At 69.0% G+C, this 57,671-nt stretch carries 51 protein-coding genes, 1 tRNA gene and 2 pseudogenes (2 of these 54 only partly in view); 19 read left to right on the top strand and 35 right to left on the bottom strand.

Features of this window, described 5'->3' with window-relative positions; translation table 11 throughout:
- A protein-coding gene (gene glp / locus F8178_RS17785; RefSeq protein WP_317495967.1) for a gephyrin-like molybdotransferase Glp crosses the window boundary here: on the bottom strand, nucleotides 1-1,112 show its 5' portion. It extends 268 nt beyond the left edge of the window; the window shows 1,112 of its 1,380 coding nt (coding positions 1-1,112); it begins with the start codon at nucleotides 1,110-1,112; its stop codon lies beyond the left edge, outside the window.
- Nucleotides 1,109-2,029: a UTP--glucose-1-phosphate uridylyltransferase gene (locus F8178_RS17780; RefSeq protein ID WP_317495966.1), complete on the bottom strand. Its 921-nt coding sequence runs from the start codon at nucleotides 2,027-2,029 to the stop codon at nucleotides 1,109-1,111. The genes glp and F8178_RS17780 overlap by 4 nt, the downstream gene beginning before the upstream one ends.
- 24 nt (nucleotides 2,030-2,053) lie before the next feature.
- On the opposite strand from F8178_RS17780, the gene F8178_RS17775 reads away from it, so the two are divergent.
- Together F8178_RS17775 and F8178_RS17770 are read left to right on the top strand one after the other, a co-directional pair.
- Nucleotides 2,054-2,773, top strand: a complete 720-nt coding sequence (locus F8178_RS17775; protein ID WP_317495965.1) for a 5-formyltetrahydrofolate cyclo-ligase — start codon at nucleotides 2,054-2,056, stop codon at nucleotides 2,771-2,773.
- Nucleotides 2,774-2,822: 49 nt separating this feature from the next.
- Nucleotides 2,823-3,029 (top strand): annotated as a pseudogene (locus tag F8178_RS17770) (FmdB family zinc ribbon protein); the annotation flags it as partial.
- A gap of 14 nt (nucleotides 3,030-3,043) precedes the next feature.
- Here F8178_RS17770 and F8178_RS17765 read toward each other — a convergent pair.
- A complete protein-coding gene (locus F8178_RS17765) occupies nucleotides 3,044-3,325 on the bottom strand; it encodes a hypothetical protein (RefSeq protein WP_317495992.1) in 282 nt (93 codons plus the stop codon).
- A 137-nt stretch (nucleotides 3,326-3,462) separates the two neighbouring features.
- Here F8178_RS17765 and F8178_RS17760 point away from each other — a divergent pair, with 137 nt between their 5' ends.
- Together F8178_RS17760 and mscL are read left to right on the top strand one after the other, a co-directional pair.
- Complete coding sequence (locus tag F8178_RS17760) at nucleotides 3,463-4,149, top strand: SAF domain-containing protein (protein ID WP_317495964.1); 687 nt, start codon at nucleotides 3,463-3,465, stop codon at nucleotides 4,147-4,149.
- Between the two features lie 135 nt (nucleotides 4,150-4,284).
- Nucleotides 4,285-4,680 carry a large-conductance mechanosensitive channel protein MscL gene (mscL, locus tag F8178_RS17755; protein ID WP_317495963.1) on the top strand — a complete coding sequence of 132 codons (396 nt, stop codon included), beginning with the start codon at nucleotides 4,285-4,287 and terminating at the stop codon, nucleotides 4,678-4,680.
- 46 nt (nucleotides 4,681-4,726) lie between these two features.
- On the opposite strand, the gene F8178_RS17750 is transcribed toward mscL, so the two are convergent.
- The 5 genes from F8178_RS17750 to F8178_RS17730 all read right to left on the bottom strand — a co-directional run bounded on the left by F8178_RS17750 (nucleotide 4,727) and on the right by F8178_RS17730 (nucleotide 9,702).
- Nucleotides 4,727-5,230 (bottom strand): MogA/MoaB family molybdenum cofactor biosynthesis protein, encoded by a 504-nt coding sequence (locus F8178_RS17750; protein WP_317495990.1) that lies wholly within the window; start codon nucleotides 5,228-5,230, stop codon nucleotides 4,727-4,729.
- Nucleotides 5,231-5,302: 72 nt separating this feature from the next.
- Nucleotides 5,303-6,676 carry a trypsin-like peptidase domain-containing protein gene (locus F8178_RS17745; RefSeq protein WP_317495962.1) on the bottom strand — a complete coding sequence of 458 codons (1,374 nt, stop codon included), beginning with the start codon at nucleotides 6,674-6,676 and terminating at the stop codon, nucleotides 5,303-5,305.
- Nucleotides 6,677-6,853: 177 nt separating this feature from the next.
- Nucleotides 6,854-8,284 (bottom strand): HAMP domain-containing sensor histidine kinase, encoded by a 1,431-nt coding sequence (locus tag F8178_RS17740; protein ID WP_317495961.1) that lies wholly within the window; start codon nucleotides 8,282-8,284, stop codon nucleotides 6,854-6,856.
- Nucleotides 8,281-8,976 (bottom strand): response regulator transcription factor, encoded by a 696-nt coding sequence (locus tag F8178_RS17735; protein WP_317495960.1) that lies wholly within the window; start codon nucleotides 8,974-8,976, stop codon nucleotides 8,281-8,283. The genes F8178_RS17740 and F8178_RS17735 overlap by 4 nt, the downstream gene beginning before the upstream one ends.
- A 75-nt stretch (nucleotides 8,977-9,051) precedes the next feature.
- A complete protein-coding gene (locus tag F8178_RS17730) occupies nucleotides 9,052-9,702 on the bottom strand; it encodes a response regulator transcription factor (RefSeq protein ID WP_317495959.1) in 651 nt (216 codons plus the stop codon).
- Nucleotides 9,703-9,864: 162 nt separating this feature from the next.
- Here F8178_RS17730 and F8178_RS17725 point away from each other — a divergent pair.
- Nucleotides 9,865-9,937 (top strand) — tRNA-Arg (locus F8178_RS17725).
- Nucleotides 9,938-10,311: 374 nt separating this feature from the next.
- On the opposite strand, the gene F8178_RS17720 is transcribed toward F8178_RS17725, so the two are convergent.
- The 12 genes and pseudogenes from F8178_RS17720 to F8178_RS17670 form a co-directional block, all read right to left on the bottom strand.
- Nucleotides 10,312-14,562: a DEAD/DEAH box helicase gene (locus F8178_RS17720; RefSeq protein WP_317495958.1), complete on the bottom strand. Its 4,251-nt coding sequence runs from the start codon at nucleotides 14,560-14,562 to the stop codon at nucleotides 10,312-10,314.
- A 46-nt stretch (nucleotides 14,563-14,608) separates the two neighbouring features.
- The gene (locus F8178_RS17715) at nucleotides 14,609-17,011 is read right to left on the bottom strand and encodes a prolyl oligopeptidase family serine peptidase (RefSeq protein ID WP_317495957.1); all 2,403 of its coding nucleotides are present in this window, start codon (nucleotides 17,009-17,011) and stop codon (nucleotides 14,609-14,611) included.
- Nucleotides 17,012-17,165: 154 nt separating this feature from the next.
- Entirely contained in the window at nucleotides 17,166-18,539 is a 1,374-nt protein-coding gene (locus F8178_RS17710; protein WP_317495956.1) for a hypothetical protein, read from the bottom strand.
- Nucleotides 18,540-18,836: 297 nt separating this feature from the next.
- Nucleotides 18,837-19,766, bottom strand: a complete 930-nt coding sequence (locus F8178_RS17705; RefSeq protein ID WP_317495955.1) for an MBL fold metallo-hydrolase — start codon at nucleotides 19,764-19,766, stop codon at nucleotides 18,837-18,839.
- A gap of 39 nt (nucleotides 19,767-19,805) precedes the next feature.
- Nucleotides 19,806-19,937 carry a hypothetical protein gene (locus F8178_RS17700; protein WP_317495954.1) on the bottom strand — a complete coding sequence of 44 codons (132 nt, stop codon included), beginning with the start codon at nucleotides 19,935-19,937 and terminating at the stop codon, nucleotides 19,806-19,808.
- A gap of 7 nt (nucleotides 19,938-19,944) precedes the next feature.
- Nucleotides 19,945-20,238, bottom strand: a complete 294-nt coding sequence (locus F8178_RS17695; protein ID WP_317495953.1) for a WS/DGAT domain-containing protein — start codon at nucleotides 20,236-20,238, stop codon at nucleotides 19,945-19,947.
- 59 nt (nucleotides 20,239-20,297) lie between these two features.
- Nucleotides 20,298-20,399 (bottom strand): annotated as a pseudogene (locus F8178_RS20460) (DUF1707 domain-containing protein); the annotation flags it as partial.
- 142 nt (nucleotides 20,400-20,541) lie between these two features.
- Nucleotides 20,542-21,525, bottom strand: a complete 984-nt coding sequence (locus F8178_RS17690) for a M56 family metallopeptidase (RefSeq protein ID WP_317495952.1) — start codon at nucleotides 21,523-21,525, stop codon at nucleotides 20,542-20,544.
- Nucleotides 21,522-21,890, bottom strand: coding sequence for a BlaI/MecI/CopY family transcriptional regulator (locus tag F8178_RS17685; protein ID WP_317495951.1), 369 nt, complete (start codon nucleotides 21,888-21,890; stop codon nucleotides 21,522-21,524). The genes F8178_RS17690 and F8178_RS17685 overlap by 4 nt, the downstream gene beginning before the upstream one ends.
- 34 nt (nucleotides 21,891-21,924) lie before the next feature.
- Nucleotides 21,925-22,215, bottom strand: a complete 291-nt coding sequence (locus F8178_RS17680; RefSeq protein ID WP_317495950.1) for a hypothetical protein — start codon at nucleotides 22,213-22,215, stop codon at nucleotides 21,925-21,927.
- A gap of 17 nt (nucleotides 22,216-22,232) precedes the next feature.
- Nucleotides 22,233-22,475 (bottom strand): hypothetical protein, encoded by a 243-nt coding sequence (locus tag F8178_RS17675; protein ID WP_317495949.1) that lies wholly within the window; start codon nucleotides 22,473-22,475, stop codon nucleotides 22,233-22,235.
- Between the two features lie 28 nt (nucleotides 22,476-22,503).
- Nucleotides 22,504-22,815: a hypothetical protein gene (locus F8178_RS17670; protein ID WP_317495948.1), complete on the bottom strand. Its 312-nt coding sequence runs from the start codon at nucleotides 22,813-22,815 to the stop codon at nucleotides 22,504-22,506.
- 94 nt (nucleotides 22,816-22,909) lie between these two features.
- Here F8178_RS17670 and F8178_RS17665 point away from each other — a divergent pair, with 94 nt between their 5' ends.
- Together F8178_RS17665 and F8178_RS17660 are read left to right on the top strand one after the other, a co-directional pair.
- Nucleotides 22,910-23,518, top strand: coding sequence for a copper resistance protein CopC (locus F8178_RS17665; protein ID WP_317495947.1), 609 nt, complete (start codon nucleotides 22,910-22,912; stop codon nucleotides 23,516-23,518).
- Nucleotides 23,511-25,472 carry a cytochrome c oxidase assembly protein gene (locus F8178_RS17660; protein WP_317495946.1) on the top strand — a complete coding sequence of 654 codons (1,962 nt, stop codon included), beginning with the start codon at nucleotides 23,511-23,513 and terminating at the stop codon, nucleotides 25,470-25,472. Before F8178_RS17665 ends, F8178_RS17660 begins: the two co-directional genes overlap by 8 nt.
- A 47-nt stretch (nucleotides 25,473-25,519) precedes the next feature.
- Here F8178_RS17660 and F8178_RS17655 read toward each other — a convergent pair whose 3' ends face one another.
- Nucleotides 25,520-26,473 (bottom strand): NAD(P)/FAD-dependent oxidoreductase, encoded by a 954-nt coding sequence (locus tag F8178_RS17655; RefSeq protein ID WP_317495945.1) that lies wholly within the window; start codon nucleotides 26,471-26,473, stop codon nucleotides 25,520-25,522.
- A gap of 78 nt (nucleotides 26,474-26,551) precedes the next feature.
- Here F8178_RS17655 and F8178_RS17650 point away from each other — a divergent pair, with 78 nt between their 5' ends.
- Entirely contained in the window at nucleotides 26,552-27,136 is a 585-nt protein-coding gene (locus F8178_RS17650; protein ID WP_396345737.1) for a helix-turn-helix domain-containing protein, read from the top strand.
- 115 nt (nucleotides 27,137-27,251) lie between these two features.
- Here F8178_RS17650 and F8178_RS17645 read toward each other — a convergent pair whose 3' ends face one another.
- From F8178_RS17645 to F8178_RS17635, 3 genes are all read right to left on the bottom strand, one after another.
- Nucleotides 27,252-27,935, bottom strand: a complete 684-nt coding sequence (locus F8178_RS17645) for a superoxide dismutase family protein (protein ID WP_317495944.1) — start codon at nucleotides 27,933-27,935, stop codon at nucleotides 27,252-27,254.
- Nucleotides 27,936-28,097: 162 nt separating this feature from the next.
- Nucleotides 28,098-28,574 carry an NUDIX hydrolase gene (locus F8178_RS17640; protein WP_317495943.1) on the bottom strand — a complete coding sequence of 159 codons (477 nt, stop codon included), beginning with the start codon at nucleotides 28,572-28,574 and terminating at the stop codon, nucleotides 28,098-28,100.
- 93 nt (nucleotides 28,575-28,667) lie between these two features.
- Entirely contained in the window at nucleotides 28,668-29,423 is a 756-nt protein-coding gene (locus F8178_RS17635) for a GntR family transcriptional regulator (protein ID WP_317495942.1), read from the bottom strand.
- Between the two features lie 333 nt (nucleotides 29,424-29,756).
- Between F8178_RS17635 and F8178_RS17630 the strand changes: the two genes are divergently transcribed.
- A complete protein-coding gene (locus F8178_RS17630) occupies nucleotides 29,757-30,167 on the top strand; it encodes a hypothetical protein (protein WP_317495941.1) in 411 nt (136 codons plus the stop codon).
- A gap of 96 nt (nucleotides 30,168-30,263) precedes the next feature.
- Nucleotides 30,264-30,629, top strand: coding sequence for a hypothetical protein (locus F8178_RS17625; protein WP_317495940.1), 366 nt, complete (start codon nucleotides 30,264-30,266; stop codon nucleotides 30,627-30,629).
- A gap of 247 nt (nucleotides 30,630-30,876) precedes the next feature.
- Here F8178_RS17625 and F8178_RS17620 read toward each other — a convergent pair whose 3' ends face one another.
- Complete coding sequence (locus tag F8178_RS17620) at nucleotides 30,877-32,271, bottom strand: amidase (protein ID WP_317495939.1); 1,395 nt, start codon at nucleotides 32,269-32,271, stop codon at nucleotides 30,877-30,879.
- Between the two features lie 166 nt (nucleotides 32,272-32,437).
- On the opposite strand from F8178_RS17620, the gene F8178_RS17615 reads away from it, so the two are divergent.
- The 8 genes from F8178_RS17615 (at nucleotide 32,438) to F8178_RS17580 (ending at nucleotide 40,701) form a co-directional block, all read left to right on the top strand.
- Nucleotides 32,438-33,166 carry a 5-formyltetrahydrofolate cyclo-ligase gene (locus tag F8178_RS17615; RefSeq protein WP_317495938.1) on the top strand — a complete coding sequence of 243 codons (729 nt, stop codon included), beginning with the start codon at nucleotides 32,438-32,440 and terminating at the stop codon, nucleotides 33,164-33,166.
- A 615-nt stretch (nucleotides 33,167-33,781) separates the two neighbouring features.
- On the top strand, nucleotides 33,782-34,354 hold the full coding sequence (locus F8178_RS17610) for a hypothetical protein (RefSeq protein ID WP_317495937.1): 573 nt from the start codon (nucleotides 33,782-33,784) through the stop codon (nucleotides 34,352-34,354).
- 61 nt (nucleotides 34,355-34,415) lie between these two features.
- A complete protein-coding gene (locus tag F8178_RS17605; protein ID WP_317495936.1) occupies nucleotides 34,416-35,141 on the top strand; it encodes a TIGR02206 family membrane protein in 726 nt (241 codons plus the stop codon).
- 178 nt (nucleotides 35,142-35,319) lie between these two features.
- Nucleotides 35,320-36,567 carry a lipase family protein gene (locus tag F8178_RS17600; protein ID WP_317495935.1) on the top strand — a complete coding sequence of 416 codons (1,248 nt, stop codon included), beginning with the start codon at nucleotides 35,320-35,322 and terminating at the stop codon, nucleotides 36,565-36,567.
- Nucleotides 36,568-36,677: 110 nt separating this feature from the next.
- The gene (locus F8178_RS17595) at nucleotides 36,678-37,751 is read left to right on the top strand and encodes a DUF3048 domain-containing protein (RefSeq protein WP_317495934.1); all 1,074 of its coding nucleotides are present in this window, start codon (nucleotides 36,678-36,680) and stop codon (nucleotides 37,749-37,751) included.
- Between the two features lie 143 nt (nucleotides 37,752-37,894).
- A complete protein-coding gene (locus tag F8178_RS17590) occupies nucleotides 37,895-38,701 on the top strand; it encodes a hypothetical protein (protein WP_317495933.1) in 807 nt (268 codons plus the stop codon).
- 78 nt (nucleotides 38,702-38,779) lie between these two features.
- Nucleotides 38,780-39,376 carry a winged helix-turn-helix domain-containing protein gene (locus F8178_RS17585; RefSeq protein WP_317495932.1) on the top strand — a complete coding sequence of 199 codons (597 nt, stop codon included), beginning with the start codon at nucleotides 38,780-38,782 and terminating at the stop codon, nucleotides 39,374-39,376.
- Nucleotides 39,373-40,701, top strand: a complete 1,329-nt coding sequence (locus tag F8178_RS17580; protein WP_317495931.1) for an MFS transporter — start codon at nucleotides 39,373-39,375, stop codon at nucleotides 40,699-40,701. The genes F8178_RS17585 and F8178_RS17580 overlap by 4 nt, the downstream gene beginning before the upstream one ends.
- Before the next feature lie 64 nt (nucleotides 40,702-40,765).
- Here the strand turns inward: F8178_RS17580 and F8178_RS17575 are convergent, their stop codons facing one another.
- From F8178_RS17575 to F8178_RS17530, 10 genes are all read right to left on the bottom strand, one after another.
- A complete protein-coding gene (locus F8178_RS17575) occupies nucleotides 40,766-41,170 on the bottom strand; it encodes a hypothetical protein (protein ID WP_317495930.1) in 405 nt (134 codons plus the stop codon).
- A 276-nt stretch (nucleotides 41,171-41,446) separates the two neighbouring features.
- Nucleotides 41,447-43,081 (bottom strand): cation:proton antiporter family protein, encoded by a 1,635-nt coding sequence (locus F8178_RS17570; protein WP_317495929.1) that lies wholly within the window; start codon nucleotides 43,079-43,081, stop codon nucleotides 41,447-41,449.
- A gap of 58 nt (nucleotides 43,082-43,139) precedes the next feature.
- Nucleotides 43,140-44,006: a universal stress protein gene (locus F8178_RS17565; protein ID WP_317495928.1), complete on the bottom strand. Its 867-nt coding sequence runs from the start codon at nucleotides 44,004-44,006 to the stop codon at nucleotides 43,140-43,142.
- A gap of 7 nt (nucleotides 44,007-44,013) precedes the next feature.
- Nucleotides 44,014-44,751 (bottom strand): SDR family oxidoreductase, encoded by a 738-nt coding sequence (locus tag F8178_RS17560; RefSeq protein ID WP_317495927.1) that lies wholly within the window; start codon nucleotides 44,749-44,751, stop codon nucleotides 44,014-44,016.
- Nucleotides 44,732-47,503, bottom strand: a complete 2,772-nt coding sequence (locus F8178_RS17555) for an HAD-IC family P-type ATPase (RefSeq protein ID WP_317495926.1) — start codon at nucleotides 47,501-47,503, stop codon at nucleotides 44,732-44,734. The genes F8178_RS17560 and F8178_RS17555 overlap by 20 nt, the downstream gene beginning before the upstream one ends.
- A gap of 9 nt (nucleotides 47,504-47,512) precedes the next feature.
- Nucleotides 47,513-48,430: a universal stress protein gene (locus F8178_RS17550; RefSeq protein WP_317495925.1), complete on the bottom strand. Its 918-nt coding sequence runs from the start codon at nucleotides 48,428-48,430 to the stop codon at nucleotides 47,513-47,515.
- A 144-nt stretch (nucleotides 48,431-48,574) separates the two neighbouring features.
- The gene (locus F8178_RS17545) at nucleotides 48,575-51,235 is read right to left on the bottom strand and encodes a GNAT family N-acetyltransferase (RefSeq protein ID WP_317495924.1); all 2,661 of its coding nucleotides are present in this window, start codon (nucleotides 51,233-51,235) and stop codon (nucleotides 48,575-48,577) included.
- 47 nt (nucleotides 51,236-51,282) lie between these two features.
- Nucleotides 51,283-51,546 carry a hypothetical protein gene (locus F8178_RS17540; RefSeq protein WP_317495923.1) on the bottom strand — a complete coding sequence of 88 codons (264 nt, stop codon included), beginning with the start codon at nucleotides 51,544-51,546 and terminating at the stop codon, nucleotides 51,283-51,285.
- A gap of 22 nt (nucleotides 51,547-51,568) precedes the next feature.
- A complete protein-coding gene (locus F8178_RS17535) occupies nucleotides 51,569-52,477 on the bottom strand; it encodes a universal stress protein (RefSeq protein ID WP_317495922.1) in 909 nt (302 codons plus the stop codon).
- 30 nt (nucleotides 52,478-52,507) lie between these two features.
- Nucleotides 52,508-55,810 carry an HAD-IA family hydrolase gene (locus tag F8178_RS17530; protein ID WP_317495921.1) on the bottom strand — a complete coding sequence of 1,101 codons (3,303 nt, stop codon included), beginning with the start codon at nucleotides 55,808-55,810 and terminating at the stop codon, nucleotides 52,508-52,510.
- A gap of 230 nt (nucleotides 55,811-56,040) precedes the next feature.
- Here F8178_RS17530 and F8178_RS17525 point away from each other — a divergent pair, with 230 nt between their 5' ends.
- On the top strand, nucleotides 56,041-57,671 hold the 5' portion of the coding sequence (locus F8178_RS17525) for a phosphoketolase family protein (protein WP_317495920.1). Its footprint extends 739 nt past the window's final position; 1,631 of the gene's 2,370 nt are visible here — the first part of the coding sequence; the start codon lies at nucleotides 56,041-56,043; its stop codon lies beyond the right edge, outside the window.

Raw genomic sequence — 57,671 nt, 5'->3', positions numbered from 1 at the left:
CTGGCCACCCTGATCAGCGGCCGGATGAACACCTCGAACACAACCAGCGCGCTCATCGGGTTGGCCGGGAGAAGGAAGGTCGGCACCGCATCGGGCCCGAGCTGACCGAACCCCTGTCCGTCACCGGGGTGCATCGCCACCCGCGTCATGTCGATCTTGCCGAGGTCGGCGAGCGCCGCGCGAACATCGTCGCTGGCACTGCCTCCGGCACCACCGGCGATCACCACGACCTCCGACATGAGCAGCCTGCCCTCGACGACCTCGCGCAGCGTCGCGGAGTCGGTCGAGGCGATCCCGATCCTGGTCACCTCGGCCCCAGCGTCGCGCCCGGCCGCTGCCAGCGCGTAGGAGTTCACGTCGTAGACCTGGCCGACGTTGGGCGTGCGATCGATGTCGACCAGCTCGTCGCCCACCGAGATCACCGACACCCTCGGCCGGGGGTAGACGAGTACCTTGGCACGGCCTACCGCAGCGAGCAGGCCTACCTGCGCCGAGCCGATGATGTCACCCGCCCGTACCGCCACATCGCCGATCTGCACGTCCTCGCCCGTCCGGCGGACGTTCGCCGCGGACGGCACGGTGCGGGTCACGGTGAGCCTGGCCGGGTTGGTGTCGGCCTCGGTACGCGGGATCACGGCATCGGCCAGCGTCGGCAGCGGCGCGCCGGGCGCCACCCAGACGGCCTGGCCGGGCTGCAACCGACGCGGCTGCTGGGAACCGGCCGGGATCTCACCCACCACGGGGAGCTCGACCGGCTCGGACTCGGAAGCCGTGCGCACATCCACGCTGCGTATCGCGAACCCGTCCACCTCCGCCTGGTCGAATGAGGGCAGGGCGGTCTCGGCGATCACTTCCTCGGCACACAGCAACCCCTGGGACTCCGAAATGGCCGCCCGCACCGGGCTCGGTCGCACGGCGGCGTCGAGTACCCGGCGTAGCTGCTCGTCGACCGGGCGGAACCCACCGTCCTCTTCGGCTCCGCGGCTTCCGACGCCCGCGGTCGCACCGGGAGCCGACAGCGACCCGCCCGCGTCGTCCGGCCGCGAGTCGTGTGCCGTGTCGGTGTGCTGATCGACACCGGGGTTGTCGGCTTCCGGGTCAGGTGCACTCATCGTGTCGCGCTCTCGATTCGTTCGGTCAACCAACTCCGTAGTTCCGGACCGTACTCCGGATCCTCCAGGGCACTGTCCACCGACGCCTTCAGGAATCCGGACGGATTACCCAGATCGTGCCTACCGCCACGGTGCACCACCACGTGCACCGGGTGTCCCTTCTCGATCAGCAACGCGACGGCGTCGGTCAGCTGTAGCTCACCTCCCGCTCCCGGAGAGATCCGGCCAAGTGCGTCGAAGATCTCCCTGTCGAGGACATAGCGACCAACGGCAGCCAAAGTGGACGGCGCCTCCTCTGGGCGCGGCTTCTCGACCATGCCGTGCACCTTCTTGACATCGGCATCCCCGGTGTCGGAGACATCGAACGATCCGTACGCCGAGATCTCCTCGCGCGACACCTCGAAAGCGCACAGCACGCTGCCACCGTACGCCTCGCGCACCGCCGTCATGCGCCGCAACACACCGGTCGGCACCACCAGGTCATCGGGCAGCAGCACGGCGACCGCGTCGTCCGTCCCGCGCAGCACGGGTTCGGCGCAGGCGACCGCATGCCCGAGCCCGAGCGGCTCCCGCTGCTCGGCCTTGGCGACTTCGAGCAGGCCGGAGGCGCGGCGCACCTTCTCGAGCAGCGTCGTCTTGCCTTTCGCCGCCAGCTGCTCCTCCAGGTCGGGGGACGGCTGGAAATAGTCGACGACCGCCTGCTTGGTGGGCGAGGTCACGATGACAAGGCGCCCGGCGCCGGACTCCGCGGCTTCGGCTGCCACGAGCTCGATACCGGGCGTGTCCATAACAGGCAGCAGCTCCTTGGGAACCGCTTTCGTCGCAGGCAGGAAGCGGGTGCCGAGCCCGGCGGCAGGCACGATGGCGGTCCGGATGGTGTGTTCGCTCGTCGTACGGTCGGTGCGTTGGCCCGTCATAACCTGAAAGCCTAACCTGACCACGTGAGTTCAGCCGACAATTCAGCCGAGAGTCCAGTAGGCGGTTACCCCGGCGCCCCGGGTGCGCCCGCGCACGGCGGCGACCTCCGAGACAACGCCAGGGACAAGTCCCAGTGGCGCGCGCTCGTACGCGACCAGCGTGACAAGGTGCCGCCGGACACCCGGACCGCCGAGGCCGAGGCGCTGACGAAAGCGGTGTGCTCACCCGACATCGCCGGTGCCGCGCACACGGTGTGCGGCTACGTGCCCTTCGGGTCGGAGCCCGGTTCGCTGGCGCTGCTCGACGCATTGCTCAGCGTGCACGTCCAGGTGTTGCTGCCGGTCATCCCGGAACGTGCCGGCCCGCTGGACTGGGCGCCGTACACCGGCCCCTCCTCGCTGCGAGACGGGCCGATCAGCGGCCTCAAGGAGCCCGCTGCCGACACGCTCGGCAGCGCCGCGATCAGCCGTGCCGAGGTGGTGCTCGTGCCCGCGCTCGCGGTGGACCGCTCGGGAGTCCGCCTCGGCAAGGGCGGCGGTTACTACGACCGGTCACTTCCGCTGGCCGCGCCGGAGACCGAGCTCATCGCCGTGGTGCGCGACACGGAGCTGGTCGACGAGCTTCCCACCGAGCCGCACGACGTCCGGATGACCGGCGCACTGACGCCCGGATACGGACATGTCCGGCTGCCAGCCGGGGGCACGCGACCAGGAGACAGGGCTAGCGGTGTGACCAATCCCTGATTGCGCCCGCGCGCGGGATCCCGCATCATGGATTTAGCACTCTGACGTCGTGAGTGCTAAAGCTTGTGGACAGGCTGGCCGCGTCAGCGGGCCATCGAGCACGACAGGAGCGCACGTGCCCACATACCAGTACGCTTGCAAGGCGTGTGACCACCAGTTCGAGACCGTACAGTCGTTCTCCGAGCCGAGCCTGACGGACTGCCCGGAATGCTCGGGGACCTTGCGGAAGCTGTTCGGCTCGGTCGGGGTGATCTTCAAGGGAAGCGGTTTCTATCGCAACGACTCCCGCTCCGGCTCGTCCGGGAGCTCGACGTCGGCCACGTCCTCGGAAAAGTCCGAGACCTCCAGCAACGGTTCCACCAACGGGTCGAGCAACGGTTCGTCCGGGTCGTCGGGAACCTCCGACTCGTCTGGCTCCTCCGGCTCCTCCAGCAGCAACGGCAGCTCCAACGGCTCCACGACGAACTCCTCCAGCGCCACCGCGGCAGCCACGTCGTCCTGATCGGCTGCTGACCTGCCGGAGGCACCCCGGCCCGAGTTCCCCGTAGACACGGGGTGTCCACAACCGGGCCGTTGTCCACAACGGTGAGCGCTGGCCCTGTCACCCGCCGGTGACCCTTCCTACCGTCGGTCGTCGACACCGGATCCATCCGGTACGACAGATCCGAGGCAGGAAGCGACCACCAGCCATGCCCTACGCCGCACACGATCCCTGCGCCAGCGGGCGCTGGCGCAGGCTCCGGCGCCGCGTGCTCGTCACCGGCCTGCCACGCAGCGTGCTACTCCGCCGTGTACTGGCCGTACTGCTGTTCGCGCTCGCAGGGGGCCTGGCGCTCGTCCCCGGCGAGGCCGAACCGGAACCCTCCGCACCGGTGCTGATCACCGCCGACGACCTGGAAGCGGGTCAGCTACTGGCCCGTGCCGACGTGCGCGTCGCGCAGGTGCCCGAACGCGTGGCGCCGGCGGGTGCGCTGGACTCCCCCGATGACGCCACCGGCCGCGTGCTCACCAGTGCCGCCCGCGCAGGCGAACCACTGACCGACGCGCGCCTCGTCGGCCGCTCCGGTGGCACCCTCGCAGGCAGGCCCGGCACGGTCGCCGTCCCGCTGCGGTTACCGGACGGCGCGATCACCGACCTGCTCCATCCCGGCGCCACGGTCGACGTCGTCGCGCTGGACACCGCCGAACAGGCTGGCGAGGCGATCGCACAGGACGCGACAGTACTGACCATCACAAGCGGCGAGCAGGAGCCCACCGGCCCCGTCGCTACCCCTGGGGCGTCCGGACCCCTCGTACTGCTGGCGCTCGACGAGGACATCGCGCCCGACGTCGCTGCCGTGTCGCTGCAGCACCCCATCACGGTTACGCTGCGTTAACGCACGTCGGTACCAGTCAGTGCTGGTTGGTGCTGGCTGGTGCTGGCTGGTGCTGGCTGGTGCTGGCCAGCGAGCCGGACAGCGCCTACGTCGGGCAACCACCCGACCGGCGTCGCACATGTGGGAGGTCAGACCGTGTTGAGCGGGTTCAAAGAGTTCCTGATGCGCGGAAACGTAGTGGATCTCGCCGTCGCCGTGGTGATCGGCACGGCGTTCACCGCCGTCGTCACCTCGTTCACCGACAGCTTGATCCAGCCCCTGATCACCGCCATGGGCGGCGAGGACGCCGTCGAAGGTCTGGGTTTCCGCATCCTGGCGGACAATCCGGAGACCTTCGTCGACTTCGGGGCGGTGCTCAACGCGGCCGTCAACCTGCTGATCGTGGCCGCGGTGGTGTACTTCCTCGTGGTGGTGCCGATGCAGCGAGTGCAGCAGCGCAAGGCCGCCGCACGGCAGGACGAGCCCGCCGAGCCGAGCGAGGCGGAACTGCTCACCGAGATCCGCGACCTGCTCCGACAGCGCGCGAGCTGATGCGGGCCGATGCGCGCACCGGCCCGCGCCAGGGAAAGCCGTGACCTCAGTTCTCCTGCACGCGCCCGGCCAGCTCCTCGATCACGTGCGGCACCATCGCCGACAGCGTCGCCATGCCGTCGCGGACCGCCGCGCGGGACCCGGCCAGGTTGACGACCAGCGTGCTGCCGGACACGCCGGCCAGCCCGCGCGAGATTCCCGCATCCACCGCACCCGCCGCCAGGCCGGACGAGCGCAACGCCTCACCGATACCCGGGATCGGCCGGTCAAGCACGCTCTCGGTGGCATCCGGTGTCACGTCTCGTGGCGAAACGCCGGTTCCGCCGACCGTGACCACCAGGTCCGCGCCGCCGATCACGGCGGTGTTGAGCGCGTTGCGGATCGCGACGGTCTCGGCGTGCACGGTCACCGTCCCGTCGACGATGAAGCCGCCCTCTTCCAGCAGTTCGGTGACAAGGGGGCCAAGGTTGTCATCCCGCTCACCGTGGGCGATCCGGTCGTCGACCACGACCACGAGGGCACGACCGAGACGCTGGGCGCTACGTTCCATGGCGCCTACCGTAGCGACTCGATCGGACATCGGCTCGGTGCGTTGCTCCACACCGGTGTCGTACAGCATGCGTTACTCCCCTTCCGCGGGCTGACCGCCCAGTGTGACCTCGATGGTGGTGTCGTCGCCCACGGTCATGCTGACCGTGTCGCCTGGCGCGCGCGTGCGGATCTCCGCCACGAGAGCGTCGGCGTCGGCGACCGGCCGGTCGTCGATCCTGGTGATGACATCGCCCTCGTTCAACCCGGCTTCCTCGGCTGGCGAATCCGGCATGACCTCCTCGATAGTGGCACCGCCGTCCCGCGCGTTGCTCACCATGGCCCCGATGAAGGTCTGCGTGGCCTGGCCGGTGTCGATGATCTCCTCGGCGATGCGCCGCGCCTGGTCGATCGGGATCGCGAAACCGATGCCGACGTTGCCCTGCGTCCCGCCGAAGGCCTGGCCGGGGCTGTAGATCGCGGAATTGATGCCGATCACGCGTCCCGACATGTCCGCGAGCGGGCCGCCGGAGTTGCCGGGATTGATCGCCGCGTCCGTCTGGATCGCGTTCATCACGGTCTCCTGGTCACCCTCGGCGCCGCCCGCACGCACCGGCCGGTCGAGTGCGCTGATGATGCCCGAGGTCACGGTGCCGGACAGCGCGAACGGCGAACCGATCGCCACCACGTCCTGCCCGACGTTGAGGTCATCCGACCGCCCCAGCTCGACCGGCGTGAGGTTGCCGACGCCGCGAGCCCTGATCACCGCGATGTCCGTGGTCGGGTCGTGGCCTACCAGGGTCGCCGTGGCCTGGCTACCGTCGTGGAAGTGCACCCGGATCCTGGCCTCGTCGCCACCGGGAGCCACCACGTGACTGTTGGTCATGATGTAGCCGTCGTCGCTGATGACGAACCCGGAGCCTTCCCCGGCACGACCACCACCGGCGACCTGCAACTGCACCACGCTCGGCGAGACCTCTTGCGCCACGGCTTCCACTGAGCCCTCCGGCGCGTCACCGGTGCGTTCGGCAGGCGGAGGCTGGTTCAGCGAGCTGGTGCCGCCCGTTACCCCGTCACCTCCCGCCGTGACGATCCCCCCGACCGCGCCAGCGGCACCACCGGCGACCAGCGCCAGCGCCGTCACCACCACCAGCAGTGCCCTGCTGTAACGGCGTTGGTCACCGCCACCGGCGGCCGACGGGTAGTAGCCACCCGGCATGCCGTAGGCGCCCTGCCCCTGTGCCGCGGGCATGGGCTGCACACCGCCGTACGCCTGATAGCCGTATCCGAAAGGAACATGCTGCTGCTCAGCCTCGCGAGCCTCGTACGCCTGACGTGACCAGGGGTTGGGAGGCCCGGCTCCGGCCGAGGAGCCGGTGCGGCCTGGGGTGTCGGTGCTCTCCCCGTACGGCCACGCCTGCTCACGGCCCTCCTCGCCGCCGCGCGCGTCCCGATCGTTCTCGTTCATGTCACCACCCTGCACGCCGGGCCTGAGAGCCCGCTGAGTCGGACCTGTGCGCTCACCGTGAACCGATGTTGTCTCTCCCCAGTGTCCCGCTTCCTCGCGATGATCACACACCCGCTGGGTAGCGCGTGCCCCGGTGGACGCCGAGCACCGACACGGATGTCCGGTCCGGACACCGCCTCACCCTCCTGGCGCGCCGGGAACGCGAAGGCTGAACACCGCTCCACCTTCCGGTGCGTTGGCGGCCCACACCGCACCGCCGTGACGCTCGGCCGCTTGCTTCACGATCGCCAGTCCCAGCCCTGACCCGGGAAGGGCACGCGCCTCCGAGGATCGATAGAAGCGGTCGAACACGTGCGGCAGATCAGCCTGCGCGATTCCCGGGCCGGAGTCGGCGACCTGCAACACGGCGCTGCCGTCGCCGACGGCTTGCAGCCGGACCCGCACCGTGCCGCCCTCCGAGGAGAACTTCACGGCATTGTCCAGCAGGTTGAGCACAGCTCGCTCCAGCACATTGGGGTCACCCGCCAGGATCCACGGCTGCAACGTCACGTCGAACCGGGTATCCCCTGCGCGCCTGCGGGCCCGATCCAGCGCCCGCTCGACCACCTCGACCAGGTCGACCCGCTCCTGGACGGCATGGGGATTGTCGGCTCGCGCGAGCAAGGACAGGTCACCGATCAGCTGGGTCAGCTCGTCGAGTTGCGCCCGGATGTCGTTCTCGATCTCCTCCCTGTCCTGCTCGGCCAGTTCGGGGGCGTCGGATCTACCCGCCGCGAGCAGCAGCTCCAGGTTCGTCCGTAACGACGTCAACGGTGTGCGCAGCTCGTGGCCCGCATCGGCGACGAGCTGGCGTTGTCGCTGCTGCGCATCGGCAACCGCGGCGAGCATAGTGTTGAAGCTGTGGGTCAGGCGCGCCAGCTCGTCGTCACCGGAGACCGGGATCGGGCGCAGATCCCCCGTGTTGGCCACCCGCTCGGTCGCCGCCGTCAGCCGCTCCACCGGTCGCAGTCCGCCACGCGCCACGGCCGTGCCTGCCAGCGCCGCGACGACGATGCCGGAGCCGCCGATTACGAACAGCACCACGGCCAACGCGCCGAGGCTGCGGCGGGTGTCGTCGAGCGACTGGGCCACCACCAATGCCACCCCGTCGGCGTACTCGTACGGCACGCTGAGCACCCGCATGTCGCTGCCGCCGTCGGTGCGGATGGACTGGGACGAGGCCCCCGCCGCCACGCTGATCTCCGGCACGTCCACCGGCGGCCTGCCCCCTGGGTGGCGCAGCAGCGAGTCACCACGCGCGTCGACGAGATCGAATCGCACGTCGGCGAGCTGGAACAGGTAGCCGGGAATCTGCTCGCCGCCGGTCTCCATCACCTTGCGGTCGTTGAGCACACTGCTCGCGCGCGCGACCAAGGCGCTATCTACCTGATCGTAGAGGTTGCCGCGCACCGTGACATAGGCCCCGATCGAGACCAGCGCGACCGCACCGGCCACGCAGAGGGCCGCCAACATCGCCACGCGGGAACGCAGCGACCAGCGCTTGGGCGCTTGCGCGGTGGGCACGCCGCTCGGGGGCGCGTGACCACCGGCATGTGCCGGTTGGTTCATGGCGGAGTCTCCCGCAGCACGTAGCCGACCCCACGCACAGTGTGGATCAAGCGCGGCTCCCCGCCTGCCTCGGTCTTGCGCCGCAGGTAGCCGATATACACCTCAAGAGCGTTGCCCGAGGTGGGAAAGTCGTAACCCCACACCTCCTCGAGAATCCGGGTACGGGACAGTACCCGTTTCGGGTTGAGCATCAGCAGTTCCAGCAGGGCGAACTCGGTGCGGGTCAGGCTGATCGCCCGCTCGCCCCTGCTGACCTCCCTGGTAGCAGGGTCGAGGGCGAGGTCGGCGAACCGCAGCGACGGCGCGTTCTCCTCGCTCGCCGCCGCCTCGGCACTGACCCTGCGCAGCAGCGCGCGAAGCCGCGCCAGCAGCTCCTCCAGCGCGAAGGGTTTGGGCAGGTAGTCATCGGCGCCCGCGTCCAGTCCCGAGACCCGGTCGGACACCGTGTCGCGTGCGGTCAGCACCAGAATCGGCAGGTCGTCACCGGCGCTGCGCAGCTTACGAGCGACTTCCAGGCCGTCCAGCCGCGGCATCATCACGTCGAGCACCATCGCGTCCGGCCGGTTCGCGATGATGGCGTCCAGCGCCTGGGTGCCGTCGGAGGCCAGTTCGACGGTGTAACCGTTGAACTCCAGCGAGCGCCGCAGCGACTCGCGGACAGCCCGGTCGTCGTCGACAACGAGAATCCGCATACACACAGTGTTGCGCGCCAGGCTGAGTACTGCCTGAGAGGTGTCGCCGCACCGACCCCAGCGTTGCCCCGAGCCTTACCCCACCCAGCCGCTGCGGTAGGCGAGCAGCGCTGCCTGCACCCGGTTGGCGGCGCCGATCTTGGCAAGCACCGAAGAAACGTAGCCCTTCACGGTCGCTTCGGACAGGAACAGGGTCGCCCCGATCTCGGAGTTGGAAAGACCCTGCGCGATCAGCGTGACGACCTCGCGTTCCCGCTCCGACAGCGAGTCAAGCAGCTCGCGCGCGGGTTCGGCCGCGCGTTGCCCCTCCCGCTGCGCCCGCAGCATGCGCGCCGCCACGCCGGGATCGATCACGGCCCCGCCGTTCGCCAAGTCCCGCAGGGCCTGCACAAGCGATGCCGGTTTGATGTCCTTGAGCAGGAAACCGTTCGCCCCGTGGTGCAGGGCTCGGCTGACGTACTGATCGACGTCGAAGGTGGTCAGCATCGCGACGTTCGGCGGGTTCGGCGCTGCGACGATGTCCGCCAGCGCCTCGATTCCATCGTCGTCGGTGCTCATCTTGATGTCCAGCAGCACCACGTCGGGGCGCCGCCGCAACACCACATCCACCGCACTCGGCCCATCACACGCCTCGCCGACCACCGTGACATCGCTGGCTCCGGACAGCATGGCACGCAGCCCGGAGCGGACGAGCTCCTCGTCATCGGCATACACTACTTTGATCACTTGTGCCTCCGGAAAGCTACGCGGGATCGCCGCTGGCTGATGCCCAGGAGGTTACCGTCTAGTAGAGGTTGTGCAATCCGGAACCGTACGGGCTTAATTCCCTACTTTCGATCCCATGTGTCAGCGTTACACCGACACCGGCTACCCTGGCAGGGCACGCAAGCCCTCGTAGCTCAGCGGATAGAGCAACCGCCTCCTAAGCGGTAGGTCGCAGGTTCGAGTCCTGCCGAGGGCGCCCTTCTGGCCAGCGGGGATACGGCTCGGAGCTCCGTGTACGAGCCGCCGTGGAATCACCTATGGCGCGATAAGCCGCTATGCATCCACCATGGCGCGGGTTAGGAACTCAACGCAGCGGCGGGTACGGGTTCGGTGGAGACACTGCCCAGCGAAGCACTGCGCGTCAAGCTGTACGCGGGGGTTGATCGGGGCGCGGCCACGACCTCACCAAGACCGTCAACGACGCGCCGAGCACGTACCGCGAAGCCACCGCTGGCTGATTCACCCTCGCTGCATCCGGCCGAGAGCCACAACCGCCGCGACGCCGTCGCGGCCGCCAGCCGGCACGGCCCGCTCCCCTGGTCCGGCATCGCTATGTGCCCTTCGCACGCGTCATGACGCGCCGGGAGCCGCCTCGGACGCGCCGTTCTCGGGCGGTACGCCGTCCACGTAGGTGATCGACTCCCTCGGAACCGCCGGCACCCGAGGCCCCGGCAGCACGATGCCGGTCAGGTTGAGCGGATCGGCGGCAGGCAGCCGCACGGTCTCGCCGCCGCGCGGCTCCTTGCGCATCGTGCGCAGCAGGTCAGCCGCTTCCGGGGTGGCGAACTGCTCGCCGGTGAAACCGCTGACGAACCGTCCCCCGCGAACCGTGCCGCGGGCCTCCATACGCCGCAGCGCCCACAGCACCTCGCGCCATGGCACGCCCACGGTGTCGCGGGCCAGCACGTCGCGGACAACCACACCCCACCGGGCGAGCAGCTGCTCGGCGACCGCCTCGGCCAGCTCGTCCTGGTCATCGGTGGCGACCGCGTCCGGCATGAGGGACCACCGCCCCGTCGAGCGGGCGGTAGCGGCGTACCCGCCGCGACGCAGTCCCTTGCGGCCGCGCGGCCGTGCCGTTCGCATCGGCGACAGCAGCGCGCGCAGGGCACTGAACCCGTCAGCGGTCACCAGACCCCTGGCGAGGCCGTCCCACAAGGCTTCGTCGACTTCGCTGGGAAGCCGCCCGGTGAGCGAGGCGAGCTGCGCGGGGAACAGCGCGCCGTGCCTGCCGAGCGCGTCGACCACGTCCCTGGTACGCCCAGGTCCGGGTGCGGCCGGTCCACGTTCACCCCGCGCGGCTTGCAACAGCCAGGCCAGGTCGTCACGCACCGCCAGGGTGATGGGTGTCGCCTTGGACGGGGTCATGCCGCTACGGCGGGGTGCCTGTTCCGCGGCCTGCCCACGCGGCGACAGGCGCCCCCAGGCGATCTCCCCGGACAGGCACAGCGCGTCGAGCCAGTCCGGCCGGTAACCCTCGACCCGAGCGGCCAGGACCTCCTCCCATGCGCCTGCGGCGAGCTCGTAGCCTTGCAGCTGCCCGACAACGGCGAGCACGCCGAGCTTGCCTTCCCGCCGCGCCCCTGGCGCGACATGCTGCCAGCGCAGCAGGAAGCGCATGAACTCCTGCGCGGTGACCGGAGCGATCTCGTGCCGCAGTCGCCTGCGGGTGTAGGCGTGCGCCCTGGCCAGCACCCTCCTGGCGCAGAACTCCTCAGGGCCGTCCGGCGAGGTGAAGTGGCCCCGGAAGGCGAACCCTTCTGCTTCCAGCCGCGCCAGCCCGACCGCGACCACCGCGGTGGCCAGCCCGGTGACGGCACTCAGTTCTCCGACCGTGGTGGGGCCGCGGTAGTCAAGGTGGCCGCGCAGCATCTCCGCGGCGGCGGAGTCGCGCTCGAGGGACACCGCCGACCGTGTCGCGTGCAGATCGGGATCGACGCGGGCATCCGGGAACAGGACCTCGAGCGTCGCCCTCCGCTCCACTGCGGTCCACAGCTGGAACTCGCCGGTATCCACAATGGTCGCCCGGCGTTGGTTCACGAGCTCGTCGAACCAGGAACTCCACGCCGGTTCGGGAGGCAGCCCGAGCACCGTCATCAGCAGGTCGTGCAGTTCGTCGGGACCGGCCGGGTCGGCACGCACCTCGTCGCGTACCCGCTCGACGGCGTCGGCATCCAACGTGGCGAGGTCGCCGGGCTCGACCGGCAGGCCGCGCGGTAGCGGAACGGCGCGGCTGCGGCGCTCTTCGAGCGGCGCGTCGTCGAGGAACGTGAACGGCTGGCCGTTGAGGATCTCGTGCGCCAGCACCGAGGGCTCGGTGGTGTCGCGGACAACCACCCGGATACGACCCGACTCGACCCCGCTGACCAGCTCGGCCAACCCATCCACGTCCATCGTCTCGTGCAAGCAGTCGTAAACGGTCTGCCGGACGAGTGGCTGGTCCGGGATCTCCATGGGGCCGGGTGCGACGTTTTCCTGGCACGCAGCGAGCGTGGGGAACACCGCGGCCATCACATCGTCGGCTTCCATCCGCTGGATCGGCGGAGGGTTCTTCTTTCCTCCGCGCATGCGGGGCACGGCCAGTGAGCGGTTCAGGTTCCACCGCCAGCGCACGGCGAACATCGGCGCGGTGAGCACGGCCTGCCGCACCACGTCCTCGACCGTCGCCGAGGCGAGGAACCCCGGCACATCCTCGAGCGGGAAGCTGTGCTCCAGCCCGAGCGAGAGCAGGATCGCGTTGTCGCTCGCGGCCGCCTGCAACTCGAAATCGAAGTTCACGCAGAATCGCTTGCGCAGTGCCAGTCCGAAGGCACGGTTGAGCCGTGCGCCGAACGGTGCGTGCCCAACCAGCTGCATCCCGCCGCTGTCATCGAAGAAGCGCTCCAAAACGATCGTGTCCGTTGTGGGCAGTGTGCCGAGGGAGGCATAGGCGGCGGCGAGGTAGTGCACGATGGTCTCTGCCGCGTCCACACCAATGCCACATTCCTCACGCAGCCATCGGCAGGCAGCTTCGTGGCTGCCGCTGTCCAGCCGGGATGCGACCTCGGAACGGATCCGTGAGACCTCATCGGACAGTTCGGCCGTGCGTCCAGGGGCCTCGCCGAGCCAGAACGGCACCGACGGCGCTGCGCCCTGCGCGTCGACCACCCGAACGGTGCCTGGTTCGACGCGGCGGATCCGCCAGGAGGTGGAGCCGAGGAGGAACACATCGCCTGCCATGCTCTCCACAGCCCAGTCCTCGTTGACCGTGCCGACGACGGTGCCGTCGGGATCGGCGACTACCCGGTAGTCGCCGGACTCGGGAATCGCCCCGCCCGAGGTCAGCGCGGCCATCCGTGCTCCGCGGCGTGCGCGCAGCCTGCCGTTGACCTCGTCCCGGTGCAGGTAGGCGGCCCTCTTGCCGCGCCCGGTGCGGATTCCCTCGGACACCAGATCCAGGACGGAATCATAGTCCTGTCTGGACAGTTCTGCGAAGGGTGAAGCCCGCCGCACCAGCGCGAACAGGCCGTCCTCCGACCATTCCTCCGCCGCGCATTCGGCGACGATCTGCTGGGCGAGGATGTCCAGCGGTGCTCGCGGGACGAGGATCGCATCCAGCCGTCCCTGCCGCACGCCCCGTAGCAGCGCGGCACTTTCCACAAGCTCGTCACGCGTCGTCGGGTACAGCACACCCTTCGGCACACCGTCGCTGGCGTGGTTGGAGCGGCCGACCCGCTGCAGGAAGGTGGCCAGGCTACGCGGTGAACCGAGCTGGCACACCAGCTCCACCGGGCCGATGTCGATGCCGAGCTCCAGCGATGCGGTCGCCACGAGCGCCCGCAGGTCGCCTGCGCGTAGCCGTGCCTCCACACGCTGGCGGCGATCCTTGGACAGGCTGCCGTGATGCGCGGCGACCGCGTCGTCGCCGAGCCGCTCGGCGAGCTGGTGCGCCACCCGCTCGGCCATCCTGCGGGTGTTGACGAACACCAGGGTGGTGCGGTGCTCGGCCACGTGAGCGGCGATGCGGTCGAGGATCTGGTCCATCTGCTCGGCGGAGGCCACCGCGCCCAGCTCGTCGTCGGGCAGCTCCAGCGTGAGGTCGAGTTGCCGCTGGTGACCGACGTCCACGATCTCGCACCGAGGTGAACCGTCCTGGCGGCTGCGGCGCGGGCCCGCGCCGACGAGGAGCCGGGCCACCACGTCGATGGGGCGTTGGGTGGCCGACAGTCCCACACGCTGGGGACCGTCCTCGCCCTCCGGCGAGCGGGCGATGTGCGAGAGCCGTTCGAGGGTCAACGCCAGGTGGGATCCGCGCTTGTTGCCCGCGACCGCGTAGATCTCGTCGACGATCACCGAGCGGGTCTCCGCGAGCATCCGCCTGCTGCGTTCTGAGGTGACGAGCAGGTAGAGCGACTCCGGCGTGGTGACGAGGATGTGCGGCGGGTGCCGGAGCATCGCCGCGCGCTCGGACGAGGCGGTGTCACCGGTGCGTGCCGCGACCCGGATGTCCGGCGCGGCCAGGCCGAGCTCGGTAGCGACATCCGCGATCTCGCGCAGGGGTTCTTCCAGGTTGTTCCGGATGTCGACGGCGAGCGCCTTCAACGGAGAGACGTACACGACCTGCGTACCGTCGGGCAGGCCGCCCTGCTCATGGGCCCGGTACAGGCGATCGATCTGCACCAGGAAGGCCGCGAGGGTCTTTCCCGTGCCGGTCGGCGCGGCGATGAGGGTATCCGCCCCGTCCGCGATCGCGCGCCAGCCTGCCTCCTGCGGGGCGGTCGGGCCCGCAGGGAACCGCCGCTCGAACCACATGCGCACGGCAGGGTGAAACGCTTCTACCACGTGGTCAGGCTACCCGCACACCCCGACACCGTCAGGCCGTCGCAGGTCAGCGGGCCCACCGGCTCGCTTCCGTCGGCGGCACGAGCACGAACTCCGACTCCCCCGCGACGACGGGCAGCGTGGCACCGTCCCGGCCCGCCATACCGACCCGGTGGCCGTCGCGCAGGATGCGGGTGCCCTGCGGGAATCGCCCGTCGAGCAGCAGCTCCCCGTCGTCGGCTGCCTCGACCGGCACCGTCAGGATCACCTCCGGATCAAGCCGGGCCCGGTCGACATCGATGGTCGCGGCCACCACGTCCGTCAACGTCACGTCCAGCCGGTTCGCCACCTCGATCTCCGGGCGTTCCTGCCAGGAACGCCCGATCGCAGTGTACGGCAGCGGCTCCACACCCGCGTCGTGCTCACGCACCGTCTCCGGCTCACCGACCCCGAATCCCCGGCTGGTCACGTCGACCGTCCCGGCGGCGACCTCGCCGTCGGCGTCGTCGGCGACGGTGACTTCCGAGACCCAGTAGGCGTGATCGGCGACCAGGCCGAGCTCGGCGTCGTCGGCGGCGGGAACCGCCACGAACGTCACGCGCGGTGGATCGCGGTCGACCTCCGCGTCGCCGAGGAACCCGGTGGCCATCGGGATGTCGTAGTCGAGCGCGGCCAGCGTGAGGTGGTCGGCGGCGTAGTTGACGAAGCTGAACCGGTAACCGAACTGGTCGAACCCGTCGATGCCCAGTTCGGGCGCGCCGAGGTTCTGCGCCCGTGGTCCGACGATGGGCACGAGCTGGTCGGCGGTGGCCACGACGTTGAGGAACGGCACGTTGCGGGCATTGGCCAGCCAGGTGTTCGTCAGCGTCTCGGCGCCACCACTGGGCGGCGCTGGCGGAACCCAGATCCCTTCCCCGGGCGGTGCGACCGTGGTAAACGCCGCGCCGAACAGGTCGGGGAACCGGGTGGCCAGCCGGTAGGTGCCGTAGCCGCCCATGGAGTAGCCCGCGCTGGCCGCCCGCTCCGGGTCGAGGTCGTGATGGCGCGCGACGTCGTTCCACACCTCGAACACGTCGTAGGCGGCCTCGTGCTGGTACCAGCCGTCGGTGCCGCGCGCGAGCGGTGTGGCGACGACATGGTCGCGGTCCTCGCCGAGCTGCCGGGTGCCTGCCGAACCGTTGTACTGCCAATGGCGCTGCCCCAGCGAGTGCATGTTCAGGGTGAACCCGTGCGGCGCCTCGCTGCTCGGCACGTACAGCGAATAGGGCTGCAACTGGCTGCGGTAGGCCGGGAACGTGCCCGAGTCCTGGTCGGCGCTGGGCGGACTGTCGTCGAGCCGCTGCCCCTGGCCCACGTCCAGGCGGCTGGGGAAGATCCGCACCATGGTGCCGTGCTCGGGCACGGTGGACCGGTTGTCCCCGGCGGCCAGCGCGTCGAAGTCGAGCTCGTGGGCGAACCGGGTGGGCTTGTTCTCCCGCAGCGCCTCGGCCTGCGCCGTGTCCGGCGGGGTGCTGCGCTCCACGACCGGTTCGTCGAAGCGGAACGCCAGGTTGACGATGCCGGACGGTTCCGGGTTCACCGGGCCTGCCCCGCCCGGGGTGTTCTCGTCGGCGCTGTGTTGGGGGCGCAGCCAGCCGCCGGTGTCGGGATCGTGCAGGCCGGTGGCGACCGTAGCCCGCCAGCTGCCGGAGGGATCGGACACCTCGCGCGGCACGGTGACGGTCAGCTGGGCGGCCTCGACGTCGGTGTCGACCTCGACGGGGATGGTGGCCTGCTCGGCGCCGTCAGCGCCGAAGCGGGTGTGCTCGGCGTCGGTGCCCCACGTGGTGATCACCTCGTCGGTGCCGGGAAACGGCGCGCCGGGGTCGCGGGGCAGCGTGTCGCTGCCGGTGGTCTCGTCGCCGTCGGTGTCGAACGCGATCGCCACGATCGTCGAGTCGGGCTCGAGCAGGGTGTTCAGGGTGATGCGGTAGGCGACCTCGTCGGTGCCCGGAGCGACCCGGAACTCCACCAGGTCGGCGGCGTTGCCCGCGTAGCGTTCCTCGTTGGTGGGGTAGTCGAAGTTGCCGTGCCTGGCCGAGGACCCGTCCGCGCCGGTGCCGTCGGTGTCGGCGCCGTAATCATCGAAGATGTGGTCCTGGTAGAGGTACTCGCCGTCCACGTACGCTTCCGTGCCCGCCACCAGCAACGGTTCGGCCGCGAAACGCGCATCCCGGTTCTCCAGCTGCGGCGCCTCGGGGGCCTCGTCGTAGAGCACCTCCGGTCCCGGCAGGGCGCCGCTGTCCACGGCGGGAAGGGAGTCGGCGACGTCGGGAGCGACCTCAGGGGGTTCCGCAGCCGAGGCCTCCGGTCCCGCTTGCGGCCCTGCGGCGCCGTCCTCGGCTGTGGCGACGGGGGCGGCGAGACCGGCCGCGAGTAACCCGGCGAGCACGGCAGCGGAGAGGCGAGGCAAGCGACGCATGCCGGGCATCCCATCACAGCGTGACCCTCAGGGATAGCTCCAATCGGAGTAACCGACCGGTCGGTATCTCTTGTGGGATCGCGACCGGCCCCGTCGCCCGCACCCGCACGGCGTCGGCGACGGGGCCGGAGACGGGGCCGCTCGCGATCAGTGCGTTCCGCTGTCAGTTCTCCTGGGTCTGCGGGTTGAGGCGGGGCAGTTTCGTGGCGCCTGCCCTCGCGGGATCGCTGAGCCGGAAGATATCGAAGCCACGATCCATGTCGTTGGCATAGATCCAGCCGTTGTACCAGTACGCTGCCCAGTGGCCGACCGGCTCGTCGCGCACCGGATCGTCGGTCGGTGCCGGACGGTAGAACCCGATCTGGGTCGGGTTGGTGGGGTCGTTGTAGTCGATCACCCGGACACCGCCGTTGTACCAGGAGGCCACCATGTACCGGCCCTTGTGGGTCGGGATGTTGTTGAACAGGTGCGCCGAGCAGTACATGCCGATCTCGTCGTCGATCTGGAACGAGCTCAGGAACTCGCCGGTCCGCCGGTCGTAGTACCACAGCTGCCCACTGCCCGAGCCGTCGTCGCAGGTCTGCAGGATCGATTCGTCGCCGAATACGACGACATCACGGTCCTCACTGAACAGCGCTGAGTGGTAGAACTCCACCTCGGGCTCGTTGACCTCCCACAACGGGTTCAGCGTGTCCGGGTTCTCCGGATCCGAGATGTCCCAGACCTGGCCGACGCTGCTGCACGCTGCCGCCATGAGCATGGTCTGCATATCGGCCTGCAGGTCGTGGCAGCCCTGCATCGGGTTGAACCCGAACTGTTCGAGCAAGTCCCAGGTGGGGACGTCGATCGGCACGGTCTTGAGCAGCTCGGCGTTCTCCGGCTGGTGCAGCGGCACCTCCACGATGGAGATCTGGGAGTGCAGCGGGTCATAGCCGAACTCCTCGGCGTTCTCCGGCCCGCACGTCGGCCCGGACCGCGCCGGGTAGCTCGAGACGTAGGCGAGCACGCGGTCACCGTCGGGCACACCGGTGTGGGTGTGTGAGCCGCAGTCGGTGTAGACGGTGCTGACCGGCTGGGGGTGCACGAAACCGTCCTCGTCGGCGGGAGCGGCGAGCACCTCGTCGAGGGTGAAGATCCGCAGGCCCTCCCAGCCGGAGGGGTCGGTGCGGTCCTCGAGTGGTTCCGCGCCGCACTCGTCGGAGGCCATCACGGTGTCGACCGACAGGATGATCACGTCGTTCCAGACCGAGATGTCGTTCTGCGGCCCGGGGCACCAGACATCTGCGAGCACCCTCGGGTTGGCGGGCGAGGATACGTCCATCACCCGGAAGCCGTTGTAGTTACCGGCGAAGGCGAGGTTGCCCTGGAAAGCGAGGTCAGACTGCACCTGCTCACTGGATCTCGGGGTGTTGGACATCAGCCCCATGTTCTGGCTGTGCTCGTCGTCGGAGTGGCCCGCGGCGGCTGGCATCGCCGAGAGCACGAGGAGCCCGACCGAGCACAGGGACAACAGCACGAAGCGTAACCGTCTTTGCATGGCTCGCCATCCTTGTCCTTGTGAGAGGGATGAGAACGACCGCGCGTGCCTGGCCCCGACCGAGCCGAACGACTCCTTCGGTACATATGCGGTACCCGAGGAGTCCTTCGGCTCACCAGTGGCGCGCATCGAACCAGACTGCTCCGCAGCAGCGGCATGTCAATGCCACAACCGACCGACCGGCCTAGCGTGCCCGGAACGGACTATGTGGACATCAACCGTTCAGCCGAACCGGCAGGACCGAACGGGCTCACCCTCACGCACAACGAGTGCACGTGCTGTCTCGCCTGCTGGGAGTCAGGCTTTCGAGCGTAGCGGGCCGCCGAGGTAGGCACGCATGTCGCCGACGATCTCGGGCAACGGCAGCGGCTTGCCGGGATGGTCGGGATCGTCGATCTCCGCGTACGCGCGATGCAGGTTGCCCACGATACGTTCCGCATCGGCCAGGGCGGCGAACTCCGCCAGATCGAGCTCCCTGGCCGCTTCGAGCGGGGTCAACCCACGTTCGTAAGCATCAGCGGCGGCTTCGGCGACGAACTCGAGGTAGCGCCGCACCTCGTCGATCCGCTCGGGACCGCCGACCGGGCCATGCCCGGGAACCAGCACGGGGGCGTCCAGCCGGGCGAGGTCGTCCAACGTCGCGAGCCAGCCGCTGATGCTGCCCTGCACGGCGAACGGGGTCCCCCCGGAGAAGAGCAGGTCACCGCAGAATGCGATGCCGTGCTCGGGCAGGTGCGCCACCACGTCGTTGGTGGTGTGCGCCGGGGTACCGAAATGCCGCAGCTCGATACGGGTGTCTCCGGCGTGGATCGTCAGCGCCTCGGTGAGCGTCACCTCGGGCGGCCGGATAGTGATGTCGCCCCATTCGGGTCCCTCGAAGAAGGCGGTCACAGCGGTTCCGGTGGCGATGACCTCTTCGCGGCACAGTTCGTGTCCGATGATCGCCGTCTCCGGCGGCACCAGGTAGTTGCCGAAGGTGTGATCGGCATGGTGATGGGTGTTGACCAGCGACCGCACCGGCCGTCCCTCGCCGAGCCGCGCCACGGTGTCCATCAGGGCGCGACCACGCTGCTCGGTGCCCGCGTGGTCGATCATCGCCACCGCATCGTCACCGACGATGATCCCGGTGTTGTTCAGAAACCACGTCCCGTCCGGCTGCACGTAGGCGACGACACCGCCTGCCAACGTCTGGGTGTACGGCTCGGTGCCCGCACTGAACTCTGCCATGGATGACCCCCCATACCCCTGTTCGCGGGGACGATGCTACTACACAGACGAGAATCCCGTGGTGCAGTCGCCGCTGATGGCGATGGCCTCGGCAGCGCCGTACACGCAGATGATCGTCGCAGCATCGCCCTGTTCGGGCCACAGCGGCAACACTTTCGCAGCCGCTTTCACACTCTCGTCATGAAGACTGCGAGCTCTGTACGCGAGGCCACCTTCGAGCGCGTGGAGGAGCGGCCTCCTCGCACAGGTGGTCCAGCGTGTCCGCCTCACCGGCGATGATGCCGCCCAGCCGGTCGGCACCGCAGAGTAGCGCGGAGTCGGTGAGAAGGCCGACGTGCACGCTGTCGCGGTAGACGATGATGACCACCGACAGCGCGTGCCCGGGAGACAACGGGGCGATCGGGGTGATCCGCTGAAGCTCGGCACCGTCCAGTCGCAGCGGCACGTCCGGGAACGTCGCGGTGGTGACCATCGCGTCGAACAGCAGCGGCGCTGCCCGGCCGAGAACAGGAGTTGCCAGCCGGTGCGGTCGGAGAACTCGTCGAGCGTGAGCCTGCCGTCACCGGTGTGACGCCGGAGCCGCTCGACGACACGATCGCGGTCGGCATCCGAGGCTCGTATCTCGGGATTCATATGCCACGCCCTTCCGCGCGCACCAGTTAGCGCCCGGTACGACTCGAACCGGAACGACCACCGCGCACCGCGCCCCAGCGTACTACGAATATGCTTAGTATCTATCCGCGACCGCACGTCGACGCCTTCGCTCAGCCGAAAGTCAGGCGAGCGGGAGTACGGTGCAGGCTCCGACCGTGACCGTCGTGCCTGCCACTGCCACCATGCACGCCACAGCGACCATGCGCCTGCGCAGCGCACCGCGCCGTGATTCCGGGCCGGTCCCGCACGGCGCCAGTAGCCGGTTGGCCCGGGCGAGCACGTCATACCCGGACGCCCCGAGCGCCACCGAAGGGTGGCGGCCCTGCTTGCCTTCCGACATGGCCAGCAGGGCGCCCACGAGCGTGGCCTCGCCGTGCGATCGCGCGGCCGCGTCGTCGGCCCGCATCTCGCACAGCCGAGCGACCTCGCGTTCGGCCGCCGGGAAGAGCGGCAACCACGAAAAGGTGCGCCCCAACGCCTTCATCAGGGACAGCAGCAGGTGGTGCCGCCCGGTGAGGTGAGCGCGCTCGTGCGCCAGCACCGCCGCGAGCTCGGCCTGGCTGAGGCTCTCCAGGGCGCCCGTGGTGACCACGACGGTGTCGCGGCGCCCGGCCACGCAGTACGCGGCACGGTCGCCGGTGTCCAGTACGATCGTGTCCTCACCCAGGGCAGGTGCGGGCCGCCCCACCACCCGCACCGCCGCGACATGCTTGCCGCGCGCCCGTCGAACCTGGTGCATCGCACGGCCCACCGACACGCTCAGGTAGCCGAATACACCGAAGCCCGCCGCAGCCACCGCGGCCCACAGCACGCCCACGCTGCCCGCATGCCAGCTGGCCGGGATCGCGCCCAGGCAGGCGGCCGCGTGTCCCCCGGCCAGGCAGTCGCGCGCGACAGGCTCCCATGCACCGGAGGCCACCAGAGCGTGCACACCCGCCATCGCCGCGGCCGCCAGCCAGGCCAACAGGACGCTGAGCGCCGCGCCAAGCCACAGCGCCACGCCGAGCCGGGGGGCGCGTTCAGCGAGAGCGCTGCGCCGCAGCAGGCGCGGCGCGCCCACGGCGACGAGCAGGCCGTAAGCGCCGAGACAGATCGCAGACGTCACTCGCCGCTCCTTTCCAGGAAGCGACCCAGCGCTGCCCGCAGGGCACGCGACTCTTCCGGGCTGGCTTGCTCGACGAAGTGGGTGAACACGGCACCGGCGTCGACGTCCTCGGCGAGCGCCTCGCGCATCAGGTGGGCCGCGTAGGCCTCGCGGCTCATCGTGGGCTCGTAACGCCACGCGCGCCCCGCCCGCTCGCGCCGCAGCCAGCCCTTGTCGTGCAGGATGCCCATCACGGTCATCACCGTGGTGTAGGCGAGGTCGCGCTGCTGCTGGAGCTCCTCGAGAACCTCGCGCACCGTGGCGGGCTCGTCGCGCGACCACATGACATCCATGATCGCCGACTCCAGCTCACCGAACCCGCGCACGCCGCTCCCTCCAGCACACCTGTGGCCCAACTGCCTATCGAGACCCACCGGGCAGGCCATCACCCGCGTCGCGCTTCAGTTCGGCGACCTCCCGGCGCAACCGTGCCACCTCGGCCTCACGTTCGGCTTCCGGTGAACGGTCGTCGTCCTGCCCAGCGGTGCAGGCCGCGTCCGTGCCCCGACGTAGCAGCCACCAGCAGGACAGCGGGCACGCCAGTACCGCGGCGATCACCAGCACCGGCAGCGCCCAGTTGGGATTGATCACCACCGCGATCAGGGCGAGAGCTCCCAGCCCGGCCAGCACCCGCCAGTCGAGACACCGCATCGGCGATCACATCCTCATCACGTGTGCCTGGTTGGCGCATCTGTCGCAGAGTCCCCCCGCTGAGCCTGGCGGAGCTCGGCGAGTTCGGCTCGCAACGCCTCGATTTCGGCGTCCCGTTCCGGACCGTCCCGCCCGTCCGCCTGCTGGGTGCTCGATGAGGCCGAGCTCGATTGCTGCGAGCCGTTCCCGCCGCGCATCATCAGCCACATCATCAGGCCCATCATCGCCGGGCAAGCCAGGATCAGCAGCCAGTACTCCATGCCGGATCTCCTCGCGTCGCGTGTGGTGTCACCGGTCCTGGCCCATCGGCCCACCGTGGGCGCCGCCCATCATCCGCTCGTGCATGCCCTCCATCCCGGGGTTATCCCGCATCATCTCCTCGTGCATGCCCTCCATGCCCGGGTTGTCCTCCATCATTTGCTCGCACATGCGTGTCATGCCGGAGTGGTCGCCGTCCGCCTCGCCGTGCATGCGCTCCATCTCGGCCTGCGGTTCCGGCGCCGGCTCCGGGTCCTCGGCCGAGGCCCACACCGGTACCGCGACCGCGATCATCGCCGCCCCCGCTGCTACCGCCGCGATCGCGTACCTGATTCCGCGCATGCCCACCTCCAGAACGCAACTACTATGTCTTTTAGTAGATTACCGGATGACGGAGAACGACGCACGGGCGAGTGCATCATCACGGAGGGCGCCGGTGGCTTCAGGTACACACCCATCGCGCTACACGCGGCTCGCCACCGCCCGCGCGGTCGTGGTGCTGCTCCTATCCTTGTTGGCGGCACTGCTGGTGCCTACGACAGCCTCGGCGCATGCCGAGTTCACCGGTAGCTCTCCCGAGGACGGCGCTGTTCTGTCGGAACCACCCTCGTCGGTGGAGTTGCGCTTCAGCGAGCCGCTGATCGAAGGGCTCAACACGGTCGTGGTGACCGACGAGCAGGGCGAGCAGCTCGCTACCGACGAGCCCGAGGTCTCCCACGCGACGCTGTCGGTCGCGCTCCCGCACAGCGACCCCGGACGGTACTCGGTGGCCTTCCGGATCGTCTCGCAGGACGGCCACCCCGTCACCGGCGAGATCGAGTTCGCCGTGACCGGAGCTGATGCCACCGAGCCCACCCCGACACCGTCGCCCACTCCCTCGCCCGTCCCACCGGAGCACACCGACGCGGACGGTGCCAGCGAAAACGCCAGCACGCCGTGGTGGTGGCTGGGTGCGATCCCGGTCGGCCTGGCGGCGCTCGGTGGAGCGGGCTACCTCCTGCTGCGCCGCGGCCGAACGTCAGGCGGGACCTCGGGTGATGAGTAAGGTCACCGCCGAATCGGCCGGACCGTCGGAGCGTCACCGCGCCGCCCTGCCGATCACGCTCGGCGTGCTGGCCGCGCTGGCCGTGGCGGGGTTCACGCTGTGGTGGGGCGGCGGCACTGAGGTGTTCTCGATCATCGGCCTGCCCGAACCGGGCCAGCTCACGTTGTGGTCGCTGCCTGCCACCCGCGTCGTGGGGCACCTGGCCGCGGTGGCCACGATCGGGCTGCTGCTGGCCGCCTGCGCGCTGGCGCCGGTGTCGGTGACGGCCGACGGCACCGCCCGAGGGATCGTCGGCCCGCATGCATACCGGTGGTTGCGCATCGCGGCGTGGACCGCCCTGCTGTGGCTGGTCGCCGCCGTGTTCGCCGCGGCGTTCACGATGTCGGAAGTCCTCGGCCGCCCGGTTGGCCAAGTCGTCACCAACCCCGAAGCGCTGGCGTTCCTCCCCGACGTGGACGCGGCGGCGGTACAGCTGCTGATGGCCACCGTCGCAGCGGTGCTCGCCATCGCCTGCCGGGTCGTGCTGTCCGTCCGTGGGGTCGCGGCGCTGCTCGCACTGGCGGTCGCGGCTGTGCTGAGCCTGGCCTTCACCAGCCATTCCGCCGGGTACGGCAACCACCAGCTCGCGGTGTCGAGCATGCTGCTGCACCTCGGTGGCGTGGCGCTGTGGACCGGAGGGCTGTTCGCGCTGATGCTGGCGCGCCGACTGCCGACCCCGGACCTGAGCCGGGCCGTGAGCCGGTATTCACCGCTGGCCGCGGTGTGCCTGATGCTGGTGGCCACGAGCGGCCTGCTCAGCATGGTGCGGCTGGGCGGAGCGTCCGCACTGGTGGAGTCCCGGTACGGCTGGCTCGTGCTGGCCAAGATCGTCGCGATCGGTGTACTCGCCGCCGTCGGGCTCTGGCACCGCCGCCGCACCCTGCCTGTCCTGTCCCAGGGGCGCCGTGGCGCGTTCACGCGGCTCGCCGGTGTGGAGCTGGTCATCTTCGCGGCCACGATCGGACTGGCCGTGGGCCTCTCCCGGGCTCCCCCACCACGGGGCGAGCCCGACACCGACACCGCCAAGGCGTTGCTCGGCTTCTCCATGCCTCCGGCACCCAGCCTCGACACGCTCCTGGTGAACGGGCTGCTCGAACCGCTCGTCCTCGCGCTGGCCACGGCGGCCGTGCTCGCGTACCTGGCCGGCGTGCGCAGGCTCCGGCGGCACGGCCACCACTGGCCGAGCCATCGCGCGGTGGCCTGGCTACTCGGCTGGTCGGCGGTCGTGTTCATCACCAACTCCGGGCTGGCCCGCTACGGGTACGTGTTGTTCGGCGCGCACCTGGTGCAGCACCTCGCGCTGGCGATGCTGGTACCCGCGCTGCTGCTGGCCGGCCACCCGACCACCCTCGCCAGGCTCGCGTCCCGGCCCACCGACGACGCCCGGTGGCCGGGCCTGCACGAGTGGGCTCGGGAGGCGCGTCAGTGGCCGCTGCTGCGGCTGGCGCTGCGACCGGAGGTCGCTCTCGCTGTCCAGTTCAGCGTGCTCGGCCTGGTCTACTTCGGTGGTTTCTACGAGACCGCGCTGCGCTCCCACGCCGCACACCTGCTGATGTACGGGGTGGTTCTCGGTGCCGGTTACGTCTTCCTTTGGCAGGTATCCGGCGCCGACCACGGGATCCACTTCCTCGGGCAACGGCACCGGGTGGTGCTGCTGGTGATGTACCTCGCCATGCCCGTACTGCTCGGCGTCTCGCTGCTGCGCGCCAGCGAGGCCATCGGCCGCGAGTGGTACGAGGCACTGGAGCGACCCTGGGGTGCCGGTCTCCTCGCCGAACAACAGCTCGCCGGGCACCTGGCGGTCTGGGGCGGTGGTGCGGTCGCCGTCCTGATCGCGGCCACCGTGCTGCTGGCCAGCCGGGGTCGCGCCCGAGGAGTCATCCGTTCCCCCGCCGCGGCAGAGAGCGGACGGTAGGGAGGGCGTGTGCCGATCCCAGCTGAGCCATCGCCACCAGCCGGTACCTACGCGACAGCCACGGACACATCGTCCTCGACCAGCTCGGCGTTGAGCGCCATGGCCACCTTCGCACCAGCAGCTGCCGCCACGATCACCTGCGCGAACGGATCAGTCACATTCCCGGCCGCCCACACCCCGTGGATGCTGGTCTGTCCGATGTGATCGGTCGCCACCCGTTCCCCGAGCTCATCTCGCTCGACTTCGACGCCCAGCGACGCCACCACACCGTGATTGGCGAGCAGCCGCGCCGAGACGAACACCGCCGCACACGGCACCACCGCCCCGTCGAGCAGCCCCATGCCCGTGAGTCGATCGTGGTCTACCACCACGTGGTCGACGACACCATCGACGACCCGTATGTCGCGTGCCGCCAGTCGCCGCCTGTCGTCGCTCCCGATCTCGGTGAGCCCATGACGGATCAGCGTCACGTCCTCGCTCCACTGCCGCAGCATCAGAGCGTGATGCACCGACAGTGGTCCGGTGCCCAGCACGGCGAGGGGCTGGTCGCGCACCTCCCAGCCGTGGCAGTACGGGCAGCTCAGCACGTCGCGCCCCCACCGCTGGGCGAGCCCGGGCACCTCGGGCAGCTCGTCGGTGAGCCCGCTGGCCAGCAGGATCCGCCGCGCCAGCAGCGTCCGATCGTCGAGCAGGCGGACGGCGAATCCCTCCCCGGTCCTCACCGCGTCGCGGACGCTGGCCGCGACTATCTCTCCGCCGTAACCGGCCACCTCGGCCCGCCCGGTCGCGAGCAACTCGGTCGGGGGCGTGCCCTCCCGCGAGAGGAAGCCGTGCACGTGGGTCGCGACCGCGTTGCGAGGCGCCCCGGAATCCACCACCAGCACCCGCCTCCGGGCGCGTGCCAGCACCAGGGCCGCGCTCAGGCCCGCCGCGCCTCCACCCACGATCGCCACATCCGCGAGGTCCCTGCCGTCCGCGTCATCACCGTGCCGTTCGGTCATATCGACCACCTCCGCCACCGACGGTGCTGTACCCGGGATGCCATTGACAAACGACGTTGCCGAAACTGCAATAGCCGGATGAACCAGGACGCAGGTCTGGACGACCTGCTGGCGACAGTCGGCCCGCGTTTGAAGCGGCTACGGCAGCACCGCGGGTCGACGCTGGCCGACCTCTCGCGGACCACCGGCATCTCGGTCAGCACGCTGTCCAGGCTCGAAACCGGGCGTCGCCGACCCAGCTTGGAGCTGCTGCTGCCCATCGCGCGCGCCCACCAGGTGCCCCTCGACGAGCTCGTCGGGGCCCCACCGGTGGGCGATCCCCGCATCCGGCTGCGGCCGCAGCGCCGTGGCGACCTCACGATCGTCCCGCTGTCCCGTCAGCCGGGAGGCTTGCACGCCTTCAAGACGATCATCCCCGCAACCAGGATCACTCCGGATCCCCAACCACACGAGGGCTACGAATGGTTCTACGTCCTCAGTGGCCTCCTCCGTCTCGTCCTCGCCGACCAGGACGTGATCGTGCGGCCAGGGGAGGCCGCCGAGTTCGACACCCGACTACCCCACTGGTTCGGCAGCACCGGCGACGGTCCGGTCGAGCTGCTGAGCATCTTCGGCCGTCAGGGCGAACGGATGCACCTACGCAACCGCCCGCGCGACTCTTAGGTCTGTGCTGTGTGCGGTCATCGGCGTCGTAGTCGCGAGGCTATGCTGCGTCCCCGAGGGCACGCCAGAGCCCGGCGCGCTGCCGCGTACCTCACCGGCCGCACCTGCCCGAGGCTCAGGCGGGCTCGACCACCCCACACAGCGCCCGGTCACCGGCGTCGCCCGTGTTCCGGGTGTCCTCGTCCGGCCCTGACTCGCCGGTCTCGGTGGACTCGTAACGGTCCGGGATGTGACCGAAGTTGTCGCGATCCGCATGCACGATGACCGCCGTGCCGTCCTCACCGCCCTCAGCGGTCAGGTCGGCGACCTCGAACCGGTCGACGGCGAACGTCAGCTCCGCCGTGCCGTCCTCTGTGACGTACAGCGAAGGCATGTCCCCGGCGTGATCGCTGTGCGTCTCGCCCTCGGGGTTGAAGTGCCCTCCGGCGGTGGTGAAGGGGCCCTCCGGCGCGTCGGCCTCACAGACGCCTGCCTCGTGCACGTGGAACCCGTGGAAACCGTGCGCGAGATCGGGCGCGTCGAGGACGGCGTCGACAACCACGACATCGTCCCGCTGGGTGAAGGTGACCTCACCGACCTCGTTCCCCTCGGCGTCTTGCAAGGCGGCACCGGCAGCCTCGGCGTCCCCGACCGTCTCCTCGGCACCGTTAGCGCCAGCCTCGTCCTCGGCAGCTTGTTCACCAGGTGCGCAAGCGGCCACGGCCACACTGAGGACGAACAACCACAGCACATGGGTCGCGGCACGCATCCCGTCTCCCTTCGCCGTCCGCACCGGGTTCGGTGCGCTCCGTAGCGTCACTGGTCGTCACTATAACGACTCGCCGGGACGATGCGGGGCGGGGCGGTCAGCCAGCATGGGCTACAACTGCACGCTGGAAACGCTGCGGCGCTGGCGCGTAGCTGTGGAACGACCGCTACGCAGGCGATACGACGGCTCCACTGATCGGGATTCTCATCCGCTTCACTGCTGGGATCGAGGTATGACCTCGGCGGGTTCACCAGGTACGAGGTGGAACCCGTCGTGGGTACGTACGCTGGGTTCGGCCTCGAAGGCATCCAGTACCCGGATGGCGTATGCGGGATCCATCGCGGTCCGTACCTCCTCGCGCGTCATCCACCGGATGTCACTGGCTTCCGGGGTGGGGTGGACGTGTTCGGGCCCAGGACGGCACCGGAAGACCAACGCTACGATCCCGCGGGAGAGGTTCTTGTAGACGCCTGTCAGCCGCTCGATCTCAACTGTCATGCCCGTCTCTTCGGCCACCTCGCGCCGCACACCGTCCTGGATCGATTCGTCCAGTTCGAGAACGCCGCCGGGCATCTCCCAGCGCTGGTTGTCACGCCGCCGGATTACCAGCACACGGCTGCGCGAATCAATCACAATACCGGCGACGCTGACCGAGTGGGTCGGGCTTCCAAGCACGGATGTGGCGTCCATTATCGATCCCAGGTCGAATCACTCACGCGTCGTCTCGTCAGTATTCTCGACGCACCCAGCCGTTTCCGTGCCCCCGGCTAGCCGGGGGCACCTTCATCGCTGACCTTGCGTCGCAGCGATCTCGACGAACACCCAGTGACCCGGCAACGATGTTGACTCACCGTACTCGATGACGCCTCCGTCAGTATCGACGAACCTGCTCCTGGTCACCAGCACTGGAGAGGACTCGGGCACACCGAGCTGCTCCGCAGCTACTTCACTGGCATAGCCGGCCGCGATCTGAGAGTACTCTCGGTCCAGTTGCCGTCCAGTGCGTTCGGCAACATACGCATACGTGCCTGACACGACACGTTCAGCTTCGAGCAACTTCGGCGCGCGGGAAGACAGAGAACCGTCCAACCACGAGACTGACGTTGAGACCGGCTCGTCCTTATCGTTGTAGGTGGTGCGTTTCCGGCGAACAACGGGCGCGCCTGGCTCCAACGCCAACGCGTCAGCCACTTGTTCAGGGGCTGGCACCAGTTCAGCGCTCAGGATCTTGGCGTAGTGACCTGGCGGGTATACCCGGCCCGTGCGCACGACAGCGATGCTTCGCGCTCCGGCGTAGGGATGAACTGCCCTCCTGCTGTTGACCACGGTTCCCACACCGGGAACCGAGCGCACCAGGCCTTCAGAACGCAGCGTGTTCAACGCCTTTGTTGCCGTCGCGATTGCTACACCCCAGTCGCGAGTGATCTGACGCGCAGACGGAACCGACTCACCGTCGTGCAGCTCACCGTGGATGATCTGGTCCCGTATATGGCCCGCGATCTGGAGGTAGGGCGGGACGGGCCGTTCTACGGATGGCACGGGCTTCACTCCTTCGCGTGATGTGCCCTGCGTCCTGAGAGACTGCGACGTACCGCGCAATCACCTGGTCAACATCGTTCGCTCAAGCGTACTAGCACACGCCTGCGCCAAACCGTACTAGTACACCATCTTGACAGCGAACTAGTACGGTTTGCTAGAGTCGCCAATACCTCACTTGCTGTGACTGGTGGCAACGAGCTTTGAACGCGTCCGATTTTGGCGCAGCCAGCGGATTAGGTCAGTTTATGTCACGAGTGGAGAATCATCGTGCCTGTTCACCGGCCTGAACGTCGCGAACACCCCCACGTGTTCCTCCTCCAAGATCATTTCTCGTTGGGTCGGCGCCTCGGCAAGGTCACCCCCAAGCACGCCGAGGCTCGGGCGACCGAACTTCCCGCCTCGATCGCCACCGAGGCCACCGAGTTCGAGTTCTTCGCGGCGCTGCGCACCGGTGGCTACGACCACCTCGAATTCACCCCGAGCGATGGTGGCGCCACCGAGCACTGGCTGGCATGTGGCGATGGCTCCTGGGTATGCCACACCACCGGCGCGGACGGCAGCTACTCCGCGCGCCAGGGTGGGCCGAGCCGCCTCTGGAGCCGCATCGAATCCGCCTACGACGAATGGCATCGATTGGGCAAACCCAGCCGCGAACGCTTCGGGTTCCGGGTCGACCGCGACGGCAACCACACCGTGTGGCTCGACTCCCCGGACAGCACACGAACGTGGCCGCTCGGAGGATAAGCGGTCTCCGATGCCGCGACTGATCCCACGCCGACTCCCGGCCGGTGCGGGTGCCCCGACCCCCGCGCCGGCCGGGTCCGCCACCCGAGGTGACCCATGAAACCCACACATCCCGACGCCGACACCGAGCACCTCGCCGCCATCCGGCGCAGCAAAGCGGCCGGGTTCGGATTCCTGCACCTGCACGACCACGCCGGAGTGGCCGCCATCCACGCCGAACGCCGACACGCAGGCGCTGTGGACACCTACACCGTGCGCGCACCCGGCGAAGCCATCGGCGCTCGCTACCGCGCCGAGGACTACGGCCACCCGAGCGCCCACCCACTCTGGCAGGCCACCGGAACCGTCGCCGACGTCATCCACCAACTGCTCGACCTGCCACCCCACGGCAGCCCCGGCGCACCCAACCGCACCCAACGCAGCCGCAGCGAACTCTGGCTACCCGAGGGGGCACAACCATGACCCTGGCCCTGATCGTGATGATCGCCGCCACCACGACTCTGATCGCACTGATCATCACCGCCGACGTGGTGGCCACCCGCCGCCACCGACACCGGCGAGGCACCAACACACCGATCTCGGTATGGCAACTCCAGTACGACCTCACCGAACACCGCACGACACCACGACCCCGAAGTCGCACTGATACTCGTGCAGTGATGTCGCCGAGGCAGTGCAGCAGATAGTCCACACCGCCGCGCGCGGCGGGTCAGTCCTGGATGCGGCGCCACGGGGTGTGCCCTTCGAGCTCGTAGGCCACCTCCAGCAGGGTGCGCTCGTCGCCGTAGGCGGCCGAGAGCTGCACGCCGATCGGCAGGCCATTGTCAGCCTCGCCTGTCGGTAGCGAGATCGCCGGGGTGCCCGCGACGTTGTTCAGCGGCGTGTAGGCCACGTAGCTCTGTAGGCGCGCGAGCAGCGTCTCGAACGGCACGGTCGGGCTGAGATACCCCAGCTCCGGCGTGACGTGCGCCAGCACCGGTGAGAGCACCACCTCGTGGTGGGTGAACATGCGCGCACACCGCTGCTTGATCCGCGAGAGCCGGTACAGCATCGCCGGGGTCCGGAGCATCGCCCGCCGGTACCGCCGGTAGAGCCCGACGCTCAGCCCGTCCAGCTTCCGCGCGTCGAAGTCGCGGCCGAGGGCGCGCTTGCCGAACGTGCGTGCCAGGAACGACAGCAGGCCCCAGTAGGTGGTGAAGTCCTCGATGAAACCGGCGTCGATCGGCAGCGGCACCGGCTCGACGTCGTGCCCGAGCTTCTCCAGCGCCGCGGCGGTGTTCTCCACGGTCGCCCTGGTCTGCGGGCATGCGGACACCCCGCCGACCGAATCGAACACCAACCCGATCCGTAGCCGCCTGCGCGCGGGCCCTTCCACCCGGCCGATCGGGGGCAGCTCGGGGTTGCGCCAGTACCGTTCGGCTGCGTCCCAGAACGCCGCCGTGTCCCGCACCGAGCGGGTGACCACGCCTTCCGAGATGATGTTGATTGGCAGGCTCCGCGCCTGCTCACCGTCGATGTGCCTGCCCTTGCTCGGTTTCAACCCGACCAGCCCGCAGCACGCGGCGGGGATCCGGATCGATCCGCCACCGTCATTGGCGTGCGCGATGGGGACGACCCCAGCGGCGACGAGCGCGGCGGCCCCACCGGAGGACGCGCCGGAGGAGTACCCGGTGTGCCACGGGTTACGGGTGGGCTCCGCATCCTGGAACTCGGTGGTGGCGTTGAACCCGAACTCCGGCAGCCTACTCTTGCCGAGCACGGTCATCCCGGTACTGAGGTACTGGCGGGTGAACGGGCCATGCTGGCGGGAGGGCCGCGCCACGAAGGCCGACGTGCCGTGGTTCGTCGGCATCCCGCGCACGTCGGTGTTGTCCTTGACGAAGGTCGGCACCCCGGCGAGCGGACCATCAGCCGGTGCGGTGGACACGGCGCGCCGGTCGTCACCGTAGACCACGCCACGCAATGACTCCTCGACACGTTCCGACCTGGCGACGGCCGCCTCAGCCACCTCGGCGGCGCTGACCTCGCCCTCGCGGATGCGTTCGGCGATAGCCACCGCATCGTGATCAGCCAGGGCATCGTCGGTGAAGGCGTGAACCCGCATAGCGAATCAGAGTAGCATTCACATTCGGGGTGGCGCCGCCGGTGAATCGCACCCGGCAGGGCACGACCCTGGCGGCTACCATGCCTAGGGTCCGCCGATACCCCGACGTCTCCACGAGCACGTCGTTCGCACCCAGCAGCCCCAGCAGTACACGCGAGGTGAGCCCGTGGCCGACCTGCCGGAACCGGCGGATGCCAAGCAGCCCGTCCGGGAGCACGTCTGGGAGCAGCTCCGCAGCGCCAAGGTCGCTCGCTTCCCGGGCGCGCGGGGCAGGATCCCGAACTTCACCGGCGCCGAAGCCGCCGCGCGGCTGCTGACCAGCCGCCCGGAGTGGCAACGGGCGACGACCGTCAAGGCAAACCCCGACTCACCGCAGCTCCCGGTGCGCATCGCCGCGCTGGAGGACGGTAAGACCGTCTACATGGCCGTGCCCCGGCTCCGCGACGAGCACCCGTTCTTGAAACTCGATCCCGAACGGCTCGACGTGCCGCCACGCCGCGCCGCCTCCATCCGAGGTGCGCACGAGCACGGCGAACCCGTCGCGGTCGACGAGATGCCACACGTCGATCTGATCGTGTGCGGCACCGTGGCCACCAACCGGCACGGCGCGCGCGTGGGCAAGGGAGGCGGCTTCTCCGACCTGGAATTCGGCCTCGCCGTGCAGACCGGGATCGTCGACGACGACACCGTCATCGCCACCACCGTGCACCCACTCCAGATCGTCGACGACGAACTACCCGAGACACCGCACGACTTCCGGGTCGACCTCGTCGTCACCCCCGACGAGGTCCTGTCATGCCCGCGCACGAACCGGCCGCCGGGCATCCTGTGGGACCACCTCGACGACCGCAAGATCACCGCGATTCCCGTCCTGGCCGCGCTCGCGCAGCGGTAGCCGGACCCGCGTTCCCGGTCATACCGCCAGGTAGCGCCAACGGGACGGCACTCGTGTGGCCTCGATTGTTCCGAACGACCCCAAAGAGGTTGCCAACGATGGTGCCGCACGCTCGCGCGGACGACCTCGTGTCGTACGAGCATGGCGGCCACGGACTGGTGCGAAACGGGCGCCAACGTCCGCTTCAACACGCTGACCATACCCATCGGCACGCTGCTGGAGGATCGGACACCGCCTTCCTGCGGCTGGAGGAACGATTCTCCCAGATGCCGCAGGTCGGCAACCGTGGTCCGTTCCGACGCGTTGCTTCGACGAAATAGGTTTTGGAACGACCACTGTGCACGTTGCAGTGACCGAATCCGGATGTCCGACGCCGCCCGACCGCCTGCGTCGCGGCATCGGATGCACTACGCTCGCCGGAGCCAGAATCCCCGGGTGGCACTGACCGGTTGCGGTCATTCTGGCAGTAAGCGCGCATATCGTACATTGTAGACACACCTTCGTCGAAGGTGAGTTTCCCGCTGCACAGCGCGCCGTGCGTGATTAGGAAACACCTGCCGTGGGGTACTCAGCGATGTAGGCAGCGAGAACGATTCATGGAAGGTGGCGGCAGTCATGGCATTGCTCGCGTTAGTACTCTCGGCCGTCGCGACCGTCCTCGCCGGTGTCGCGTGCTGGCACGTGCGGCAGCAGGCGTTCGAGGCCCGTTACACCGCCCGAGCCGCGCGGGCCGCGGTCGAGCTACAGCACGACCTGATCGACCGCATGGCCAGGGCAGCCGAGGCCAAGCACGTCATCTGGGACCTCGAACCGCTCGGGGAGGCCACGTATCTGCTACGCAACGAGGGCACCGACACCGCTTATGACGTTCGCGTCGACGTCGGCGACATCGCCTGCCGCGGACCGGTCCACGTCGGGGAGTTCCCTCCCGGGCACGTCGAGCGTTACCAGCTGTTCCGCCCGCTCGGTACGGTCAGCGACGCCGTCACGGTGACTTGGAACCAGAGTTCGAGTCTCACCGACGAGCCGCGCACGCATCAGCTTCCCGTACTGCACCGACCTGGCGAGGCGATACCGGAACCGCGCGCGACCGGTGAACGGGGCACCGAGCCGAATGACACCACTTCCCGCCGGTCGAAGACATCGGAGTCCTCGCCCGGACACCGGACGGTCGCCGAGTTCTCCTAGCCAACGATCGGCGTAGCGTGGAGTAACCCCGCCCCGGGTGCCGCCGGTTACAGTCAAGGTCGTGGACATCCTCACCCCGGACCGCCAGTTCACCGCCTACGGGCTGTCGCACTGGGTGGTGCTGGTCGTGTTCGCCGTGGTGGCGCTGCTGCTGGTCCGGGTGGGGCGCGGGCACGCCGACGCGGCCGAGGCGCGGCGCTTCAGCCGCACCTTCGCCGTGGTGATCCTGGTGCTGTACCTGGCGATCTGGCTCTATTCGCTGGTGCCACCGAGCCTCGACCGCTCGATGCCGCTGCACCTGTCCGACCTCGCCAGCCTGGTGTCGGCCTACGCGCTGTGGACACACCGGCACTGGGCCTTCTCGCTGACGTACTTCTGGTGCCTGACGTTGAGCGTGCAGGCGCTCCTCTCACCGGTGCTGACCGGGCCGGACTTCCCCCATATCGGTTTCCTGGCCTTCTGGGGTATTCACCTGCTGGTGATCTGGGCCGCCATCTACCTCACCTGGGGGTTGCGGCTACGGCCCGACTGGCGGAGCTACCGTATCGCCGTGGCGGCCACGGTGACCTGGGCGGTGGTCACCTTCACCTTCAACAGCTTCGCGGGAACCAACTACGGCTTCCTCAACCGCAAACCCGATACCCCCTCGTTGCTGGATGTGCTCGGCCCGTGGCCGTGGTACCTGCTGCCGGTCGCCGCGCTGGTGCTCGGCGCGTGGGCGCTGATGACCTGGCCGTGGACGCGTTCGGCGAAGCACCGCGTCACCGGATCCCCACCTACACGATGAATCCCGTCCTGTGACGCGATGATGAGCGAGTTGTGCGCAGCACCCGAGCATGTCCCGCTCGATACTCATCACGCGACGACAAGAACCGGCGACCGGCACACGGTGCCGGTGACCTGCCGAAACGAACGTCGTTGGTCCCGGCACACCCTGTCCGATCCATCCCGCAGGAGGAGTGCCCATGTACCACATCGCACGACGAGGCATCGCGCTCGCGGTCGCCGCGACCGCGGCCACCGCCACGATGGCCGTGGCCGCAGGCACCGGCCCGCCGCAGGCCACCGCCGACGACGGCGTCGAAGCCGCCGACCAGTCTTTCTACCAGCCGCCCGATCCCCTGCCCGAGGGCGAACCGGGCGATGTGATCCGGCACGAGGAGATGTCGATCGGTTTCGACACGCCGTGGTCAGCCGACGCGCACCGCGTCATGTACCTGAGCACCGACACCCACGGCGAGGCGATGGCGGTCACCGGGGCGGTACTCACCCCGACCGGTCCCTGGTTCGGGCTCGGTGACCGCCCGGTCGTCGGGCTCGCTCCCGGCACGCACGGTATGGGCGACGACTGCGCCCCATCCCGCCGTATCGACGACGGCACCACCTACGAGCTCCCCTTCATCCAGGCACTGCTGGAACGGGGCTACGGCGTGGCCGTGACCGATTACCAGAACCTGGGCACACCAGATGATCACACGTACACGATCAGGCAGGCGCAGGGCAACGCGACGCTCGACGTCATCCGCGCCGCGCAGCGGTTGCCGGAGGCCGGGCTGCCCGACGCCGGCCCGGTGGCCACGGTCGGGTACTCGCAGGGCGGTGGCGCGTCGGCGGCCGCCGGTGAGCTGGCCTCGACCTACGCGCCCGAGCTGGATCTGCGCGGCAGCTACGCCGGTGCTCCTCCCGCCGACCTGGCCGAAGTGGCACGCTTCCTCGACGGCAGCCACGCCGCAGGCCTGGTCGGCTACGCCGTGCTGGGCTTCAACGAGGCCTACCCCGAGTTGGAGATCATGGAGCTGCTCAACGAGAAGGGCCGGGAACTCGCCGAGGAGGTCCGGCAGGAATGCGTGGAGGAGACCGTGCCCAAGCACGCCTTCACCCGTTCCGAGGATCTGACCGAAGACGGCAGACCGATCAGCGACTTCCTCGACGAGGAGCCATACCGCACTCGGGTGCTCGAGAACCAGCTCGGCACGATCAAGCCCGAGGTGCCCACCCTGGTGCTCCACTCGCGGGCCGACGACATCGTGCCGTACGAGCAGGGCAGGCAGATGGCCAGGGACTGGTGCGACCTCGGCGCCAGCGTCCGGTTCCGGACGTTGACCTCGGCGACACACGTCGGTGCGGTGCCGGAGGCGTCAACCAAGGCCGCCATGTGGCTGGAGGAGCGGTTCTCCGGCATGCCACACATCGGGAACTGCGGAACCTTCTGACCCGAGGGTGACGGCTGCGGACCATGGCTGACTGCGAGACCGGGCGCGCGAGCGCGCGAGGCACCCTGGCGCTACGATCAGGCTGGTCCGCTACCACGTAAGGTGAGGATATGGTTCGCAGCCGCATCATCGGCGCGGTCGCCGCTGTGCTGGTCGTCGCGGTCGGTGGGGCGGTGCTGATCGGCCTCGTCGCCTGGTTGGGCGACGAAGAGCAGCCCACCGAACCCGCCATCGAAGAACCCAACGACGAGCCGGAGCCGCCACGTGCGCCGCTGACCGGGCTGCCGCTCGACGACCCGGACGAACTCGACCACCCCGCCGTGGCGATCAAGGTCTCCGACGTGGAGGAGGCCCACCCGCAGGCGGGCCTCGACCGGGCCGACATCGTGTTCGCCCAGCCCATCGGCGTGAACTACACCCGGCTGACCGCGGTGTTCCACTCCCAGCTCACGGGCGACGACCCGCCGGGCGAGGTCGGCCCGGTTCGCTCCGTACGGCCCGCCGACGCGCCGCTGCTCGGGCCCATCGCCGGGGTGTTCGGCAACACCATGTCCTCCGAGTGGATCCTCGACTACGTCTACGGCGCGACCGACCTGGAGGACCTCGGCAGCCTGCGGGTGACCGGCACCGGCGCCTACACCGTCGACGGCAACCGGCCACAGCCCGATCACGTCTTCGCGCATCCCAGCGAGCTACTGGCTCTGTCGGACCGTACCGACCCGCCGGAGCCGTACTTCGCCTACGCGGGTGAGGGCGAGTCCAGTTCGGCGGAACGGGCCGGTGAGGCTGGCAGCGACGTACGGCTGTCCTACGGTCCGAACTGGCCGGTGCGCTGGACCTACGACGCCGACAGCGAGCGTTACCTGCGCGAGCAACCGTGGGGACCGCACGTGCTGGTTGATGACACGCAGGTCAGCGCTACCAACGTGGTGGTCATCCAGGTGGGTTCGGAAACCGGCAAGATCGGCGACGGTGGTGGGCAGCCGGTGCCGATCCTCGATCTGGTCGACTCCGAAGGCACCTTCCTGGCACTGTCGGGCGGTGCGGCGGTAACCGGTAGCTGGTCGAAGGGTGGCGAGAACGAACCGTTCGAGCTACGCACCGACGACGAGGAGCTCGAGCTCGCACCCGGCACCACCTGGGTCGAGCTCCCCGAGCCCGGCGCCGAGCTGACCACGAGCTGAGATCGGATTGCCCGGCCGGTAGCCAGCGGTGTGGATACCGTCGGATCACGGGATGAATACACCTCTGTACGGATCGTGGCACGACCGCTGTCCCCGTGCCGCACGCCGTGATGTGATCGGTGGCGGGAAGTTGGAGGGGTGCCATGACGGTTCGGACCGAGATTTCTTCGGAGACCGTACTACCGGCTGCGTATCGCGTACCACCGTCGATATTCACCAGGGACACCGCGCCGCTACCGAGCCGGTCCACTGTCGACGGTGCCGTGGTGCTCGCGATGCGCGCGCCGTCCGTGCGACACGAACGTCCGTGGCGGTGGCACCTCGCGTCCGGTGCGCTGCACCTGCTGATCAACCGTCCGCTGCACGGCATCGCCGCGCTCGATCACGAAGTGCTGCTCAGTTGCGGGGCGGCCCTCGGTCACCTGCGGGTCGCGCTGGCGGCCTTCGGCTGGGCGACCACCGTTCACCGCGTTCCCAGCGAACGTTCCGGCCAGGTCGCACGGCTGGAGATCCGGCCAAGCACCCCGTGCGATGAAGACATCGCCGCAGCGGCGGCACTGAACCGACACCAGGACCCGGCGCCACCGGGCCGCACGATCTCGCACCGGCAGGTCAGCACGCTGCGCGAGCGGGCGGACGCTGCGGGCGCCGAGCTGATCCCTGCCGCGCCGCCCTCGCAACCGGTCGATGGGCACCACCGGCCCACGGGCGAGATTCCCGCGATCCCGCTGCCCCGTATCCCGGACTACGACCAGCCACCAGGGCCGCCCCGCTGGTTCCGCCTGCTGACCGCGACCGGCGGCCATCGAGCCAGCCTGCGCGCAGGGGAGATACTGAGCACCGTGACCGTCGCCGCGTCGCGCCTCGGTCTCGTCTGCACCCCGCTAAGCCTCACCCCCGCCGCAGGCAGCACCGACGGCATCGGCCCGCTGCTGGTGCAGCTGCGCTGAGACCGAACCCGCCGGAAGACCGCCGCGGAACCGGCGCACCCGCTTGACAAATGGTCGGCATCTGCCGACCATTCTGTCATGGCCGACCAAACGGAACCCTCCGACCGCTTCCAGGTTCCCGACTACGAGCTGGACGACGAGCTGGAGCTGACCAGTCATCAGCAATACCGGGCGCTGTTCCACGACACCCGCGCCGAGATCGTCAACCTGCTCCTGGAACGGGCCGCCACGACCTCGGATCTAGCCGAGGCCCTGGACAAGCCGAAGGGAACCGTCGGCCATCACCTGAAGATCCTCGCCGAAGCCGGTCTGGTGCGGGTGGTACGCACCGAACGGGTCCGCGCGATCGACGCGAAGTACTACGGCCGTACCGCGCGAGTGTTCCTGTTCAACCGCGTCGGCGAGGCGGTGAACCAGCCGCAGCGCACCATCTCGCTGGCCGCGCACGAGATCGCGGACGTGTCCGCGGACTCCGAACTGCCACAGACCGTAGGCCTACGACACGTGCGGATCCCGGCCGAGCGCGCCGAACAGTGGAAGCAGCGGCTGCACGCGCTGGTCGACGAGTTCGTCCGGGAACCCCGGGGCGGCGATGTCACCTTCGGTCTGCTGATCGGGCTGTACCCGACACGGCGGCAGAGCCTGCCCGACACCGAGAACCGGGAGCAGGAGTGACGGCGCAGGCGCCCGCGAGGCGGGCACTGGGGGCGAACTACTGGAAGCTGTTGGCGGCACATGCCTTCTCCAACCTCGGTGACGGCCTGCGCATCGTGGCGATCCCATGGCTGGCCTCGGCGATCACCAGGGACCCGCTGCTGATCGCGACGGCCACCCTCACCGTCCGGCTGCCCTGGCTGCTGTTCGCGCTGCCAGCCGGGGTGATCACCGACCGAGTGGACCGACGCAAGCTCATCGCCTGGACCGATGTCGCGGCCGGGCTGGTGATGGCCGGCTTCGCGCTCGTCGTGCTCGCCAACCAGGCCGCGATGGCCGATCCGGAGGCGCTGGCGGCGGGCACCGCCGAGCCGCCCGGACACCAGGCGCTGCTGCTGGCCCTGCTGTACACCACCGCGCTGCTGATCGGGCTGGGCGAGGTGTTGCGTGACAATGCCGCGCAGACGCTCATGCCCTCGATCGTGCCGAAGGAACGGCTGGAACGTGCCAACGGCAGGATGTGGGGTGCCGAGCTCGTCATGAACCAGCTGGTCGGTCCTCCCCTAGCGGGCCTGCTGCTGGCCACGGCGCTGGCGCTGCCGTTCGTCGTCAACGTCGGCACCTTCGCGCTGGCCGCTGGCCTGGCCTTCGCGCTCATCGGGTCCTTCGCGCCGCACGCGCAGGCGCCCAGCGGGCGCATCGCCTGGCGCGCCGAGATCGCCGAGGGGGTTCGCTGGTTATGGCGCCACCAGCTGCTGCGTACCCTGGCGCTGCTTCTCGGAGTGATGAACGGCATGAGCATGATGGCCACGGCCATCTTCGTGCTGTTCGCCCAGGAGATACTCGTGCTGGACGCCGCCGGATTTGGCTTGGTGCTTACCGGCACCGCCGTCGGTGGGCTCGCGGGCTCGCTGCTGGCCGATCGGGTCAGCTCACGGATCGGACCGGGTACGGCGCTGCTGACGTCCATCACCGGGCTGGGGCTCGCGCTGGCCATGATCGGCCTGGTCCCGGTGGCGATGCTCGCGTGGTCGATGCTCGTCGTGATCGGCTTCCTTGTGGTGCAGTGGAACGTGGTGACCGTGTCACTGCGGCAGACCATCGTGCCGGACCACCTGCTTGGCCGGGTGAACTCGGTGTACCGGTTCTTCGGCTGGGGCATGATCTCGATCGGCAGCCTGCTCGGTGGCGTCGTGGTCACCACGGGCGAGCTGCTCGTGGCGCGCGAATGGGCACTGCGGGCACCGTTCTTGCTCGCGGCGACCGTCTACGTGATCCTGCTGATCTACGCCGCTCCCCGGATCAACACCCGGCGGATCCGCGAGGCCCGGGCCGCCGCCGAGTGAGCGCGCGTCACGACAGCACCAGCCACTGTGGTCGTCGGCCACGATGGTCGTCGCCCGGGTGGGCTCAGCGCCGGGTGCCCTCGGTGCGTTCCACCAGCGGCAGCAGCATCCCGGCGGCCGCGGTGCCGCCGCCCGCCGCGAGCAGTACCAGCACGCGCCGCTTGCGTGGCAACCGCCGCCACGCAGTGGCCGTGACCAGCGCGTCGACCGCGTCGGCCGACCCGCCCGCCACGATCCAGCTCGACACCGGGCGGTCGCTCAGTGAGCTGGCCAGCGTCCCCGCACCAATCGCGACATCCCGCGCGCCGAGCGCCCTGCCGAGCACCACGCTCGCCTCTCGTGGGCGGATACGACCCACCCACAGGGTGGTCAGGCGGTTCGGCGCTATCAGGGCGAAGACACCAACGATGATGCGCAGCAACCCGTAGAGCCCGGTCAGCCGCCGGGTCGTGATGGTCGTTCCATTCATGCCAGTTCGTCCTTCCAGCGATGTCGAGTCCCGGTATCCGGGCCGGGCGTGGCCTCCGGCCCCCACTATGAACCGCGCGTCATCCCGGTTCCCACTCGCCGGGCGGGCACCCTGCCCGATCAGGTGATCCGACGGCGACACCCGCACTCCCAACGCAGGCATCGCCGTGCCCGGCCGCCCTCGGCCACCGCTCCTGATAAGCATCGCGACCCGCGCGGTGTACTGTTGGGACGCTGAACGTGACGCTCGTTCCGTCTACGGCACCGAACGTCACATTCAGCTCCCTCTCCCTCGCTCTCCGGCGATACGCCGTACGGTGGCCTCGGCCGCGAAGGCGAAGGGTTCGAGAACGTCGTCGGCGCCTGCGTGCCGCAGCAGTGCCGCGTCGGCCGCTGTATGCGCGGTCAGCAGAACCGGTCCGCCATAGCCATGATGGCGCAGCGCGTGCAGCAAGGTCAGGTTCGTCTCCGGTAGCGGCACGGTGCTGACGACACAGCGTGTGACGCCGAGCGGCAACGACTCCAGGAAGTCCAGGTCCTCCGCACTGCCGAACACCGCCGTCACCCCGGTTCGCCCGTCGCCCGTCACCCGTTGCGGGTCGTAGTCCACCGCCACCACCCGGTAGCCAGCCTCTCCGAGCCGGGCCGCCAGGTTCCCGCCGAACCGGCCGAGACCGTAGACGATCACGTCGGTGTCCTGTTCCCGCTCACCGAGATCCACCGTGCGCGTGGTGGACCGGTCGAAGACCACGAGCCAGCGCTTGACGCGCTCGTACACCCGGTGGGAGTACAGGATCAGGTAGGTGGAACCGCCGATGGTGATCAGGCCGACGACGGTGATCAGGCTGACCGTTTCGTTGGTGATGTGCCCCAAGCTGAGCCCGAGCGCGGCGAGGATCAGCGAGAACTCGGAGATCTGCGCCACGGTGAGCCCCGCGAGGAAGCCGATCCGGACGGGATACCGCATCGCGGCCATGATCATGATCACGATCAGCGGATTGCCGACCAGCACGAAAACCGAGAACACGATGGCCTCGTTCACCTGTCGCATCGCGTCGGTGAACTCCAGCTGCGCGCCGAGCTGCAAGAAGAAGAACAGCAACAGGAAGTCACGCAGGCTCACCAACCGGGCGCCGAGCGCGTCCCGGAAGGGCGTCGACGCCAGCGACACACCTGCCAGGAACGCACCTACCTCGGAGCTGAAGCCGAGCCAGTCGCTGACGGCCGCCACCGCCACCGCGTAAGCCATGCCGAACAGCACGAGCAGTTCCTGGGAACGCGCGATGTAATGCAGCACAGGAGGCAACACGTACCGGGCGAGCAGTGCGATACCGGCAAGCAGGGCGGCGCCTTTCGCAAGCACGATCGCGATGTTCGCGCCCAGGTGACCGTCCGTTTCTTGCCCGAAGGCGGTCAGCGCGATCATCACCAGAACGACCACGATGTCCTGCACGATGAGGAATCCCACCGCGATGCGACCGTGTGGCTGCTCCAGCTCGCGCTTGTCGGACAGCAACTTGACGATGATGATGGTCGAGGAGAAGGTCAACGCCACGGCGACGTACATCGCGGTGACGGTGTCCATACCCAGCGCGAGCGCGATACCGAAACCGATGATCGAGGTGAACGCCACCTGGCCGAGGCCAGTCGCCAGCGCTACAGGACCCGTCGTGCGGATCAACCGCAGATCCAGCCGCAAGCCCACTAGGAACAGCAGGACCGCTATACCAAGGTGAGCCAGCAACTCGACGACATACCCCCCGGTCACCCAGCCGAGCCCCACCGGGCCGACCAGGATCCCGACACCGATGAATGCCACGATCAACGGTTGCCGGAGCCAGGTCGCCACGAGGCCCGCCGCCGCGGCGATGGCCAGCACCGCCGCAATCACGGGAAAATCAACGAGATCCACGATTCACCTGCTCAACACCGACCGTCGCGACGGCTGGCACAACGACCGGCGCGACTGCTCACGACGTTCGCTCACCCGGGACGACGAGCACATCAGACGGTGCCCACCGGATCAGGAACGCACTCACGCTGCCGAGGATCGCACGCTCCATCACCCCGCCGGTTCCCTTGCCTACCACGACGAGATCGGCCCCGTAGCGCCTGCACAGTCGGGGAACGGCATCGCGTGGATGGCCCGGTTCGAGGACGATCCGCTCCGGCTGCGGTCGCAGCCGTCGGGCGATCGCCTCGATCCTCGGGCGTTCGTTGGCGGCCGCGCTCGCCCGGAGACTGTCCAGCTCGGTCCCTTCCACAGAGCGGAGCCGGAGCAACTGCTCACCGACGATCACAACGGCGTGGCCGACGATGTGACTCGCTCCAGGCGTGAGGCTCAGCCCGAACTGTGCCGCGTACACACAGTCAGGCGACCGATCCACAGCCAGCAGCACGGTCGCGTACTCGTGGCGTGGCTCATCGCGCACCAGCAGCACCGGGATCCCACCGGCGGCGGTGACACCTTTCGGGGTGTTGCCCACTGGCTGGCCCGGCCCGGGACGCACCCCGAGGACGATGAGATCGGCATCGCGTTCGCGGGCCACCGACGCGATGGCCCTGGACCTGCTCGAATCCCGCCACCGCACCATCACCTTGACGTTGCTGTCTCCGGCGGCCTCGGGTGGCAGCTGCGCACCGAGCCTGGCTTCGGCCTGCCCGCGCGGCATCGATTCGGCGCGCGGGCAGGACACGTGCAGTACCGACAGCTCCGCTCCATGCTCGCGGGCCAGCTGGACCCCCCTGCGCACGGCGCGCGCACCGTGCGCGGAGAGGTCGCTGGCCGCCAGTATGTGCCGGGGCACGCCCGGCTGTGCCGCTCTCACCGTACTCACCGGCCTCTCACGACACGTCCGCGAGCGCGACCGACCCGACGGTGGCCCCGCCGTCGACGACGAACTCCGTACCCGTGGAGTACGTGGCCTCGCCCGCGAAGTACAGCACCATGCTCGCGACCTCCTCCGGGCTGCCGAACCGTGGAATCGGCTGCCCACCCGCGATGGACTCGTCGACAACCGAGGTCATCGGCGTCCGGATCGGTCCGGGGTGGATCGAGCACACCCGGACGTGACTCGTCGCGAGCTCCAGTGCCGCTGTCTTGGTCAACCCACGCAACCCCCACTTGCTGGCCACGTAGGCGCCGAGGTTGCTGTATCCCATCATTCCTGCGATCGAGGAGATGTTGACGACGACGCCCTTCGCCGCCCGGAGCGAATCGGCAGCGACATGCATACCCAGCCACGGACCATAGAGGTTGATCTCCAGTACATGGTGGAAGCTCTTCGGATCCTGTTCGGCTATCGAACCGAACTCGAGTACGCCCGCATTGTTCACCAGCACGTCGAGAGGGCCGTGCAGGTGCACCTCCTCCAATGCTGCGCGCCAGTCCGCTTCCACCGTGACGTCCAGATGCACGAAGCGCGCACCCTGGATCTCGGCCGCGACCGCGCGCCCCTCATCGTCGAGCACATCGGCGATGAAGACCTCGGCGCCTTCCTCTGCGAAGCCGCGCGCAGTTGCGGTACCGATGCCGCGCGCACCACCCGTGATCAACACTCGCTTACCGTCGAAACGTCCCATGACGATGTCCCTTCCCTTGTTGTACCGTCACCCGCTCGGCGCGGGTGTCCTTGTGGCGCCACAGCGCCTTGTCGAGTTCCACGACGAGATACGTGAGCGCCGTGAACGCCAGCACGAGCAGCCACCCGTCGGCGCCAATCGCGGCCGTGTGGAACAGCACCTGCATTACCGGCGCGTACGTCAACGCCAGTTGCAGCAGCACCATCAGCCCGATACCCCCGAACAGCCACCAGTTCACCCGGAACGCGATGAAACGTTCCAGCGATCGGCAGCTCAGCAAGAACGCGATCATCGCGAAGATGATGACGTTGATCGCCGTGGTACGAGCGACGTCGAGTGAGTGTCCACTGTGCTGCTGCAGCTGGAACGCCGTGAACGCCCCCGCTACCAGCACTGCGGAGACCAGCAGGATCCGCCGTACCAGGTCGGTAGTCAGCAACGGGCGTCTCGGTGGCCGTGGCGGCCGCAGCATGATCCCCGGTTCCTTCGCCTCGAAGGCGAGCGTCAGTCCGAGCACGACGGCGGTGGTCATGTTGATCCACAACACCTGGACCGGGAGCACCGGCAGTGTCATGCCGAGCACGACCGCAGTCAGGATCACCAGCCCTTGGCCGACGTTGGTCGGCAGTATCCAGGTGATGAACTTGCGCAGGTTGTCGAAGACGCCCCGACCCTCTTCCACCGCGGCCTCGATCGAGGTGAAGTCGTCGTCGGCGAGCACCATGTCCGACGCATCGCGTGCGGCTTCGGTCCCGACCGTGCCCATCGCGACCCCGATATCGGCCTTCCGCAACGCGGGGGCGTCGTTGATCCCGTCGCCGGTCATCGCCACGACGTGCCCCTGCCGCTGAAACGCCTCAACCAGGTCGAGCTTCTGTGCCGGTGAGACACGGGCGAACACGTCCGTGTCGACGGCGGCGACGTCGAACGCGTCCGCCGCCAGCTGTGCCAGCTCAGCGCCGGTCACGACGGCGGGCTCGCCCCCACGTGCTCCCAGTCCGATCTCGGCCGCGACGCGACGCGCGGTCTCCGGATGGTCCCCCGTGATCATCTTGACCGCGACACCTGCCTGGTGGCAGGCCGCCACCGCCTCGACGACCCCCTCGCGTGGGGCGTCGTGCATCGCGATGAGCCCCACCAGCATCATCCTGCCGCGTACATCCTGCTCATCGAGGGCGGGTGTGCCGTCACGCGGGCGGAACCTGGCGCACGCCAGCACCCGCAAGCCCTGGGCGGCAAGTGTGTGCGCCCGTTCCAGCACGGCGTCGGTATCCAGCGGTACCCGCGACTCGTCGGGCGCCATGGCACTGTCGCACCACTCGACGATCCGCTCGACCGCCCCCTTGGCATGGCCGATCACGGTGCCGTCGCTCTCCCGGTTGAGGGTGGCCATCATGCGCCGCTGGGACTCGAACGGCAGCTCGTCCACCCGCGCGGCGTTGCGCCGCAGCACCGTCCAGTCCAGACCAGCCTTGCCCGCCACGGTCAGCAAGGCGACCTCGGTGGGATCACCGACCGCGTGCCAGCGGCCCTGCTCGTGGCGCAGCTCCGCGTCGTTGCACAGCACCGCGGTCACCAGGCACTCAACCAGCGCGGGGTGACCGAGCAGGTCGATGGGGCTGTCCCGGTGGTTCAGCTCGCCTTCCGGCGAGAACCCGGTTCCGCTCACCGAGTACACCTCCCCCGCGGCGATCACGTCGACCACGGTCATCTCGTTCGCCGTGATGGTTCCCGTCTTGTCCGAGCAGATGACGGTGGTGCTTCCCAATGTCTCCACGGCGGGCAGGTGACGCACCACCGCCCGGCGCCGGGACATGCGAACCACGCCGATCGCCAGCACCACTGTGACCACCGCGGGCAGGCCTTCCGGAATCGCGGCCACGGCAAGGGCGACCGCGGCGATGAACATCTCCACGGGAGCGCTACCGCGGAGCACGCCAGCGGCGAAGGTGACCACGGCTACCGCGACGATCGCGACGGTGAGCTGTTTGCTGAACTTGGTCAGCTTTCGAGTCAACGGTGTCGGGGGTGCCTCGGCGGCAGCGACCATGCCCTGTACCGCGCCGATCTCGGTGTCCAGGCCCGTCGCGACGACCACCGCGCGCGCCGTGCCCCTCGTGACGAGCGTGCCGGAGTGGACCAGGCACGAGCGCGAGGCCAACGGCGCACGCTCTGGCACCGGTTCGGTGGTCTTGGCCGCTGGCAGCGACTCTCCGGTCAACGCCGACTCGTCACACTCCAGATCCCTGGTGGCCAGCAGCCTGGCGTCCGCGGGAACGCGGTCACCTGCCTCGAGCATCACGACATCGCCGGGGACGAGTTCCGCCGAGGGCACGGTGTGACGCTGTCCCGCGCGCAGCACCGTGCAGTCGGTGCGCACCAACCGGGTCAGCGCGTCAAGCGCCTGGCGAGCGCGAGACTCCTGCACATAGCCGACGATCGCGTTGAGCACGACCACGCCGAAGATGACGGCCGAATCCACGTAGTGCCCGATCGCCAGCGTGGTCGTGCCCGCCGCGACGAGCACCAGCACCAGCGGGTTGCGGATCTGGTTCCACCACCTGCGCAGCACCCCGGGGCCGGCGGCGCGCGGCAGTTCGTTGCGGCCGTACCGGGAGACGCGCTCGCGGGACTCGTCCGGGGTCAGCCCGGCACTGGAGTCCGATCGCAACGCCACGAGCACCTCGTCCGCTGTGGCGCTGTGCGGCGCGTCGACGAGCGGTGCGGCTGCCCGCATCTCAGCGGCTCGCATGCTGCCCGCTCACCAGCCCAGGCCCACGCGGACCACCGCGAGTGGGCATTCCGCGTAGTGCAGCAGCGACCAGCTGGTGGAGCCGAGCGTCATACCGGTCGCCGGTGCCGGGCCGCGCGAGCCGATGACCAGTAACTGGGCACCCACGCCGCCTGCGTGTGCCGCGGTGTCGAGCAGACCACGGACCGGCCTGTCACGGAGCACGATCTCGGTGACCCCGACGTCCGGGTACTTCTCCCGCCAGCCCGCGAGCCAGCCGGTGAGCTCGGCCCGCTTCGACTCGTACCGTTCCTCGTAGCTGGTCGCGCCACCCAGCGAGTTCCAGGCCCCGTACTGTGTCAGATCAGACCACGTGTGCACCGCGACGAGCTGCGCACCGAGCCGTGCGGCCGTGTCGAACGCGAATGCGAGGGGGCCGTCGCCTGCCGCAGAGCCGTCGACGCCCACCACCACGGGCCCTCTGGTCGGTACCGGTACGTGCTCCGTGGCGCTGCGAACCACCACGACGGGGCACGCACCGTAGGTGGCCAGCGCGACAGCGACCGACCCAACGAGCTGCTCGGCGAAGCCGCCGAGTCCGCGTGAGCCGACCACCACCAGCTCCGCGTCCTGCGACTCAGCGACGAGGCGTTCGGCACCGCTACCGGCTAACGTCACACAACTGGGTGAGGAACCCGGAGCAGCCTCCTCGGCGACGGCACGGGCTGCGTCCAGCCACGCCGAGCCCTGCTGGTTGAACGCCGCGACCACCGCCGCTGTCTCACACGGTGGCAGGGCCGGGACGCTGTAGGCGTGCACCAACCGCAACGGTGCCGCGCGCCGCTGCGCTTCCCGCGCGGCCCACCTGACTGCCTCGAGAGCACTGTCCGACCCGTCGACTCCGGCAACCACGGGAGGCTGGGTTCCGGCAGTGTCCATGGCGTACATGACGACACCTCCTCGTCTGTTGCGGTCGGCGAGTTGCCCTGTCCAGCGTCACCGGTCGGGCACGGCCTGCGCAGGGGACTTCCGAGGACGATTACGGGGCCGTTGGTCCCTTGGTACGGTCACGGGCGGACGGGCGCGGTGGGCTCAGGTAAGCAGCGACCGGGGAAAGTCCGCGGACTCCTTGGTGCGAGGGAGCGGTCGCAGCAGGACTCGTGCGTCCAACGCGACACACCCCGCGTTGCTCATCAGCACCGGGTTCAGGTCGAGCTCTGCCACCTCCGGCAGCAGTTCGGCCATGGCGCTCACGCGCAACAGTAGCCGCTCCAGCTCCTCGGGATCCCCACCTGCGAGCAGGGCGGGCGAGCACCGCAGGTCGCGCACCATCCGGTGAGCGTTCGCGTCCGTCAGCGGCACCAAGCGAGCCGTCCTGTCGTCCAGCAGGTCGGTATCGGTACCACCGAGGCCGAAGACCACGAGAGGGCCGAAAACACCGTCGTTGTGCAGCCCGAACAGCAGCTCGCGCTCGCCACGGAGCATGGGCTGCACGAGCACCGACTCGAAGCGTTCGCCGAAGGTCCCGCGCAGGGTCCGGAATGCCTCCCGTGCCGCGTGTTCGTTCTCGACGTCCAGCACGACGCCGCCTTCGCGCGCCTTGTGCAGCAGCCCGGTCGCGACCACCTTGATGGCGACAGGAGCGTCGAATCGCCGCAGAGCGGCAGCGGCCTCGTCCTCGTTCTCGGCCCGTACCGTGTCGACGACGGGAAACCCCAACGAACGCAACAGCGCGTCGGTCGCCTCAGGGACGAGCCATCCACCGTCGGGGTTGTCGGCGAGCCACCCGTCGACCAGTGACCGCGCCTGTGCCTCCCGCAGGTCCCCGAGTTCGGGAAGGCGCCCAGCCGGTTCCGCCAACCATGCCGTGTAGCGCGCCAGGTGTGCCACGCTCGACAGCGCCAAGTCGGCGTCGCCGTAGCACGGCATGACGGGCTTCCCTCCTGCGTCACGCAGCGGCATCACCGTGGGAAGCTGCCCCGATCGCACGGCAACCAGGACGGTGCCGTCGTCCGGTGCGCACTCCGGCAGTGCCCGTGCCGGATCGCCAAGGGCGGTGGCCACGCCCTCGGCGATCACGATGTCCACACCCTCATCGGCCGCCACCGCGGTCACGCACGCGCCGAAGGTCGCTCCGTCCACCGCTGCCCCGGTGTCCAGTGGATTGGCCACTCCAGGGGCCTTCGGCAACAACCGGCGCAGCGTCCGCCGCGTCGACGGTGCGAGCTCGGCCAGTCGGAGACCGTACCGCAGGCATGCGTCGGTGGCCAGCACCCCCAGGCCACCCGCGTTGCTGACCACCGCCACACGCGGGCCGCGCGGAAGCGGTTGCCAGGCGTGTGCGGCCAGCACCCCGACGAGTTCGCTCAGGTTATCGACCGCGATCACACCGGCCTGTTCGAACAGCAGGTCCCTGCTGAGTACCGGAGTCGCCGTGGCCGCGGTATGCGACGCTGCCGCTCGCTGCCCGGCATCGGTGCTGCCCGCACGCACCGCGAGCACCGGTTTGCGGCGGGCCAGCACGCGCGCGATCCTGCTGAACTTCCTCGGGTTCCCGAACGACTCCACGTAGAGCACGACCGCCGCGGTGGCGGGATCGTCCAGGTACCACAGCAGCAGATCGTTGCCGCTGACGTCGTACTTGTCCCCGGTCGACACCAGTGTCGATATGCCGACCTCCAAGGTGTCCAGTAGCTCGGCGATCGCGATCCCCACCCCACCCGACTGGGTCACGACCCCGACCGAGCCCGCCCGGACCGGCCCCTCGAGGAACGTCGCGTTCAACGAGATCGACGGGTGGGTGCTGGCGATGCCGACACAGTTCGGCCCGATCAGTCGCATGCCGTAGCGCACCAGCGAATCCCGGATCTGCCGTTCCAGCAGGGTTCCGGTGATCCCGGAGGTGAGCATGACGATGCCGGCGACACCGTGCCTGCCGCACTCCTCGACGACCGCCGCGGCGCTGCGCGCGGGTACGCAGACCACCGCCAGCTCCGCGACCGACGGCAGCTGCGCGACCGTGGCGTACGAGGACACCCCCAGCACCTGCTCGGCGTGCGGGTTGACGACGGTGAGCTCGCCCCTGTACTCGCTCGCGAGGATCGTGGCCACCACCGCGTGTCCTACGCGGCCGGGTGTGCGGCTCGCCCCGATGACCGTCACCGAGGCAGGCAGCAGGAGCGGTCGTAGGCTCGTCCGGTTGGCGTGGCGTTCGCGCTCAACCACAGCGTCGTGGTACCGCTCATCCGGTGCGACCGCTACGATCACTTCGCGGTGCGGTCCGGATGGGACAACCGTGCAAGGCAGACCGAGGTCGTCGAACACCCGCATCATCCGCACGTTCTCGCCCGATACCTCTGCGACGAACCGGCGAATGCCGAGCCTGAAGGCGTAGCTGACGAGCGCCTCCAGCAGCAGGGTACCGACCCCTTGTCCCTGCACCGAACGATGCACGACGAGGGAGACCTCCGCCTCGGCCGGGTCGCGCAGCACCCCCCAGGTCGCCATACCGACAAGCTCGCCATGCCGGAACGCCCCCACCGCGAGCCGTCCCCGCACGGCGGGATCGAGCACGCCCCTGACCCACTGGTCCAGCCGGTGGGGTACCGGGCCGAGGAAGCGCAGGCGCCGGTCCAGTTCATCGAGGCTCGCGTGCAACGCCACCACCGCGGGCGCGTCGGTGGTTTCCAGCCGCCGGATCGTCACAACGGCTCCCGAGGCGAGCAGCATACGGCTGCCTGCTGTCGCCGTCATCGCCCGTCACCCCTGCCTGCGCCCTCTCCAGTCCACGTCACGCGGCCTCACATGCCGAATGCCGCCGGGCGGAAACCGTGGATCCCGGCATCCAGCCGCTGATCCGTCGAGACGGAACCGGCCGGTGCGGAGATGCGGGTCGCCGCCTCCCGATACACCCTGCCGAGCGGGTTCCCGCTGCCGTCGACAAGGCGCGCGGAATCGATATCGGTGGCGTGCAACATCAAGAGGATGTCCTGGAACGGCGTACTCGGCCCAACCACAAAGGGTTCATCGAGGTCATCCTGTTCGTTCGCTTCTACGGGATACATCGGACACTCCAGGATCGGTTGGTCACGCACTTGCCGTTGCTGCGGGCCGGACCACCATCACCGGGCAGGCGGCATGATGCATCAGGGCCTGGCTCGTGGAACCGAGCAGCAAGCCGGCGAACCCGCCCCTGCCTCGGCTACCCACGACCACCAGCTGCGCACCCGAGCTGAGCTCAAGCAGCTTGTGGCGCGGCTTGTCGCGCACGACGACGCGCTCCACCACGACATCCGGGTACTTGTCAGCCCACCCGGCGAGACGCTCGGCCAGTACCCGCTGCTCGGTCTCCGAGGGCAGCTCCCAGTCGAAGTGCGCGCGCGATGCGCTGAACAGGATCTCGGTGTCTTGGTCGCTCCAGGCGTGCACGGCGATCAACGGCGCGGCACGGTGCGCGGCGATCTCGTACGCGTGACCGAGCGCTTCGTCGGAGAGCTCGCTGCCGTCGATGCCGACGACGATCGGAGCGGTTTCGGGAAGCTGGTCGGCGAACTGCCCCCGGATCACCACCACCGGGCAGGCCGCGTGTGAGGCGACCTGGACCGGGGTGGCTCCCATGGCCACACCGGCGAGGAACCGACCGTAACCGGAAGCCCCGACCACCACCATCCGGGCGCGGTGCGAGACCGCGCGCAGCGCCGCTGCCACCGTGTCCGACCGCAGGGCGGTTTCCACGGTGACCTCCGCCGTGGCGGTCGCGACCTGCGCTGCCTGCTCCAGGATCGTTCTGGCATCCTCACGCAACGCGGTCACGGCTTCCGCGCTCGGCGGCACGACCCCCATGTACATGTTCGGCACGCCCATCGCGTGCACCAGCAGTAACGGCACCTCGCGTGCCCGCGCCTCGCGCGCCGCCCACCTGGTGGCGACGAGTGACTGCTCGGACCCGTCGACCCCGACGACGATCGGCAGGCGATTGTGATCACCGAGCTCCATCTCTCCTCCTCGTGTTGACCACCAGCGACGTTAGGAGCTCCCCTCCAGCTCGGGCTGCTGCTGGAGGTCCCGGGTGCGGGGGACTTCGGTCCCTGCCGCGCCGGAACCGCGCGCGTCCAGCGCGACCGTGATGCTGCTGCCCGCGGCCAGCTGATACTCGGTTCCGTCGATCATCACCGAGACGGGCGCGGACGCGCTCGGAGCGGCACACAACGTGACCGCCTCGTGCGCGACCCGTACCGAGATCCACTGGCTGCGGTAATGGAGGTCGAACTCCAGCGATTCGAGTTCCTCCGGAAGCAGCGGGTGCAGGCTCAGTACCCCGCACCGGACGTCCAGTCCGGTGTAGCACCGTTGCAGGATGTCGAGGGTTCCCGCCATCGCCCCGAGGTGGATGCCTTCGCGCGTGGTACCGCCCTGCGTGTCCCTCAGGTCGGCGTCGAGCGCGGAACGGAACATCGGCCATGAGCGTGACCGGTCCGTACGTGCCAGCACCCACGTGTGCGCGACATGACTCAACGTCGATCCGTGCGACGTGCGATTCACATAGTAATCCACAGTAGCCGGAATGCTCTGTGGTTCGAAAACATATCCCAGTCCCCTTACGAGCTCGGCTAGCTCTTCAGCGGTGAACACGTATAGCAGCATCAGGACGTCGGCTTGCTTCGATACCTGGTACCGGTTGGTATCGTCATCTTCGGATTCCAGTATCAGATCGAGACGACCGATGTTGCCGTAACGCTCGCGATACCGGGTCCAGTCGAGCTCGTCGAGTTCGCCGTACCCTTCGAACTGTTCGAGTACGCCGCCATCGAGGAAGCTGAGACGCAGTCGAGTTGCCACATACTGCCAGTGCGCGAGCTCGGCATCGGTCGTATGCAGGCGCTGCCAGAGCTCCGAGCCGTGACTTTCGCCGAGCAGCTGGTGCGCGTCGAGCGCCCGGCGTAGCGTCCACGCGACCATCACGTTGACGTAGCTGCTGTTGTCGATGCCCTGCCCGGCACGGCCCGGGTAGCCGTCGTGAAACTCATCTGGCCCCATCACGCCCCTGATGTCGTAACGATCACTCGTCGAATCGTAGGTCGCGATGCTGACCCAGAACCGAGCGATCTCGATGAGCATCTCGGCGCCGTAGGCCATCATGAAGCCGACATCCGCGGTCGTCTCCCAGTAATGCCAAACATTGTGGGCGACCGCGAGCGTCACGTGATACTGGAGTCGGGAATGGTCGGCCATCCACCCATCCGACAGTGGATTGTAGAACGCCCTTGGCGTTTCCTCGCGACCATCACTCCCGCTTTGCCAAGGGAACAACGCGCCGTTGCACCCCAGCTCGGCAGCGATCCGTCGGGCCTGTCCGAGCCTGCGGTAGCGGTACAGCAGCAGCGAGCGGCTCAGCTCCGGCAAGCAGAAGTTCAGGTAGGGCAGGACGAACAGCTCATCCCAGAAGATGTGTCCGCGGTATCCTTCGCCGTGCAGCCCTCGGGCGGGAACCCCGACATCGAGGTCCGTTGTGTGCACCGAGAGGGTCTGGAGCAAGTGGAACACGTGGAGGTTCACCGGGCGTCGGGTGGCATCGACGCCCGACAACAACACATGGAAGCGCCGCCACAACTGTTCCCACGCCGCTGAGTGCGCGGCCAGCATCGTGGGAAAGGTGTACGTACCTGCCACATCCTCCCTGGCCGCCACCTCGGGCTCGGATATCGCGCGGTCCTTCGAGCTGAAGATCGAGACGAGCTTGTCCACGGTCAGGGGGATTCCCTGCCCGACAGCGAGTGTCATGTCCTGACCGACGGCGCCTGCTGTTGTGCGGACCCGGCGCCGGACCTCGGTCAGCGCACCGTCCTGGCGCACGGAGGTGCGCGCGGCGACCGTGACCCTGACACGTGACTGGCTGGTTTCCGTCGTCAACCAGCACCGCGTCGTTCCGTCGCCTCCGGTACCCGTCACATCGATGTGTTCGTCGGCCAACCCTTCGTACGAGCTCACGTTCCGGTTCCTGATCCGCCCGTCGATACCCGAGTAGATCTCGATCCTGCCGGACCAGTTCTCCGGGATCAGCGTGGTCTCCAGTGCGGCACGGTGCGGATCGGCCATCGACACCAGCCTGCGTTGGCGTACGCGGGTGCGCCTGCCGTGACCGTCCGACACCACCGCCTCCCTCGCCAACAGCCCCTGCGCCATGTCCAGCATGCGGTGCTCGTGCCGAGACTCTCCGGAGTGCGCGCCCCACCAGTGCTCCCCCTGGGCGCGGAAGCTGAACGGTAACCAGTTCGGCAGGTTGACCATGCTCTCGTCCACACGGACACTTCCGTCTACTGTGGATGTCAGGCGGTTGAACACGCCCGCGATATAGCTTCCCGGGTAATGGGTCCCGTCGTCGATGACCTCCGGGTGCGCGCCTCGGCTGCCAAGGTAGCCGTTACCCAACGCCAGTAACGCCTCGCGCGTTCCCTCCTGCTCCGGCGCGCTACCCGCGAAGTGCAGCCGCCACTCGTCGTCGGGTAGCTGGCACAACGCGCATCCCGGATCGACCAGCGACACACCCAGCTCGTCGAGCTCGGCGACCGCGACATCCGCCCCGCTGTCACGGAGCTGCGCGTGGCGGTCAATCCGGCCGAGGCCGACGACAAGGCCGAACCCACCCACCTCGGCCGCGCGCACACCCGCGACGGCGTCCTCAATCACCACGGCCGCGGCGGGACCGACGCTGAGCAGGCGAGCGGCTTCGAGGAACATGGCCGGATCGGGCTTGCCGGGCAGAAAACGCTCCTCGGCGACGATGCCGTCGACGACGACGTCGAAGCACCCATCCAGCCCCGCAGCAGCCAGCACCGCGGCGGCGTTCCTGCTCGCGGTCACCACACCGGTCGGTACGCCGCCCGCTCGAAGGCGCCGCAGCACCGACACCGTCGGGCCGATCACCGCGACGCCGGCGTCACGAAGCGCGGCACGGAAGCGCTCGTCCTTGCGAGCCGCCAGTCCCCACTGCGTCCAGCGGTCGGGGCCGTCTCCCTTCTCGCCGATGGGCAGATCGACACCCCTAGCGGACAGCAGGCTCGCCACGCCGTCGATCCGCGCCCGGCCATCGATGTGGCGGCGATAGTCCTCATCTGTGAACCCGTCGGCTCCCAGCTCCGGGAGCACCTCGTGCCACAGCTGCCGCCAGGCGGCCAAGTGTTGCCGTGCGGTATCGGTGACGACGCCGTCCAGGTCGAACAGGACCGCATCGAAGCGGGAATCCCCGATCCACACTCCAGGGCGCACGTCGATGATGCCGTCCCCGGATTCGCTCCGGGGGTTGTCCCGGGGATCGCGCTGTGTCGTCACGCCTACCTCGCCAGCTCGGGGCACCGCTGGTCACGGCCCGGTCGGCACCAACCACCCTCAGCCTCCCGCGCGCCTGTCGTCGTCGGCACGGGCCGAGGTCATCCACCCTCGGGACGTTGTGCCCTGGAGCTGACCGCCCGCACGCGGCAACCTTGATGGCATGCCCGGCGGGTGCGAGGCATAGCCGGTCACGCGCCTGCCGGGTCCAACCCAGTAGGCGAGGAGGCGGCATGTCCGTGGCAGGCCAGGAGGCGCTGCAGGAACACGAGTTGGACGTACTCGACGCCCACTGGCGTGCCGCGAACTACCTGTCAGCGTGCCAGCTCTACCTGCTGGACAACCCGTTGCTGGCCGAGCCGCTGTCGCGCGTGCACCTCAAACCCCGGCTGCTTGGCCACTGGGGCACCGTTCCCGGACTGAACTTCGTCTACACGCACCTGAATCGCGTCATCACGCGGCACGACCTTGACATGATCTACGTGACCGGTCCCGGTCACGGCGGGCCCGCGCTGCTGGCGAATACCTGGCTCGAAGGAAGCTACAGCGAAACGAACACCGATGTCACCCGTGATGTCGACGGCATGCGTCTGCTCTTCCGCCAGTTCTCGTTTCCCGGCGGAGTGCCGAGCCACGTGGCTCCCGAGGTTCCCGGATCCATCCATGAAGGCGGGGAGCTCGGATACTCGCTGGCACACGCGTTCGGCGCGGCGTTCGACAATCCGGAACTGATCGTGGCGTGCGTGATCGGCGACGGTGAGGCCGAGACCGGTCCGCTCGCCGCTGGCTGGCACGGCAACAAGTTCCTCGATCCGGTCCACGACGGGGCGGTACTGCCGATCCTCCACCTGAACGGTTACAAGATCGCCAATCCCGCGATACTGGCACGCATCCCGCACGACGAACTCGACGCGCTGCTGCGCGGTTACGGCTACGCCCCGTACTACGTGACCGTCGATCAACCCGAGCAGGCCCACCAGCGGATGGCGACGGTGCTCGACGACGTCGTCGAGCAGATCACGCTAATCCGGCAGCGGGCGCGCCGCGACGGGGTACGGCAACGGCCGCAGTGGCCCCTGATCGTGCTGCGAAGCCCCAAGGGATGGACCGGGCCGCGCGAAGTGGACGGGTCAGCGATCGAAGGGACCTGGCGGGCCCACCAGGTCCCGCTGCCCGCGGCCAACCACGACCCGGAGCACCTCCGAATGCTGGAAGAGTGGCTCCGCGGCTACCGACCGGAGGAGCTGTTCGATCACGAGGGTAGGCCACTTCCGCACGTACTGGAGCAGATTCCCGGTGGCGAGCGGCGCATGGGTGCCAACCCTCACGCCAACGGCGGGATGCTGCTGCGCCGGTTGCGGTTGCCCGATGTCTCCCGGTTCCGCGCCGATGTCGCCGAGCACGGTCGCACGTACTCCGCCCCGACCAGGGCACTCGGCGCGTACCTCGCCGACGTGGTACGGCGCAACGAGCACGCGCGCAACTTCCGCGTGTTCGGCCCTGACGAGACCGCGTCCAACCGGCTAGATGCGCTGTACGGCGTCACCGGCAAACAGTGGCAACCCGAAACGCTCGACGGTGACGAGCACCTGGTACCGAGCGGGCGCGTGGTGGAAGTGCTCTCCGAGCACCTGTGCCAGGGCTTCCTCGAGGGCTACCTGCTCACCGGTAGGCACGGCCTGTTCAACTGCTACGAGGCCTTCATCCACATCGTCGACTCGATGTTCAACCAGCATGCCAAATGGTTGAAGGTGCATCAGCAGCTACGTTGGCGACACCCGGTGGCCTCGCTCAACTACCTGCTCAGCTCCCATGTCTGGCGCCAGGACCACAATGGCTTCTCGCACCAGGATCCCGGGTTCAT

Origin of the sequence: Haloechinothrix sp. LS1_15 (genome assembly GCF_033042135.1) — a bacterium.
Classification (GTDB): Bacteria; Actinomycetota; Actinomycetes; order Mycobacteriales; family Pseudonocardiaceae; genus Haloechinothrix.
The sequence above is the reverse complement of the archived record's forward strand: the minus strand, read 5'-3'. Positions and strand labels throughout refer to the sequence as shown.

Bases quoted from the DNA above. Each gene is read 5' to 3' on its own strand.
- F8178_RS17585 (WP_317495932.1), top strand. From the start codon at position 38,780: ATGGCCGACCAAACGGAACCCTCCGACCGCTTCCAGGTTCCCGACTAC.
- F8178_RS17550 (WP_317495925.1), bottom strand. From the start codon at position 48,430: ATGTACGCCATGGACACTGCCGGAACCCAGCCTCCCGTGGTTGCCGGA.
- F8178_RS17640 (WP_317495943.1), bottom strand. From the start codon at position 28,574: ATGGACGCCACATCCGTGCTTGGAAGCCCGACCCACTCGGTCAGCGTC.
- F8178_RS17625 (WP_317495940.1), top strand. From the start codon at position 30,264: ATGAAACCCACACATCCCGACGCCGACACCGAGCACCTCGCCGCCATC.
- F8178_RS17675 (WP_317495949.1), bottom strand. From the start codon at position 22,475: ATGGAGTACTGGCTGCTGATCCTGGCTTGCCCGGCGATGATGGGCCTG.
- F8178_RS17670 (WP_317495948.1), bottom strand. From the start codon at position 22,815: ATGCGCGGAATCAGGTACGCGATCGCGGCGGTAGCAGCGGGGGCGGCG.
- F8178_RS17600 (WP_317495935.1), top strand. From the start codon at position 35,320: ATGTACCACATCGCACGACGAGGCATCGCGCTCGCGGTCGCCGCGACC.
- F8178_RS17555 (WP_317495926.1), bottom strand. From the start codon at position 47,503: ATGCGAGCCGCTGAGATGCGGGCAGCCGCACCGCTCGTCGACGCGCCG.
- F8178_RS17695 (WP_317495953.1), bottom strand. From the start codon at position 20,238: ATGGTCACCACCGCGACGTTCCCGGACGTGCCGCTGCGACTGGACGGT.
- F8178_RS17650 (WP_396345737.1), top strand. From the start codon at position 26,552: ATGAACCAGGACGCAGGTCTGGACGACCTGCTGGCGACAGTCGGCCCG.
- F8178_RS17575 (WP_317495930.1), bottom strand. From the start codon at position 41,170: ATGAATGGAACGACCATCACGACCCGGCGGCTGACCGGGCTCTACGGG.
- F8178_RS17750 (WP_317495990.1), bottom strand. From the start codon at position 5,230: ATGGAACGTAGCGCCCAGCGTCTCGGTCGTGCCCTCGTGGTCGTGGTC.
- F8178_RS17590 (WP_317495933.1), top strand. From the start codon at position 37,895: ATGACGGTTCGGACCGAGATTTCTTCGGAGACCGTACTACCGGCTGCG.
- F8178_RS17735 (WP_317495960.1), bottom strand. From the start codon at position 8,976: ATGCGGATTCTCGTTGTCGACGACGACCGGGCTGTCCGCGAGTCGCTG.
- F8178_RS17680 (WP_317495950.1), bottom strand. From the start codon at position 22,215: ATGCGGTGTCTCGACTGGCGGGTGCTGGCCGGGCTGGGAGCTCTCGCC.
- F8178_RS17740 (WP_317495961.1), bottom strand. From the start codon at position 8,284: ATGAACCAACCGGCACATGCCGGTGGTCACGCGCCCCCGAGCGGCGTG.
- F8178_RS17655 (WP_317495945.1), bottom strand. From the start codon at position 26,473: ATGACCGAACGGCACGGTGATGACGCGGACGGCAGGGACCTCGCGGAT.
- F8178_RS17660 (WP_317495946.1), top strand. From the start codon at position 23,511: ATGAGTAAGGTCACCGCCGAATCGGCCGGACCGTCGGAGCGTCACCGC.
- F8178_RS17545 (WP_317495924.1), bottom strand. From the start codon at position 51,235: ATGACGGCGACAGCAGGCAGCCGTATGCTGCTCGCCTCGGGAGCCGTT.
- F8178_RS17780 (WP_317495966.1), bottom strand. From the start codon at position 2,029: ATGACGGGCCAACGCACCGACCGTACGACGAGCGAACACACCATCCGG.
- F8178_RS17610 (WP_317495937.1), top strand. From the start codon at position 33,782: ATGGCATTGCTCGCGTTAGTACTCTCGGCCGTCGCGACCGTCCTCGCC.
- F8178_RS17540 (WP_317495923.1), bottom strand. From the start codon at position 51,546: ATGTATCCCGTAGAAGCGAACGAACAGGATGACCTCGATGAACCCTTT.
- F8178_RS17760 (WP_317495964.1), top strand. From the start codon at position 3,463: ATGCCCTACGCCGCACACGATCCCTGCGCCAGCGGGCGCTGGCGCAGG.
- F8178_RS17710 (WP_317495956.1), bottom strand. From the start codon at position 18,539: ATGCAAAGACGGTTACGCTTCGTGCTGTTGTCCCTGTGCTCGGTCGGG.
- F8178_RS17745 (WP_317495962.1), bottom strand. From the start codon at position 6,676: ATGAACGAGAACGATCGGGACGCGCGCGGCGGCGAGGAGGGCCGTGAG.
- F8178_RS17535 (WP_317495922.1), bottom strand. From the start codon at position 52,477: ATGGAGCTCGGTGATCACAATCGCCTGCCGATCGTCGTCGGGGTCGAC.
- F8178_RS17560 (WP_317495927.1), bottom strand. From the start codon at position 44,751: ATGGGACGTTTCGACGGTAAGCGAGTGTTGATCACGGGTGGTGCGCGC.
- F8178_RS17715 (WP_317495957.1), bottom strand. From the start codon at position 17,011: ATGCCCGGCATGCGTCGCTTGCCTCGCCTCTCCGCTGCCGTGCTCGCC.
- F8178_RS17595 (WP_317495934.1), top strand. From the start codon at position 36,678: ATGGTTCGCAGCCGCATCATCGGCGCGGTCGCCGCTGTGCTGGTCGTC.
- F8178_RS17620 (WP_317495939.1), bottom strand. From the start codon at position 32,271: ATGCGGGTTCACGCCTTCACCGACGATGCCCTGGCTGATCACGATGCG.
- F8178_RS17705 (WP_317495955.1), bottom strand. From the start codon at position 19,766: ATGGCAGAGTTCAGTGCGGGCACCGAGCCGTACACCCAGACGTTGGCA.